The organism is Pedobacter anseongensis, assembly GCF_037482965.1.
Lineage (GTDB): Bacteria > Bacteroidota > Bacteroidia > Sphingobacteriales > Sphingobacteriaceae > Pedobacter > Pedobacter anseongensis.
Map to the genome: position 1 here is coordinate 288,358 of NZ_JBBHKB010000003.1, position 57,671 is coordinate 346,028.

At 39.0% G+C, this 57,671-nt stretch carries 52 protein-coding genes and 1 tRNA gene (2 of these 53 only partly in view); 14 read left to right on the forward strand and 39 right to left on the reverse strand.

Features of this window, described 5'->3' with window-relative positions; genetic code table 11:
- Positions 1-457, reverse strand: partial view of a 7TM diverse intracellular signaling domain-containing protein gene (locus tag WG904_RS11980; RefSeq protein WP_339579558.1) — the beginning only. The gene continues 1,466 nt to the left of window position 1, outside the view; 457 of the gene's 1,923 nt are visible here — the first part of the coding sequence; the start codon lies at positions 455-457; its stop codon lies beyond the left edge, outside the window.
- 54 nt (positions 458-511) lie between these two features.
- Between WG904_RS11980 and WG904_RS11985 the strand changes: the two genes are divergently transcribed.
- Complete coding sequence (locus WG904_RS11985) at positions 512-1,675, forward strand: chondroitinase-B domain-containing protein (protein WP_339579559.1); 1,164 nt, start codon at positions 512-514, stop codon at positions 1,673-1,675.
- On the opposite strand, the gene WG904_RS11990 is transcribed toward WG904_RS11985, so the two are convergent.
- The 9 genes from WG904_RS11990 to WG904_RS12030 all read right to left on the reverse strand — a co-directional run bounded on the left by WG904_RS11990 (position 1,676) and on the right by WG904_RS12030 (position 9,677).
- Entirely contained in the window at positions 1,676-2,134 is a 459-nt protein-coding gene (locus WG904_RS11990; RefSeq protein ID WP_339579560.1) for a MaoC family dehydratase, read from the reverse strand.
- Positions 2,135-2,186: 52 nt separating this feature from the next.
- Positions 2,187-2,657 (reverse strand): pyrophosphohydrolase domain-containing protein, encoded by a 471-nt coding sequence (locus WG904_RS11995; RefSeq protein WP_339579561.1) that lies wholly within the window; start codon positions 2,655-2,657, stop codon positions 2,187-2,189.
- Between the two features lie 44 nt (positions 2,658-2,701).
- Positions 2,702-3,478 (reverse strand): 3-keto-disaccharide hydrolase, encoded by a 777-nt coding sequence (locus WG904_RS12000; protein ID WP_339579562.1) that lies wholly within the window; start codon positions 3,476-3,478, stop codon positions 2,702-2,704.
- A gap of 124 nt (positions 3,479-3,602) precedes the next feature.
- Positions 3,603-4,721: a D-TA family PLP-dependent enzyme gene (locus tag WG904_RS12005; protein ID WP_339579563.1), complete on the reverse strand. Its 1,119-nt coding sequence runs from the start codon at positions 4,719-4,721 to the stop codon at positions 3,603-3,605.
- Positions 4,722-4,986: 265 nt separating this feature from the next.
- Positions 4,987-7,953, reverse strand: coding sequence for a beta-L-arabinofuranosidase domain-containing protein (locus WG904_RS12010; protein WP_339579564.1), 2,967 nt, complete (start codon positions 7,951-7,953; stop codon positions 4,987-4,989).
- Positions 7,954-8,000: 47 nt separating this feature from the next.
- The gene (locus WG904_RS12015) at positions 8,001-8,399 is read right to left on the reverse strand and encodes a VOC family protein (RefSeq protein WP_339579565.1); all 399 of its coding nucleotides are present in this window, start codon (positions 8,397-8,399) and stop codon (positions 8,001-8,003) included.
- A gap of 10 nt (positions 8,400-8,409) precedes the next feature.
- Positions 8,410-8,859: an SRPBCC family protein gene (locus tag WG904_RS12020; protein WP_339579566.1), complete on the reverse strand. Its 450-nt coding sequence runs from the start codon at positions 8,857-8,859 to the stop codon at positions 8,410-8,412.
- Complete coding sequence (locus WG904_RS12025; RefSeq protein WP_339579567.1) at positions 8,849-9,232, reverse strand: DoxX family protein; 384 nt, start codon at positions 9,230-9,232, stop codon at positions 8,849-8,851. The genes WG904_RS12020 and WG904_RS12025 overlap by 11 nt, the downstream gene beginning before the upstream one ends.
- A 25-nt stretch (positions 9,233-9,257) precedes the next feature.
- On the reverse strand, positions 9,258-9,677 hold the full coding sequence (locus WG904_RS12030; RefSeq protein ID WP_339579568.1) for an SRPBCC family protein: 420 nt from the start codon (positions 9,675-9,677) through the stop codon (positions 9,258-9,260).
- A gap of 129 nt (positions 9,678-9,806) precedes the next feature.
- Here WG904_RS12030 and WG904_RS12035 point away from each other — a divergent pair, with 129 nt between their 5' ends.
- A complete protein-coding gene (locus WG904_RS12035) occupies positions 9,807-10,784 on the forward strand; it encodes a GlxA family transcriptional regulator (RefSeq protein ID WP_339579569.1) in 978 nt (325 codons plus the stop codon).
- A 31-nt stretch (positions 10,785-10,815) separates the two neighbouring features.
- On the opposite strand, the gene WG904_RS12040 is transcribed toward WG904_RS12035, so the two are convergent.
- Positions 10,816-11,979, reverse strand: coding sequence for a redoxin domain-containing protein (locus WG904_RS12040; protein ID WP_339579570.1), 1,164 nt, complete (start codon positions 11,977-11,979; stop codon positions 10,816-10,818).
- A 182-nt stretch (positions 11,980-12,161) separates the two neighbouring features.
- Positions 12,162-13,982: a S41 family peptidase gene (locus WG904_RS12045; protein WP_339579571.1), complete on the reverse strand. Its 1,821-nt coding sequence runs from the start codon at positions 13,980-13,982 to the stop codon at positions 12,162-12,164.
- Between the two features lie 204 nt (positions 13,983-14,186).
- Here WG904_RS12045 and WG904_RS12050 point away from each other — a divergent pair, with 204 nt between their 5' ends.
- Together WG904_RS12050 and WG904_RS12055 are read left to right on the forward strand one after the other, a co-directional pair.
- Positions 14,187-15,230, forward strand: a complete 1,044-nt coding sequence (locus WG904_RS12050) for a sensor histidine kinase (protein ID WP_339579572.1) — start codon at positions 14,187-14,189, stop codon at positions 15,228-15,230.
- Positions 15,223-15,942 carry a LytR/AlgR family response regulator transcription factor gene (locus tag WG904_RS12055; RefSeq protein ID WP_339579573.1) on the forward strand — a complete coding sequence of 240 codons (720 nt, stop codon included), beginning with the start codon at positions 15,223-15,225 and terminating at the stop codon, positions 15,940-15,942. Before WG904_RS12050 ends, WG904_RS12055 begins: the two co-directional genes overlap by 8 nt.
- A gap of 61 nt (positions 15,943-16,003) precedes the next feature.
- On the opposite strand, the gene WG904_RS12060 is transcribed toward WG904_RS12055, so the two are convergent.
- The 9 genes from WG904_RS12060 to WG904_RS12100 form a co-directional block, all read right to left on the reverse strand.
- A complete protein-coding gene (locus tag WG904_RS12060; protein ID WP_339579574.1) occupies positions 16,004-16,918 on the reverse strand; it encodes a helix-turn-helix domain-containing protein in 915 nt (304 codons plus the stop codon).
- Between the two features lie 10 nt (positions 16,919-16,928).
- Entirely contained in the window at positions 16,929-17,858 is a 930-nt protein-coding gene (locus tag WG904_RS12065; protein WP_339579575.1) for an alpha/beta hydrolase family protein, read from the reverse strand.
- A gap of 235 nt (positions 17,859-18,093) precedes the next feature.
- Entirely contained in the window at positions 18,094-19,779 is a 1,686-nt protein-coding gene (locus WG904_RS12070; protein WP_339579576.1) for a serine hydrolase domain-containing protein, read from the reverse strand.
- 130 nt (positions 19,780-19,909) lie between these two features.
- Positions 19,910-21,100: a serine hydrolase domain-containing protein gene (locus WG904_RS12075; RefSeq protein ID WP_339579577.1), complete on the reverse strand. Its 1,191-nt coding sequence runs from the start codon at positions 21,098-21,100 to the stop codon at positions 19,910-19,912.
- Between the two features lie 64 nt (positions 21,101-21,164).
- A complete protein-coding gene (locus WG904_RS12080; protein ID WP_339579578.1) occupies positions 21,165-21,986 on the reverse strand; it encodes a class I SAM-dependent methyltransferase in 822 nt (273 codons plus the stop codon).
- Positions 21,987-22,229: 243 nt separating this feature from the next.
- A complete protein-coding gene (locus WG904_RS12085; RefSeq protein ID WP_339579579.1) occupies positions 22,230-23,231 on the reverse strand; it encodes an NADP-dependent oxidoreductase in 1,002 nt (333 codons plus the stop codon).
- A gap of 2 nt (positions 23,232-23,233) precedes the next feature.
- The gene (locus WG904_RS12090; RefSeq protein WP_339579580.1) at positions 23,234-24,007 is read right to left on the reverse strand and encodes an SDR family oxidoreductase; all 774 of its coding nucleotides are present in this window, start codon (positions 24,005-24,007) and stop codon (positions 23,234-23,236) included.
- Between the two features lie 62 nt (positions 24,008-24,069).
- Positions 24,070-24,810: an SDR family oxidoreductase gene (locus WG904_RS12095; RefSeq protein ID WP_339579581.1), complete on the reverse strand. Its 741-nt coding sequence runs from the start codon at positions 24,808-24,810 to the stop codon at positions 24,070-24,072.
- Between the two features lie 133 nt (positions 24,811-24,943).
- Positions 24,944-26,038 carry an alkene reductase gene (locus WG904_RS12100; RefSeq protein WP_339579582.1) on the reverse strand — a complete coding sequence of 365 codons (1,095 nt, stop codon included), beginning with the start codon at positions 26,036-26,038 and terminating at the stop codon, positions 24,944-24,946.
- Positions 26,039-26,134: 96 nt separating this feature from the next.
- On the opposite strand from WG904_RS12100, the gene WG904_RS12105 reads away from it, so the two are divergent.
- Positions 26,135-26,551, forward strand: coding sequence for a winged helix-turn-helix transcriptional regulator (locus WG904_RS12105; protein WP_339579583.1), 417 nt, complete (start codon positions 26,135-26,137; stop codon positions 26,549-26,551).
- A 318-nt stretch (positions 26,552-26,869) separates the two neighbouring features.
- Here the strand turns inward: WG904_RS12105 and WG904_RS12110 are convergent, their stop codons facing one another.
- From WG904_RS12110 to WG904_RS12125, 4 genes are read right to left on the reverse strand one after another with little or no spacing between them, the layout of a single operon-like run.
- The gene (locus tag WG904_RS12110; RefSeq protein ID WP_339579584.1) at positions 26,870-27,955 is read right to left on the reverse strand and encodes a Gfo/Idh/MocA family protein; all 1,086 of its coding nucleotides are present in this window, start codon (positions 27,953-27,955) and stop codon (positions 26,870-26,872) included.
- Between the two features lie 8 nt (positions 27,956-27,963).
- A complete protein-coding gene (locus WG904_RS12115) occupies positions 27,964-29,418 on the reverse strand; it encodes a Gfo/Idh/MocA family protein (RefSeq protein WP_339579585.1) in 1,455 nt (484 codons plus the stop codon).
- Between the two features lie 21 nt (positions 29,419-29,439).
- The gene (locus tag WG904_RS12120; RefSeq protein WP_339579586.1) at positions 29,440-32,880 is read right to left on the reverse strand and encodes a DUF1080 domain-containing protein; all 3,441 of its coding nucleotides are present in this window, start codon (positions 32,878-32,880) and stop codon (positions 29,440-29,442) included.
- Between the two features lie 24 nt (positions 32,881-32,904).
- Positions 32,905-34,191, reverse strand: coding sequence for a Gfo/Idh/MocA family oxidoreductase (locus WG904_RS12125; RefSeq protein ID WP_339579587.1), 1,287 nt, complete (start codon positions 34,189-34,191; stop codon positions 32,905-32,907).
- 220 nt (positions 34,192-34,411) lie between these two features.
- Between WG904_RS12125 and WG904_RS12130 the strand changes: the two genes are divergently transcribed.
- Both WG904_RS12130 and WG904_RS12135 read left to right on the forward strand, forming a co-directional pair.
- A complete protein-coding gene (locus WG904_RS12130) occupies positions 34,412-35,662 on the forward strand; it encodes an ROK family protein (RefSeq protein ID WP_339579588.1) in 1,251 nt (416 codons plus the stop codon).
- Between the two features lie 340 nt (positions 35,663-36,002).
- The gene (locus tag WG904_RS12135; protein WP_339579589.1) at positions 36,003-36,521 is read left to right on the forward strand and encodes a tetratricopeptide repeat protein; all 519 of its coding nucleotides are present in this window, start codon (positions 36,003-36,005) and stop codon (positions 36,519-36,521) included.
- An 84-nt stretch (positions 36,522-36,605) separates the two neighbouring features.
- On the opposite strand, the gene WG904_RS12140 is transcribed toward WG904_RS12135, so the two are convergent.
- On the reverse strand, positions 36,606-39,881 hold the full coding sequence (locus tag WG904_RS12140) for an ABC transporter permease/M1 family aminopeptidase (RefSeq protein ID WP_339579590.1): 3,276 nt from the start codon (positions 39,879-39,881) through the stop codon (positions 36,606-36,608).
- A 12-nt stretch (positions 39,882-39,893) separates the two neighbouring features.
- Complete coding sequence (locus WG904_RS12145; protein WP_339579591.1) at positions 39,894-40,766, reverse strand: ABC transporter ATP-binding protein; 873 nt, start codon at positions 40,764-40,766, stop codon at positions 39,894-39,896.
- 200 nt (positions 40,767-40,966) lie between these two features.
- On the opposite strand from WG904_RS12145, the gene WG904_RS12150 reads away from it, so the two are divergent.
- Together WG904_RS12150 and WG904_RS12155 are read left to right on the forward strand one after the other, a co-directional pair.
- Complete coding sequence (locus tag WG904_RS12150) at positions 40,967-41,761, forward strand: sensor histidine kinase (protein WP_339579592.1); 795 nt, start codon at positions 40,967-40,969, stop codon at positions 41,759-41,761.
- The gene (locus tag WG904_RS12155; protein ID WP_339579593.1) at positions 41,758-42,465 is read left to right on the forward strand and encodes a LytR/AlgR family response regulator transcription factor; all 708 of its coding nucleotides are present in this window, start codon (positions 41,758-41,760) and stop codon (positions 42,463-42,465) included. The genes WG904_RS12150 and WG904_RS12155 overlap by 4 nt, the downstream gene beginning before the upstream one ends.
- A 14-nt stretch (positions 42,466-42,479) precedes the next feature.
- Here WG904_RS12155 and WG904_RS12160 read toward each other — a convergent pair whose 3' ends face one another.
- From WG904_RS12160 to WG904_RS12185, 7 genes are all read right to left on the reverse strand, one after another.
- Positions 42,480-42,848, reverse strand: a complete 369-nt coding sequence (locus WG904_RS12160) for a DUF1801 domain-containing protein (protein WP_339579594.1) — start codon at positions 42,846-42,848, stop codon at positions 42,480-42,482.
- A gap of 6 nt (positions 42,849-42,854) precedes the next feature.
- On the reverse strand, positions 42,855-43,313 hold the full coding sequence (locus WG904_RS12165; RefSeq protein WP_339579595.1) for a GyrI-like domain-containing protein: 459 nt from the start codon (positions 43,311-43,313) through the stop codon (positions 42,855-42,857).
- A gap of 52 nt (positions 43,314-43,365) precedes the next feature.
- A complete protein-coding gene (locus tag WG904_RS12170; protein ID WP_339579596.1) occupies positions 43,366-44,088 on the reverse strand; it encodes a helix-turn-helix transcriptional regulator in 723 nt (240 codons plus the stop codon).
- Between the two features lie 310 nt (positions 44,089-44,398).
- Positions 44,399-45,265, reverse strand: a complete 867-nt coding sequence (locus WG904_RS12175; RefSeq protein ID WP_431844431.1) for an IS3 family transposase — start codon at positions 45,263-45,265, stop codon at positions 44,399-44,401.
- Positions 45,262-45,564 carry a transposase gene (locus tag WG904_RS19635; protein WP_431844424.1) on the reverse strand — a complete coding sequence of 101 codons (303 nt, stop codon included), beginning with the start codon at positions 45,562-45,564 and terminating at the stop codon, positions 45,262-45,264. Before WG904_RS19635 ends, WG904_RS12175 begins: the two co-directional genes overlap by 4 nt.
- A gap of 569 nt (positions 45,565-46,133) precedes the next feature.
- Positions 46,134-46,598: a hypothetical protein gene (locus WG904_RS12180; protein ID WP_339579598.1), complete on the reverse strand. Its 465-nt coding sequence runs from the start codon at positions 46,596-46,598 to the stop codon at positions 46,134-46,136.
- A complete protein-coding gene (locus tag WG904_RS12185) occupies positions 46,588-47,679 on the reverse strand; it encodes an AAA family ATPase (protein WP_339579599.1) in 1,092 nt (363 codons plus the stop codon). Before WG904_RS12185 ends, WG904_RS12180 begins: the two co-directional genes overlap by 11 nt.
- A 134-nt stretch (positions 47,680-47,813) precedes the next feature.
- Between WG904_RS12185 and WG904_RS12190 the strand changes: the two genes are divergently transcribed.
- From WG904_RS12190 to WG904_RS12200, 3 genes are all read left to right on the forward strand, one after another.
- Entirely contained in the window at positions 47,814-49,493 is a 1,680-nt protein-coding gene (locus WG904_RS12190) for an AAA family ATPase (protein WP_339579600.1), read from the forward strand.
- Positions 49,490-50,422, forward strand: coding sequence for an HNH endonuclease family protein (locus WG904_RS12195; RefSeq protein WP_339579601.1), 933 nt, complete (start codon positions 49,490-49,492; stop codon positions 50,420-50,422). The genes WG904_RS12190 and WG904_RS12195 overlap by 4 nt, the downstream gene beginning before the upstream one ends.
- 209 nt (positions 50,423-50,631) lie before the next feature.
- Entirely contained in the window at positions 50,632-50,928 is a 297-nt protein-coding gene (locus WG904_RS12200; RefSeq protein ID WP_339579602.1) for a hypothetical protein, read from the forward strand.
- Between the two features lie 53 nt (positions 50,929-50,981).
- Here WG904_RS12200 and WG904_RS12205 read toward each other — a convergent pair.
- Positions 50,982-51,058 (reverse strand) — tRNA-His (locus WG904_RS12205).
- A gap of 123 nt (positions 51,059-51,181) precedes the next feature.
- Between WG904_RS12205 and rnhA the strand changes: the two genes are divergently transcribed.
- Positions 51,182-51,640: a ribonuclease HI gene (gene rnhA / locus WG904_RS12210; protein ID WP_339579603.1), complete on the forward strand. Its 459-nt coding sequence runs from the start codon at positions 51,182-51,184 to the stop codon at positions 51,638-51,640.
- A 28-nt stretch (positions 51,641-51,668) separates the two neighbouring features.
- Here rnhA and fbp read toward each other — a convergent pair whose 3' ends face one another.
- From fbp to WG904_RS12230, 4 genes are all read right to left on the reverse strand, one after another.
- Positions 51,669-52,712, reverse strand: coding sequence for a class 1 fructose-bisphosphatase (fbp, locus tag WG904_RS12215; RefSeq protein ID WP_339579604.1), 1,044 nt, complete (start codon positions 52,710-52,712; stop codon positions 51,669-51,671).
- A 23-nt stretch (positions 52,713-52,735) separates the two neighbouring features.
- A complete protein-coding gene (locus WG904_RS12220; protein ID WP_339579605.1) occupies positions 52,736-53,227 on the reverse strand; it encodes a metallophosphoesterase family protein in 492 nt (163 codons plus the stop codon).
- Positions 53,227-55,035, reverse strand: a complete 1,809-nt coding sequence (locus tag WG904_RS12225) for a serine hydrolase (protein WP_339579606.1) — start codon at positions 55,033-55,035, stop codon at positions 53,227-53,229. Before WG904_RS12225 ends, WG904_RS12220 begins: the two co-directional genes overlap by 1 nt.
- A gap of 66 nt (positions 55,036-55,101) precedes the next feature.
- Complete coding sequence (locus WG904_RS12230; protein ID WP_339579607.1) at positions 55,102-55,809, reverse strand: tRNA1(Val) (adenine(37)-N6)-methyltransferase; 708 nt, start codon at positions 55,807-55,809, stop codon at positions 55,102-55,104.
- Between the two features lie 250 nt (positions 55,810-56,059).
- Between WG904_RS12230 and purL the strand changes: the two genes are divergently transcribed.
- On the forward strand, positions 56,060-57,671 hold the start of the coding sequence (gene purL, locus WG904_RS12235; RefSeq protein WP_339579608.1) for a phosphoribosylformylglycinamidine synthase. 2,093 nt of this gene lie beyond the right edge of the window; the window shows 1,612 of its 3,705 coding nt (coding positions 1-1,612); the start codon lies at positions 56,060-56,062; its stop codon lies off the right edge, out of view.

Sequence of the window (57,671 nt, forward strand, 5' to 3'; positions counted from 1 at the left end):
CTTTGGTATCATTAATGGTAAATTCGAAATTTTTATGTTGATATAAACGATTTACAAAATTTAAATCGGCTCCGGCTGCGCTTTTGATGTAGCCTCCTTTTCCATCTGGCAGGTAAGCTTCGATGTGGTCGGTAATTTGATCGAAAAATTCGATTAATGCGCCACTTTTAAGATTTTGATTATAAACTACTTTAACCCGATACCAATATGCAGAGGATCGATTATAGTTTTTGGGATAAAAGTCAATATTAGGAATAAATTTGTTTTGAAATGCTTCGCTTCTTACTGTTTCGAAAGTAAGTTCATTAGTTGAATCTTCAAAACAAACAATTTCATCATTCTTAAAAATATGTTCTTTCACACTATCGGCAATAACGACCGGTCTTTGTGCGGAAGTATTTTCATAGAAAAATGAAAAAGTAATTAAAAGGAAAATTTTAAGGTAACTTTTTAGCATATTACAGACCTTAAATATATTAACAAATATCCGAAATTTTCATTTATCAAACCAATGAAGAAACTTAATTTATCATTTATACTTTCCATTTTTCTTTTACCTACAGCTCTTGCTGCAACTTATACTGTTAATTCAGAAAAGCAATTCAAAGAAATTATTCCCGTGTTAGTTCCGGGCGATGAGGTGTTGATTAAGGAAGGCGTATATCCCAACTGGTCGATCGAGATTACTGGCAAAGGCTCGCTAAAGGCTCCTATTTGCATAAAATCTGAAAACGAAGGTGGTGTTACTTTTTCAGGTAATCTTACTAAACCCGTATTTAACTTATTGGGTAGTTATCTGATTTTAAAAGGAATTAACTTTAAAAATTGTAACCTGCTTAAATCCTCTCCACTTATTATAATAACCAATGCAGATCATTGCGTCATCACAAAATGTACCTTTAGCACAAATACAGCGAAAGTTCAGTATACACCTTTAGTGGTATTTTCTGGCAATAGCACTGGTAATCAAATTTCCCGCTGCACTTTTACATCGAATGTAGACAATCAAGATATACAGGTTAAAATCACTAAAGAAACTAGTCCTCTACATACATTAATCGAAAACAATGTATTCGAAAACAAAGCAAAAGTAAGTTGGAAAAACGGCAATGGCGGCGAATGTGTGCAAGTTGGACAAGACCCCGTGCTTTTAGGTGCTAGAGTATCGAAAACAACCGTTCGTTTTAATCGATTTTTAAGGTGCAATGGCGAACCCGAAGTGGTTAGTAATAAAAGCAGCAGTAACACTTATTTTAAAAATTACTTCGAAGATAATGATGGCGAACTAGTAATGCGTGGGGGTCACGATTGCCTAATTGATGGGAATACGTTTAAAGGAGGTAGTGGTGCAATTAGGGTAAATGGAACGGGGCACACCATTATAAATAATGAGATTAGTAACATTAAGACCGCTATTCGGCTGATGTATGGGATGGCTAAGGGAAAAACTGATGTTGGTTTTTACATTGCTGCAAGTGGCTGTACACTTATAAACAATAAAATAAAACAGGCCCATATTGGCATCTTAATTGGCGATAGTAAAGATGCCGATTGGACAGGTAAATTTGACACCGTTAGGTACCCATCGCCGGTAATGCAAAATATTGCTCCATTTGATAATAAAATTGAGAGGAATATCTTTATGAAAACTGAAAAAACAATACTGAGCTTGTAATTAAATAAAATGGTATAAAAACATCACATCGCCTACATAAGCAGGTTTTTTCTCTCCCTCAATTTCGAGAATAGCTTCGATATTTACCTTGGTAATACCTCTTAAATTTACAATACCTTTAAGTCTCGCTTTTAAGCAAACTTTACTATTCACCACTACAGCTTGCCCAAATTTAAAGCTTTCGATTCCGTAGTTGATTTCCATTTTTATATTCCGAATATCAGCAATCTGTTTCCAAAGGTATGGGATAAGCGACAAGGTTAAATAACCATGCGCAATTGTAGCTCCAAAAGGGCCTTCGGCGGCAGCCTTTTCGGGATCGGTGTGGATCCATTGATGGTCTAAAGTGGCATCGGCAAACCTATTGATTTGCTCTTGATCGATGGTATGCCATTGCGAGAAACCGAGTTCTTTCCCTAAATACGTTTCAAATTCTTCGTGACTATTTACTACTAACATGTTTTTTTTGGTGGTTTTTTGGATGGTTCATGGTTGGGTTAAAGCTTAACAATTAACCTTCGATAATAGTTTTCAAATCTGCTGGAGAATAGTTAATCGACTTTAAGGTTTTATGATCTGCATCACGGTACACCAAAAATAAGCCATCTATTTCTTTATAATGCGCATCAACATTACTTTTAGCTTTATAATGGGCAATTGTTGCATGGGCTTCTTCCACTGTTTTACAGGCCTTGCTCATGTTAGAGCGATGAACTTCATCAAATAATTCTTTAAACTTCTCGCCTAGGCCAAATTCGAGCACGGCTCCAGCTAATACATATTGTAAATCGCATAATGCATCGGCTATTTCCACTAAATTATCATCATCAACTGACTCTTGTAATTCTTTAAGCTCTTCGGCTAGTAATTCTATTCGTAATTGAGCTCTCTCTTTACTCGGTATGGCAGGCTGGGCAACTATTGGGTGTTTAAAAGTACTGTGAAATTCGGCAACCTGGCTTAATGCGTTTAAATCGTTCATTCGTTAATGTAGTGTTTTTTAATTTATTCAATTTTATGCGGAGTTTACAACTCTCTAATCCAAATATTACGGAAGCTAATCGGTTCGCTTTTATCACCATGTGACTGTAATTTAATTGGGCATGCACCATGCGCTTTGGCATAACTTGCTGGCCCTATGTATTGTGTTGGTCCCTTTAGCTCAAAATTGTTCTGAACTAAAACACCATTAAAAAATACGGTAACACGGGCTGCACTTTTCAAACTTCCATCTGTGTTAAATAGAGGCGCTGTCCAAATTACATCATAACTCTGCCATTCGCCCGGTTTGCGATTTGCATTTACCAAAGGCGTAGTTTGTTTATAAATACTGGCCGCTTGTCCGTTCGTATAGGTTTTATTGTTGTACGAATCTAAAATCTGTAATTCATAGCCCAAATCTCCAGCGCCGGTAGAAGCTAGAAACAAACCACTATTTCCCCTTGCTTGCCCTTCGCCTGTTATGTTCGCGGGAATTTGCCATTCGAGGTGTAATTGGTAATTGGTAAATTTTCTTTTGGTTTCGATATTGGCCGTAGTTTTATCCACAGTAAAAACACCATCGTGTACGGTCCATTTTGCTGGGCCATTATCTTTTAAACTTACCCATTCATCCAAATTTTTACCATCAAATAAGATAATGGCATCAGAAGGAGCATTGCTATTGGTTGCCCCAGGAGTAACTATAGCAGGTACGGGGGTATAAAATTCGGTATCTGCAGGTTTTGGCTTCTCTTGCGCTAAGGCGGAAAAAAATGGGCTAACTGCTAAAACTAGCGTGGCAATTGTAAAATAACGTTTCATCGTAAAAAGTATATGAATCGAAGATAGTAATTAACGGGTATACTTAAAGCTAAAATTTTATTTTTCTAATAGGAAAGTGATTTGCAACGTGGCAGCCCACCTCCCGTCTCCCAATGATGCGCTTCTAAAAATTAATCGTTCTATCTCTCGCTACAATTTTCCAAGTATCTACAAACTTACCGTTAACAATACAATTCGCTTCACGGTATAAGGCTACAGTTGGACAAACATGGAAAGGCAGTACATATAAAGCATCTCCTATTTTATAGCTGTGACCTGTGGGGGCCTCAACTACCATATGTTCTTCGCTATGGCTAATGGGTATTAGTTCTGGTGCATTTAGAAAAAATGCTCGATCTTTTAAAGCCCCTTCAGATGCAATGGCTTTATGTCCTAGATCTATGGTTAATTTATTTTCGGCGGGCAAGGATACAATTCGAGTTAAAATTAAAGCAGCACATTCAAATGGCTGTTCAGGAACGTTATCGGCATAACTTTTATCCCAAAAAACAAATGTTCCGGAACTACATTCTGTATTTTCTCGATCAAGATGACACAAAAAAGTTGGAGACCCTCCTGCTATTAATAAAAGATTGGCGTATCCTTTAACCTGCAACTCTTTTCTCATTTTCATAACGGCTTCGAACGCCAAATCACATTGTTTTTTTCGCTCTTGAGCTCCCTTTTGTGTAATATGGCCATCGTATGCATGCAAACCCCTAATTTCTAATTTAGGCAATTGATTAGCGTATTCGAAAAGTGCAATGGCTTTATCATCCGCTGTAATCCCAGTTCGGTTCATCCCTACATTTAAATCGAGATAGGCACGAACGACATTATTTTCTTCCAAGGCAAGTTTTGATAAAAGATCAGCGGTCTCCTTATGATCGAATAAGCAAGAAAAGAGTGTATCAGGGTAATGATTTTGTAGCGCAATAAAACGTCGTAATTTGGGTAACGTTAGCGGATAAGCAAGTAAAACATCTGGCGCTTTACATTGCGCAAGCATCTCGGCTTCGGCAATGGTTGCGCATTTAAATTTAGTTACACCGTTTGCCATCAACTCTAGTACAATCTCTTTCGTTTTATGAGTTTTCACATGGGGTCTAAACCTGGTTACATCGCCCACTAATGAAATGGCTAATTTAACGTTATGGGTTATTCGATCGAGATAAAAAAGAAGTGCTGGAGAATCGGAATTCTCCTCATTTTCGACGGTGTACCAATTATTTTTATCGTTCATACGTGGGTACGAATATAAAACATGCAAGTAATAAATAAGGGTATTTATACGGTATTTTTTAGGGTATTTTAACGGTAAAAGATAACGTAATCAACTAACAACAACAATCGAAAGTAAAGGGGCTTTAAAAAACCAGATCAATAACTCAGTAACCGTAACGATAATCGGACCTGTGGAGTATTTCAAGACCCGGAAGTTCAAGCTTTAAAGCGAATAGAACATTTAGTTGATGCGCTTCAAATCGGTTTTACAAGTTGCTAATCTCCTATTTCAGTTCCACATCTAAATACACCGAATGACGTCCGTAAGTATCATAAAAAGGCTTAAAAATTACGTCATCAATAGTGAATTGCAAATGTGCGGGATCACCTTTTATCGATTTGCTGATATCCTTTGCATCAAGCGTTACTTTGCGCCAATCTTTTCTTGCTTCAGGTTCTTGAGCAGCTAATACTATTGGCCCGTAAAATAAGCTGGCAATGTTTTGCTGATCCATTACCGGATCGAGATGAAATTGAAAGGGCATTTTCAATTCTATCGTATCGCCAGCTTTCCATGTGCGACTTATTTTTAGGTAACTCCCAGGTTTCGATTGTAGCTTTTGTACTTCACCGTTAATCTTTACTATAAACCCTTTGGTGGCCCAACCCGGAACTCTAACATTTATATCAAATTTGCCGCTTCCCTTAATGGTGAGCTTGGTATGGTCTTCTTTTGGAAAATCTGTAGTTTGTTCGATCCTTACTTTTCGTTCAGTCCACTCTAGCGTAGAAGGGATATATAAATTCACATAGAGTGCCTGGTTATCTTTGCTTTTGAAGTAAATGGAATTCTGCAGTTTTGTACTACTCTCTAGGGCTGTTCCGTTACAACAGGTAAAGCCTGTCATAGCTGCATTCCCAAATTGTTTAACCGAGCCTGGGCCCAGCGGCACATGATAGGTATTAGCAGGACTATTTTCGGCTACGGAGGCTAAAATATGATTATATAACCCCCGCTCGTAATAATCCATTAATTCTGCTCGTTGGTCGAATAGAAACAGATCGCTTGTTAATTTTAGCATATTATAAGTAGCGCAAGTTTCGTTCTGTCCACCTGCAGAGAAACCATTTTCGTACAATGTTCCAGGCTCACTAATAAAACATTCGGCATTTGCCGGATTACGGGCACCTGCCACGCCTCCGATGCTGTACATATAGTCATTCACCATCTTGTACCAAAAATTATCGGCGATCTTATAATATTCGGGGTTATTCGAAACCCGATACATCTCTATACTTCCAACAATTTGAGGGATATGCTGGTTTGCATGCAAGCCACGGAAAAGGTCTACATTTTTTGCCAGTCCGTGCGAATGTGCGGTATCTCCATAAAACACTTTAATATTATCAAACAGTTGTGCAGTTTTTAGATAGTTCTGGTTGTTAGTGATCCTGTATAAGCGAGCCATGGTTTCGTTCATACCTCCAAATTCACCTGCAATGTAGGTATTCCACATTTTTATTAGCGTTTCTTGCGGTAATTTGCTCAAGCGTGCATATACCCAATTGCCCATACCGGCAGCTACTTCGAGCGCTTTTTTGTTGCCACTAACTTCATAGACATCCAATAAGCCTGATAAAATCTTATGTAAGGTATAGTAAGGGGCCCATATCGAGTTTTTTTGACCGCCATATTTAGCGCCATTTTCTAGCATAATAAACTGATCTGGAGGATAAGCACTAATAAAACCTTTTCCCCAATTCCAATAATCTTTTCGGATACCCGTTTCAGTAAAATCTGAATCGTAGGCCGACTTTCCAGAGCCATACGGCACTGCAGTAGGATCAGAATTGCGCGACAATTTGGATAACTCGTAAAGGGTATTTACCATATACTCCATTTTTTGCGAGAAATTAGATTGAAGTCTCTTATCATACCCCGTACCCGCATAGGCTTGTGCTATTGCAGATAGATAGTGACCTGTAGCATGTCCTCTAAGCTTTGTATCTTGCGTATCCCAACCACCTAAAGGTTTTGCTCCATCAGGCTGTTTCTGGCCAAAAGCTTGACGGAACATGTATAAAAATGAGTTAGGATCGGTAGTAGCTAAGGTATTTATAAACTTATCTCTATTTTCGATAAATTTAGTTTGGTGATTGTGAACATCGTTTGTTAACGAAACTTTGTCCAAATCGAATACCGCTAGCTTCAAAGCAGGGGTCGTTAATTTAGTCGATTCTTTTACAGTGATGTATGCTTTAGGTTCAAAATCTGTTCCAGTAATGCGCCCTGTAACGGTGTATTTTCCGGGCTTAAGAACATTGGCATTATTTACTGGTGAAGGCCATAGTACACGTACTTGTGGCCCTTTTATTTCATTTTGGTAAGTTCCTTCAATATAACCTGGTAATCTTGGCAGACTTCCTACGGTAGTTTCTACTTCTACATCCGCTACGCGCGATAAATACGCGGTATAAAGTTGTGGATCCTCTTTAGAGAATTGCGGGAGATTAGCTTCTCGCCTACCCACATTTACTGCACTTTGTTGGTTTCCTTTTTGGGAATTGGCATATATTCCAGCAACCTGAGCACTACTTAGCGGAACACGATAGATGCGAAAATCGTATAGCATGGCATTCAGATTGGGATCTACAGGTTGCATAGATTTTCCGATATAGAAGATGTTGTTCCCATCTGACTGTCCCTTAAATAAGTTGAAAAACCCTAAAGGTATATCTTCAGGCTCGTACAACAGTTTACCGTCGATGTAGGTCGTCAGCGATTTTGAAGAAATATCGATTACTTTGGTAATATGAACCCAAGAATTTGCTTTTATTGTACCAGCAGGCGAATAAAAAAAGTGAGCATTCGCATTCTTTCCAAAGTCAAAAAAATGTTGGCCCCTTTTAGTTGAGCGCAAATAAATCCACCCTGTTATACTGAGCGACTCTATGCCATTTAACACTTCTTTTGGGATAGAAATATAATCATCACTCGCCCCAGAAAGCGACAATACCTTTCCAAATTTATTATCGGTGAAGAATTTAACCTCGGCACCTTGAAATTTTGCATGAAAATTGTTTCGCGACCAATCTTTCAAATCTCCATTAAACACATAGCGTGCAACCATCTCTGTTTCGCCAATTCCGTCCAATATTTGATCACCATTTTGTGCTTTAACGCTGCTAATGCTTTCGAATAGGATAGCCAGCAAAACTAGTACACGCAAGAATAAATTAACCATCTTCATAGCTAAAGCTACGAAAAAATCAGCAGGTTAGTATGGAACTATTTTAGCTAAAAATACAAAACCCATCTTACATCAAAACGATCCGTGATTTCAATTAGCTTTTCATCATAATTCCTGCTCAAAAAGACCGGTTTGTTAACTTCCAATTTTTGAATGAGTTCTCTTCTAACGGCTACATTTTTACATGGCATAAAAATGGCCATATAATTTCCAAGTATTCTTCCTTCATTATGCACTAAGTCAGACCCATACATACAAATGGTATCGGAAATAAGTGAGGCGTTAACCACAGGCTTTTCTGCATAACCTTTTAATCCAGTTTCAAAAGTTTCGAATCGTAGCGTACCACCAAAGCAGGTTTGGTAAAATGTGAGTGCCTCCTTACAGTTTCCAGAAAAGGTAAGAAAAATTCCACTCACACATTTACCATGATGAGGTTCGGTCATAACAAAAAGGTTAAGCGTCTGGGATTTCGGGTTCTACCAATTTTATTAATTTTTCTAAACATTCTTGCCAGCCTAAATAACACATCTCTGTTGGGATAACGGCAGGGATTCCTTCTTGTAATACTTTAAGTTCGGTACCACACGAAACCTTATTCAGTGAAATTGTGGTTGTCATTTCTCCAGGTAAATTAGGATCGTCGAACGTATCTGTATATTTAATAAATGCATTCGGCTTGATGTCGACATAAGTTCCTCCAAAAGAATGTCCATTCCCTGTACTGAAATTAATAAACGTCATCTTAAATTTTCCTCCCACTTGAAAATCCATTTGCTGTATGGTACAAACAAAGCCATAGGGAGGTAGCCAGGCCGAATGGAATATGGGATCGGAAAAGGCGCGAAATACTTTTTCAGGGTTCGCCTTAACCACCCTGTGCAAAGAAACTGAGTTACTTTTCATTACTGTTAAAATTTAGTTTACGATTATATGTATATGAAATAATAAGGATAACTAATACTGCAAGTGGCATTAACATATACCCAATATTTTTATCTACACATGCATGACTAATGAGGGCAAAGATTAAGTTAAACGTAAGCCCAGCATAGGCCCATTCCTTTAACCTACTCGGTGTTTTAGGGTAGGCAATTGCGAGTGCGCCGAGTGCTTTACAGATAATCAATGCATAGGCAAAGTAATCGGGATAGCCTAGCGGCCTTGTACCCACCGTTACATATTCAGGTGTAAATAAAATCGTGCTTAGTGGCATTAATCCTTCCCAAAGTACAATAATGGCAGTTGCTACCCAAAAGATAATTTTGTTCTTTCTCATTTTATTATTTATTTAATGTGATAGATTAATTTGATTCGACATATTTTGCGAAGCTATTTAAGATTGCTTGCCATCCCTGCTTCTGAAATTCTGGAGCATTTTGCGTTTCAGGATCAAAAGTAGTTTGCACATGAGTTTTGCCGTTTTGTTCGGTAAATAATGTAGTTGCTTGTCTACCATCGCCCATGGTGTAGGTAATTTCACGATGTAAGACAACACTATTGTAAACTCCTTCAAAATCGAACCCAAAACTACCATCTTTAGCTTCCATCCTATTTTTAAACTTACCACCAGTTCTTAAGTCATTTTCACTACTTGGTGTATGCCAACTTGGATCGGGGCTGTTCCATCGAATAATGTCACTCGGTGTATTCCAAGCCTTCCAAACCTTTTCTACAGGAGCATTTATGGTTGCTTCTACTGTAATTCGTGCTAATTGTGTCATTCTTTTTATGTTAATTTTACAATTCAAAATTACATCAGAATTTAAACGTTTACCTGTAGTGAAAACGACAAATAAGAGGTGAATTATGACAAATTAATTTTACCTTGTGGTTAAATACTATTAATTTATATGCAGATTTCTGTCTTTGTACCTGAGTATGGAGTAATTGAAGCGGTTACACCCCCGTTCAGAACCTTCCATACTGCCAATGAGTTTTTAACAGCATTTGGCAAAAAACCTATTTTCAAAGTTGAATATGTAGGCTTAAATGAATATGTACCCGCTAACAATGGCGAGTACATGGTTAAAACCGATCGGTTACTTAAAGATGTGGACCAAACAGATTTACTGATTATACCACCTACCTTTGGCGATACCAGTAAGGGCATTAAAGCCAATGCAGAAGCTATACCTTATTTTAAAAGATTACATGATAAAGGTTCTATTCTAGCTAGTTTATGTATCGGTGCTTTTCTTTTAGCTGAAACAGGGTTACTCGATGGAAAAAAATGTTCTACACATTGGGCTTATATAAACGAGTTTAAGGAAAGGTATCCAAAGGTGGGAGTAGAAGATGGAGCAATAATAACCGAACACGATAATATTTACAGTAGTGGAGGGGCGAGCAGTTTATGGAATTTAATATTATACTTGGTCGAAAAGTTTGCGGACCGAGAAATTGCAGTTATGGTTTCAAAATACTTTGCCTTGGATATTGGAAGAGATAGTCAATCTCAATTTGCCATATTCAAAGGTCAAAGAAATCATGGCGACGATGCTATTCAAAAAGTACAAGATTACATCGAAAAAAATTATAGTGATAAAATATCGATAGAATCATTAGCAAAATTAATTAATTCAGGCCGCAGAACCTTTGAAAGAAGGTTTAAAGAATCTACAAACAACACTCCTCTTGAGTATATACAACGAGTACGAATAGAAGCGGCCAAAAATTTCTTTGAGGCGTCGAGAAAAAATGTTTCGGAAATAATGTTTGATGTAGGCTATACGGATACAAAATCATTCAGAGACATATTTAAAAAACTTACAGGCCTTACTCCAATAGAGTATAGAAATAAGTTTGCAAGGTTATCTAATGAGGTTTAGCGAGGAAAATAACTGTTGCATAGCGTATTGATTAGTGCCCAAATAATTCGATTAGTTTGTGATCCAAATCATTTGTGCGATCAGCGCCATTATACCTTGCTATAATAATCCCGTTGGGATCTATCAGCAGCTTTGTTGGCAGTAAATGTACATTGTATTGATTATGGATTGCATCATTATTAACTTCTCCATTTTTAACACTTGGAGAGTCCAAAATATTGTGCCATGTTGCTATTCTATCTTTTTGTATTGCATTTTTCCAGTCATCAACTTTATCATCAACAGCGATGGTTAGTATTTCGAGACCTGCAGAGCGGTATTTTTTTAAAAGTTCTTTGAGATGTGGGAAACTTTCGCGGCAAGGAATGCACCAGCTTGCCCAAAAGTCGAGTAAAATGTACTTACCCCGATAATCTGATAATTTAACGGTCGTACCATTTTGATTTTTACCTAGAAAATCCTTCGCTGCTTTACCAACAATAGTATTTTCACTTTCTAGAATAAACTTAGCAATAGTGTTTCCATTATTACTTTGTCTGATCTGGGGTGTTAATTGGCTATATATAAATTTAAGGTTATCCAATTTAAGTCTTGTTTTGTAATTATCCAATTTTTCAACACTTATATAGGATTGGGGATTTTCGGTTATAAACTGTAGAGTGGTATCCTGAAATTTATCCGAGACATTCATAATAGACCTTTTCATTTTGGATAATTCTTCATTCAGCGAATCTACTTTATTCTTGTTAGGTGTAGGTTTGCTTTTTTCATCATTGTATGCTTGCAGCAATTGTTTTTTTCTCTCGTTTAGATCAGCCAAACGTAAACTTAAGACGCTGTAGCGTTTACCGAGTTCCAAGGCGTCCCTTTGTGTTTCTGAACTCGTTACAAAAGTTTCTTTAAACTTTTTAAAATCACCATTTGCAAAATTATTTCCTGGCTCAACATAGACATGGGTTACATTTGGCTCACTATCATCTACCCATTTGAATGATCCAGAAAAAATAGCGAAATAAATACGAGTTGGTTCCTTAATCTTTCCCTTAAATAGATAACTTCCCTTGGAAGTAAAGCAACTATCCTTTTGATCTTTACCCTCTGAATCTACGTAACGAATGTAAATATGTACGTTGTTTACTCCAGAAATCTGTCCTGATAAATTGAACTGTTGAGCATAGCCAAAAAAATTTGACATGGAGAGTAAAGCAACTAATAGAAGTATAAAAGTCTTTTTAGACCTCATTTGTCTATAATATTTCATAAAAGTTGAAACAAATTAAAATGCTAAAACAAAGAAGATTAGGTTCAAATCAAATATACGAATATTTTCGTATATCAAATTAATTTCTATAATTTATTTTTTCTACGAAATTTGGTTCAATATGATGATTTACCTTCCCTGATATATTTCACCGCTCGTTGTAGATGTGCATCTTGTGCCCCACCCAGCTCTTTGGCAGATGCTTTAAAATAAATATTTGGTCTAATGCCAACGCGCTGCGTTTCCCGCCCATCTGGATAAAAAATACCGTTACCAGTAAAACTAAAACGGTAAGCTCCGGGTAGAGTCAATCTTTTTACATCGCCATCCGCTCCTGCAGTCTGACTGCCAATAATGGTAGCATTGGCATTGAATTGACTTAACATCATGGTAAACCACTCACCCATGCTTTGGGTATTTTCATCAGTTAAAATTACGATCTTGCCTGTATATAACTCTCCCATCGGTTTTGGGCCATCCTCAGCCACATACATGTAGTTTTCAATTCCCTCACGCAGGATAAAAGCACCTGGATCTTTAAGGTCTACTGCGTAATAACGTGCAAAAGCGAATGGGGCTTTACCCAGTAGTAGAGGTAAGTAGTAACTAAACAGACCTGGTGATTGTGGATATTTTCTCATATCAAAGATTATAGCCTTTTTACTTTTCAATTCGGCTGATAGTTGCCAAAGATCTTTTTCTTGCGGCAGATCCTTATCAAAGAAATTTCCTGCCCTAAACAAAGCAATATCGTCGCCAATATTCTCCATTCCTTTGATGCTTTTTTCGTTTACCCTCTTCTGCACAATATCGTCCTCGATAAGTTTAACACTTTTTTTATTGTAGCGATCCAGCATCACAAGCTTCAGATTTAGATAGGCTTTATCTCTTTTCACCTTTACGTTTAAAATTCCGGTTTCTAAATTGCTAAAAGCAAAAGTATCGCCTCTGTTATTATTAGCAGTGCTTAATTCTCTGTACTTAACAGCATCGTTCGATGCTGGAAGTAATGATGCCCTCTCTTTAAGCCAGCTTGCTATCTTAACTCCGTTAACCGCGACAATTTCATCTCCTGCTTTCAAAGCGCTAACTTTTGCCAATGAATCGTTTAAAAACTTTTTAATTATGATGCCATTTTTACCTGCTTTATAATCAAATGGCGGATGATATCTTACATTAAAAATAGTACTGATCATCTTTAAATTTCCATTTTCTAGCAATTCCAATGCATGTGTATCGTTGATCGCTGAAGCCAACATCAAAATGCTTTTTTCATAGCTTACCCTGTCGTTCGCCTTTCTAAAAATAGGTATCATCGCTGTTAAGGTCTTTTCCCAGTTTCTATCCATCACGTATTTGTAAGGTGAAAGATATTCAACAGCATTCCAAGCTTTGGCCAGCGCTAACAAATTCAATTTTTCTTCGTTAAAAGAATATTTGGCATACGAATCTTCGTTTGGCAGATCGCCTTCAAACCATAAGGATGGAATATAGTGATGTTTACCACTCAGATTAACCTGATTTGACAAAGCCCTTAACTGCTGCATCAAAACAACTGAATATCTCTTACGATTAATCCAGCCATAATCAATATTCTTAAGCAGGTGTTGATATCTATTCAATGTATCGCGGTTGTAGCCATGAGCAATTGCAGACAATGCAGGATCAACTGGCCCTATTACTCCCGACATTAATTGGTTGAATTGTTTTTTATCAGCATTTTTAACCGAATCGATTAATTCTAAGAACACCTTGTCGGCATTAAATTTACCTGCAATGCTCTTTTGTGATTTGTATTTAACTAGCCCCCATACCTGAATAAACCGCTGGATATTCTGATTTTGAATCTTAGCACTCATCTGTTGGGCTTCTACTTTAGGTAGGCTTAGCAATAGGGTGGCTAACAGCAAAACGGCGTTGTATTTAATTGTTTTCATCTATTTATTTTTTGTTTAACAACACAAATGTCAATAACCGAATTAATAGACCAAAAAATGATTGACCAACGCCATGGTTCCATTGATAAGAACCAATTACACAGAAAATCAATCTTGTTTATGAGTTCACAAATCTTGTCAATAAAATTGACCGTTTCGTGTATCTCTTTTCTTGACGTTCTTAATTTAACTTACTTTTAGACCATGAAAAAGCGACTATTCTTTTATCTACATATCGGTTATTGGCTACTTGTACTGCTACAAGTTTTATTGGTGGCCTTAGGTACTGGCGTTTTGGGAACACAATTCGACTGGCGGTTATTCCTCTCCATCGTATTGCCAGTTAAAGCTTTACAAATTGCCTGTTCTGCTTCGTTTTTTTATGTCAACTACCTCTTATTGGTTCCCTATGTGCTAAAAAAAGGAAGCATTATTAAATATATTCTTTCAGTAGTGAGCTGCATACTTTTATTTAGCCCCCTCTATTACCTAATGGAACAAATTGTTTATCCAATCATTGGCTGGAAAAGCTATAGCATGGATCTCGACTTCTTTTTTGCTTTCATTGTGACCTTAGGTGCTAATTTTCTAAATATATTTTTAGGTTTATTGTTGAGTTTTCTGATGGATTGGCGCACCATTCGTGCTGAAAAAGAAGTGGTAGAAAAGGAACAACTCAAAACCGAGTTGGCCTTTTTGAAATCACAGGTTAATCCCCATTATCTATTCAACACCATTAACGATATCTATTCACTTACTCAACAACAATCTGAGGAGGCGCCAGAAGCGCTTCTCAAGCTTTCTGAAGTACTTCGCTATATGTTAAGGGAAAGTGATGATCCACTTGTACCATTGGCCAACGAAATAGATTATCTGAATAATGTAATCGATTTACAAAAAATTGGACAAAAAGGGAATTCACACATTGATTTTAAGGTGGCAGGTAAAATAGAAGGGCAAAAGATCGCTCCATTAATTCTGATCAATTTTATAGAGAACGCATTTAAACATGGCGTTTTTAAAAATAGTGGAGAACCTATCGAGATTTTAATTAATATTGATGGACAGTATTTTCATTTGCACCTTTGCAATAAGATCAATAGTGCCAAAAAAGACAGAACTGGCGGAATTGGTCTAGTTAATGTACAAAGACGTTTGGCCCTGATCTATCCAAACCAACATGAGCTGTTAATTGACCAACAAACCGATACTTTTATTGTTGATTTAAAAATTAACCTTTATGATTAGATGCATCGTTGTAGATGATAAACCATTAGCCATTGATGTTATAAAACATTATATTTCTAAAGTCCCATCTCTTACCTTAAGTTTCAGCACTGTTAATCCATTAGAAGCCTTAAACAAAGTAATTCAAGGTGAGGTAGACCTGGTTTTCCTCGATATACAAATGCCCGAACTCAGTGGTCTACAATTTATGAAAATTGTAAAAGGAAAATGCTTGGTGGTTCTTACTACCGCTTACGCTGAATACGCACTGGAAGGTTACGACAATGATGCGATTGATTATTTATTAAAGCCCGTTTCATTTGAACGTTTTTATAAGGCAGTAGAAAAAGTACAATTGACCTTAAGCGGCTTAGCAGAAACAAACAGACAAAGCACAAGTGCTGCTACAAAGGAAAAAGAGGTGAGCCATATCTTTGTAAAAACAGAACACAAGTTGGTTAGGATTAATGTAGCCGATATCCTATATATCGAAGGCTTACAAAACTATGTCATGATCTATACGATTACAGACAAGGTAATCAGCTTACAGACGATGAAAAAAACCGAAGATCAATTACCTGCAGACCAGTTTATTCGGATTCACAAATCTTTTATCGTAGCGGTAAACAAGATCATAAGCATAGAACGAAACCGCGTAAGCATTGGCGACAAGACAATTGCAGTGGGCGAGGTTTACCGTGAGGCATTTTATCAGGCGATAGCAAATACTTAGCGAAAAAAATAGCAAATCCCAACAAAATAATTTATTTAAGATACTTGGATTTTGAACTACGTTAATTGAAAGAGCGTCTGAAATCTAGGGGCGAGACACTGGTTTTAAGCTTAAAGAGTTTACTAAAGGACTGGGGATGCTCAAACCCTAGTTCATAGGCTATCTCGCTTATCGAAGCCGGTGTTGTCGATAACTGTTCCTTTGCTTTTTCGATCAGATGGTTGTGGATGTGCTGTTGTGCATTTTGTCCTGTAAGTGATCGCAGCATATCACTTAAATAACTCGAACTAACGTTTAATTGCGAGGAAAGAAATTGTACAGTCGGAAGCCCCTGCTTTTGAGGATTTGCTGATCGGAAGTAAACCTGTAAAATGTCTTCTATCTTTTGAAGAAGATCGCTGCTTACTGCTTTACGGGTGATGAATTGCCTGTTGTAGAACCGATTCGCATAATTCAGCAATAGTTCTATCTCGGAAATAACAACGTCCTGGCTGAAATTATCAATCCTGCCTTTTAATTCTTCTTCGATACTTTGAAAAACAGAAATGATCGTTATTTTTTCTTTTTCAGCTAAGTGCAGCGCTTCATTAATAGCATAGGAAAAAAATCCATACTCTTTAATCTTCTTGGCGAGCTCGTAGCCAAGTAAAATATCTGGATGGAAAAGTAACGTATAGCCAGACTGGTCGCTTAAGGGTGTATGTTCTCCGGTAATCTGGTTGGGTGCAACAAAAAACATCCCCCCCTCATCGAAATCGTAATAATGCTGCCCATACTTAAACTTTCCCTGGAAGTTCATCTTATAGGAGATCTTGTAAAAACTTAAAATGTGAGGACTGGGCAGTCTTTCCAAGGGAATGGTCCCCTCAGCATTATTTATTAAACTTACCAAGGGGTGCATAGGTGCCGGCATTTCCAGCGCCTTATGCAACCTTGATAAAGAATCAAATCTGTGGTTAGACATCTTGTTCTTCATACTGCCTGATTTATAATTTACTTTCAATTCTGCCTAGCGCACCCGGTACGCCGTTAAGGGCTTTCTTTGTATCTTTCCAACTTGTATCGCTCGGGTCGAACGTACTACGAATATAGGCAAGAATGCTTTCACATACAAAAGCAACACGCTCTGGATTTTCATCGCTTGTTTCGCGGGCGTCATATCCTGATATGCCACCAAAAATATGTTCTGCGCGAAACACAGTCAACAGATCTTTTGGACCAACGCTTTGATAGAATGCATCTGCACGCCAATTGTCCACATCAGAGAACATTAGGTTTATGTCCTTGTCTCCGTTCACAATAAGCGCTGGCAAAGTCATGGTGCTGAAATTGCCGGCAGCCAATACTGGATAAAGCTGCCTGGCAGCACCATTAAAACCTTCTGGCCCGCCAGATGCACCAATTAGTACATGGGCCTTTAATCTTGGCTCTGCGGCATTAACTATCTTACCTGTTGCAGGATCAGTTACTTCCATGCCGGCTAGCATGGCTACAGTCTGCCCACCCATAGAATGGCCAACTACGGCAACTTTTGCCTTATCGACCCGTTCTGTTAACCCAGGTACTGTAGAAAGTATTTCCTCCAAGTGATCAAGGATAAATTTCATGTCTGCTGGCCGAGAACTCCAAAACAAGGGTGCTTCGGAAAGGGACGGCAAAAGTCCGAGTGCTTTGGAATTTTGATGGGTAGGTTGGATGACTACAAACCCTTTCTCCGCAAAAAAATCTGCCATAGGCCCATATCCTCTGTAAGATGAGAGAAAGTTGGAAGGTCCATGACCATGAGAAATAAGAATCACGGGCAGGTTGCTTCCGCTGGCAGGAGCAGAAACTTTAATTTCGAGGTCTACGTGACGGCCCGCAACTGGTAATACAACCGGACTAAAACTGATAATTGGTGCTTTTGACTTTTTCATTTTTTAATGATTTAAATTTTGATAGAGTACAAAAGTCAGCAACCTTAGATTCCCTGCCGTAGTGAAATCGGGGTATTTCGTAGCCAATTCGGGGAAAAGGATATTCATTTGCGTATTTCGGTAAAAGCATTTCGTTTTTGTTTCTCTTCTGTACCATTTTACGGTATGACATGCGACCATGGAGACTGGATACTTGTTATATATTTTCTAACCGAGGTACTGTTGTTTTATTTATCTATTTTTGCTTCAGAAAAATAAGCCCCGCAGTATCGCCAGTGTTCAACTCAAAGCCGGTAATTTGGCCTTTATTGCGAATAATACGTATATGGTTTAAAAAATCATAATCGGTGAAGAGGTGATCAGCTCCAAATAGGCTAACCTTAACAGGGTCATGGTATTTATCGCTGATCGATAAACCCTCTTTGGTGACCCCTATATCAAAGAATGTTCCCAACTCTTCGGAAACATACCTGCCGGCATACTTATTCAGTTGTGCTCGGAATAAGGGGACTTGGCGGATCCTCTCCATTTCAATTGGGTTTACAAGTACCGGTGAGTTTAACTTTACAACAGCATCTGATATTTTTGGATCTACAGAAAACTGGTATTTCACGGATGACCTTGCCTTCATGTGAAATGACCCCTCGCCCTCAGCTTCCAGTTCTGCATTCCCGTTCACATATAATTTGCCCGATTTTAAATTTACCGATATTTTGTAGCCATTAGCTGCGATGTAGTTCCCGACCCAACTCGAAAGTTCTGTGGAGTCCTTTATGACAAAAACCTGATCATTTCGGGGCGCCGGGGTCTGCAGCTGTTTCTTTTCTGACCTGTCCGGTATGAGCAGCTCGGCTATCTGGTTAATCTTGTTATATATATCGCCGTCACCTCCGTTTCCGAAAACATAGAATCCCATTTTTAATTCCGGATAGATAGCGATGATCGTCCGGTAACCAGCAAGCCCACCATTATGTGTAAGTCGTTTATAACCTCGGTCAGTATTGACATTGATACCCATAGCATAAGGAATGCTAGAGCCATCCTTCAACCTACCTGGTGTTGTCATCAGTTCAATATCCATAAAAGTTCCAGCCCTGGGTTGGTAAAAATTAGCTACCCATTTGGCCATATCGTTTACGTTGGTAAATAGTCCCCCGTCACCTAAGGTATAAACGTTCTGCACGGCATTATGAAAAGATGCGCCGTTCTTCTTTTCATAAGATAGTGCCCTGCCTGTGATCAATTGCGAATGATCTTCTGCGAACGCGCTACTTGTCATCCCTAGCGGCTTGAATATTGCTGAATCGGAATAAGACTTGAAACTCTGTCCGCTTACTGCCTTTATAATTTCTGCAAGCAACACATAATTGGAATTGGAATAGGAAAACTTCTTGCCGGGATCAAAGTTGAGTGTTCGCTGCCTTTTCAGCATCTTTATTGCCAACTGCTGCGTAAGTATCCCGTCACCGCCGAGTCCGTAAAATTGCGCTAGCCCAATATCATCACGAAGGCCACTAGTATGGTTGACCAGGTTTCTGACTGTGATCTTTTTGCCAAAATCACCCATCCAGGGCAAATAGGTATGTATATCTTCATCCAACCTTATTTTCCCCTGGTTCACCAGTAGTGCGGCGGCGTATCCGGCAAACTGCTTGGATACGGAGCACATGTAATAAATGGTGGCGGGAGTATTAGGCACTTTGTTTTCCAGGTTGGAAAGTCCGAATCCCTTGGCATAGACCAATTTATCACCTTGAACGATGCCAGCCGCGCAGCCGGGCATAGTTATATCGTTCCATTTGGTGAAGAGTTGATCAATCTTTAATCGCGTGCTATCGGGCATGATCTGCGCATGCACCATGCTACTGGCTAGGACAACCAGTGAAAATAGTATGTAGTTGAAAGTGAGTTTATTTTTCATATGAATAAAGTATATGTTGTAAAAAGATAAATTTCATAATCTTTGTAAATTGTCGTTGCGTAGTGGGCCTTTCCATCATCCAGTGAAGTGGTCTTCCGGTGTGATGAAGAAGCCTCACTTAGGTCGACCTTTATTTCTTCCTTAGGTTCCAAGGTGTAAAGCGATCCCATTCCCAAGGTGTAAAGGTATCGCCGATGAGTTTCTCCAGTAGTTCTTTAAAAATTCTTTCACCATTACCGCTATTGCACATAATAATGATGCTGATCTTTTGATCTGGGAAACTGATCGTATAATTGCGCCAACAATCATCATGTCCTCCCTTAAAGAATGCAGGTCCGTAAGGCGTTTTGATCACGCCCCAACCTAGACCGTACGACAGCGCTATTTTATCGTCGCGATGAGTGGTCTCTTCCAGCATCGTCGGAAATTCATTGATCGAATGAATACGGATCTGTGGCCGCATCATTTCACGATACACTTTAGACTTTAGTCCCCGTTCATTGAGCACGTAGGCAATAAATCGCGAATAATCGGAGATAGTGGTAAGCATGGAACCTGCTCCCACGGCACTTTGTGAACGCACTTGGCCGCCAGGCTTTCCTTTTTCGTCATAACCAATAGCCGAATTGGCTTCAAATATAGGCTGCCAAACATAGCTTGTACGGTGCATCCCCGCAGGCTCAAATAATTCTTCCAGAGCCATCGCTTCCAAACCTTTGCCTAAGTACAACTCTTCAATTCGCTGAAGTAGCTTAAAGCCTTCACCTGAATATGCATACCGGCTGCCGGGTTCAAAGTATAACCGGTTCCTGAGGGTGGTATCCCGCTCACCGGTTTTTACATTCATCCACCAAACATTTGGCAGGCCTGTCGTGTGGCTTAGGCACATTCGCGGTGTGATCTTCTTCCAGCGTTTATCTTTTTCCAGTTCTGCATAGTTACCGTATTCATGCAGTGGCTTTTTTAAGTACGCTACCAAAGGTTTATCAAGATCGATGAGTCCCTTTTGTACCAGCCGCATGTTTATGAAAGCAAATACCGCTTTACTGAAAGAGGCCGCGTACATGATGGTATTGGTATCCAAAGGGAGGTTCCTTTCTTTATCTTTAAAGCCATATGCCTTTTGATAAGTCACCTGATTGTTGTTGATGATGGCTAGTTGCATACCATCTACCTTTGCGTCAGCCATTAACCGGCGTACTGTGGTATCGATATAAACTGTGGAAATATTTGAACTGTCCAGACGTTTAACCGTAGGGACGCCTTCGTCTATGCATTGTAAACATAAGAGAAAGGCCAAGAATAAGGTAATTATTTTCATAATATAGGGTTATTATTGTAATAAGTTGTTGCTAATTAACAGCGTGTGACAATATCTGAAGATATTATGGTTTGGTTTTATTGCTCGCTGCTAGCATTATATGTGGGCTGAAGCATAATAGGTCCTGATCTTTTTCTGTATGTTCGAGCAGCTCTAGTAGCCTCCTCCGCTTCTCAGGGTCTGCCCAATGACTAAAGAAACTACCGTCCATCCAGGCGATCCCCTCCACAGAGACTAACCGAATCGGTTCAAAACCCGCTTCCTTAAACTCCTCTATAAGAGAGGAGGGCCGGTGATAATATGCCTGTGGCAGCATGCCCGGAAAATTGGCAGGTGGCTGGTGGATACCTGAAGACAGTTCTGTCTTGCACATCTTGAAAATGTCGGGATGATAGATCAAACCACCTTGAAGTGCCGCTACCAAAGAAGCCGTACGGTTGATGGCGAATCCTAAAACGATACCGTCTGGCCTAAGTACCCGACTAGCTTCCTTTAGCGCCGCAATTCGATCTGAACGCTCTTGCAGATGGTACAAAGGACCGTGCAGCATAATCAAGTCCTGGCTCCCATCGCGCAGTGGCAAATTGCGTGCTTCTGCAAGCAGGCACCGAAACGGCTTACTTGTTAGTTTAGATCGCTTTTCTGCTAGTTGAATGTGTTTGGGAACCGGGTCGATCAGCGTAACGGAATGGCCAAGGCTGCCGAGCCACTGGGCGTAATGCCCTGGGCCTCCACCCACATCAGTGATAGAACAGGGCTGATCGAGATAGCCACTGATCAAGATTTTATTACGTTCAAACTCCAGCGGGCCAAGACCCCTGGTCAGTCTGCTTTCTTCCTGTGCTTGCGCGTAGAAAGTTTCGATAGAAGAATCGATAAGATGCATGTTGCTTGTTTAAATATGGACATAGGATTATTTGTCCGGCCTCCGCAGGTTGCCGGTTAATGGCGTAGACACGCCGGGAGATATTTAAACAACAATTGTAATGCTTCGAAAATAAGATTTTAATTAAACATTTACAAATTATTTACTATGATAAGAGTAGCGAAAGTAAAGATGGCTCAAGCGCCAAAAGAAAATAAGAGGAATTCATAGAGGAGACGGAATAATTGATAAAAGTGAATAGCTTTAATTAACTTTCAACACTACTTTCCCTTTCGCTCTTCCGCTCTCCACGTATTTCATTGCATCATTGGTTTGGCTGAAAGGAAATACTTTATCAATAACCGGTTTTATAATTCCTGCTTCAATTAATTCCGTAATCTCCGAAAGCTGTCGCCCGCTGGCTTTCATAAAAAGAAAATCGTAACTGATGTTTTGTTTGTTAGCCTTTTTTCTAACTTTACTGCTTAGCAATCCAACAATAATTTTCACGAACCAAGGTAATTGAAGCTCATCGGCAAACTCGGGTGTGGGCGGTCCGGAAATAGAGGTGATTTGACCACCAGATTTTACTATTTCAAAAGATTTATCTAAAGTTTTGGCATCCTGACTGTTCAGCACAAAATCATAATCGTGAAGAATGTCTTCAAACTGCTGTGTTTTGTAGTCAATGAGCACATCTGCACCCAGACTTTTCAGGAAATCAAAACTTTTTTCGCTGGCTGTAGTTGCAACCGTCAATCCTAGATGTTTCGCAAGCTGGATGGCAAAAGTTCCTACACCGCCAGATCCTGCCTGGATAAAAACCTTATCACCTTTTTTCAGGTTTGCATTTTCTACCAAGGCCTGCCACGCGGTCAATCCCACCAACGGAATAGACGCCGCCTCTTCCATAGTAAGGTTTTCGGGTTTTAATGCCACATCTTCCTCGTTCATTGCAATCTGCTCTGCAAAAGTTCCGAATCTGTAATCTCCAGGTCTTGCGTAAACGGCATCGCCTTCTTTAAATTTTGTAACTTTTGATCCTACTTTAGTAACAATCCCAGCCACATCGTGACCTAAAATAAGAGGTGTTCTATATTTCAAAAATATTTTGAACTCGCCATCTTTGATTTTAGAATCTAAAAGATTGACACTGGCCGCGTGGATTTCCACCAGAACCTGATTCTCTTTGATAACCGGATCTGGCATATCGCTCAGTTGCAGTTCGCCTCCCTTCTTATAATTTTTGATGATAAATGCCTTCATAGTTAATAAGATGATTTAATGTATTGATCAGATGTTTTTGGATTCACCAAACTGAATGCTAATTTAGGGAAAAACCGATGCAAGAAATACATAATTTTGCTATCACCTACCCGAATGGTGTACTTGTTTTTTTCCAAACCTGAAATTAAACCTTTTACCAGGTGTTCAGGTGTTAATTTTTTTCCTGTTCTAGATGCCGTCATTTCTGTATCCACAACGGGCGGAAGAAGTTCAAAAATTTTGAGGTCACTGTTAATAATTCTTAGATGTTCCCGCAAAGCTTTGGTGTAAAATGCAAGTGCAGTTTTGGTAGCAGAATATGTCGCTTCTACCAGAGATGGAACATAACTTAGAATAGAAGTAGTGTTGATAATGGCGGCTTCTTTACGGGATTTTAGCATTTCCATAAAAAGATTGTTGAGGCGGATGATGCCGATGTAGTTGACCTCCATTTCATACCTCGCATTTTTCACGTGATGCTCATTGGCGGCACCCAAATTAATTGGAGCCACGCCAGCACCCGCATTGTTGTAAAGAATATCAATTCCGCTAAGATCTGATACTTTTTCAAAAAGTTTTTGGGCATCCTCTGCGCTGGAGACATCACTCTGAATGGTAATCAGATCCGGAAACTGCTTCTTGGCAGCAATTAATTTATTCTGATTTCTTCCGGTAATAATGACTTTTGCACCTTTCTCCAGAAACTGTCTGGCGGCTTCTAATCCTATTCCTGATGCGCCACCGGTAATCAGAATGGTTTTTCCTTGAATTTTCATTGCAATTATTTTTTTGATAAAAAGTCACTCTTGATTCTACCTAAAGAGAAGCTCTTAATCGGTTAAGAATTGGCTTCTTGGGCTGCTAATTTTGCCATTGCCTCACCTACAGCAGCGGCATATTTTTTCACCTCGCCTACAGGGATATCAAACTGGTCCTTCTCCAATCCAAGAAATAATTCCTCTGCCACTTCTGATGCAGGAATACCGTTGGCACCGCCTATTTCGGCAGAAAATTCGGTATTCACCGTTGGCGGATACAGTTCGTAAATCTGAACATTTCTCTGATCTTCGTACGTGTATCTCAACGCTACAGTGTAGCTGTGCAATGCTGCTTTGGTTGCGCAGTAGGTTGGCAAAAACTTGTGACTACCGTAAACGGCAAGCGAAGAAACATTCACCACAGCGGCAGCCTCTTTCTGCAAAAGGTGCGGCATCATCAATTCTGTGAAATGAATGATGGCGATATAGTTGACATTCATCTCCGTCATTGCTTTTTCGTGCGCATTGGTCGTTTCGCTCAATAAATAAGCAAAGGCAGCTCCGGCATTGTTGATGATTACATTCACCTTGGGATGATTGTTTTTTAATTCTTCTGCCACACGAATTCTGTCTGCTTCCAAAGCAAAATCACCCTGAATTCCTACTGCGCCCGGAAGCTCTTTCAAGGCATTTTCCAAACGTTCTTTATTTCTTCCGTTGATGATGATGTGGTTGCCTTCAGCGGTTAATTTTTTAGCGATGGCTAAGCCAATTCCGGCACTTCCTCCGGTGATGAATACGGTATTTCCTGTTGTTTTCATTTTTTTATTGTTTAAATATTATTGCTGATATTATGATTTTTTTTTTGCGACAGGGATTGCAGCGGCATCCTTTTGTGTAGCTTCAGCGGAACAAAAGATATAGCGGAAAGCCCGCCAGGTCGCCCAAATATTTTTATTGGGTAAGCGTAGGATAATCGGTGTAACCTTTTTCTCCCGGTGTGTAAAAAGTGGGCTGATCAGGCTGACTGAGCGCAGCATTGGTCCTGAAACGTTTTACCAGATCCGGATTGGCAATAAACGGAACGCCGAAAGAAACCAAATCTGCATCGCCGTCCTGAAGCACTTTTTCGGCTGTTTCTTTGTTGAAACCACGGTTGATGATGATGGTTCCGTTGTAAATTTTGCGGAAATGTTTGGCTACTTCCTGTATGGCGTGAGGATTATCTGAAACGTCTGTAAATGGCTCGATGAGATGGACGTATGCTAAATTGTAATCATTTAATCTGTTGACGATGTAATTGTAAAGCTCAATGGTTTCGTCATCGACCAAAATTCCCATAATGCCATTAAGTGATGGGTTAAGACGGACTGCAACCTTGCCTGTATCTGCCACTTTTTGGATGGCATCCAGAATTTCAAACAAAATTCTGGCCCTGTTTTTTACCGAACCACCGTATTCATCGGTTCTGAGGTTGGCATTTTTACTGAAAAACTGCTGAAGTAAATAGCCATTGGCACCGTGAAGTTCTACACCATCGAAACCCGCTTCGAAAGCGTTTACAGCGGCGTTTGCAAAATCTTCTACCGTTCTTTTGATGTCTTCTGTTGTCATTGGTTGCGGCTCTGCCGAAGCTTGAAAACCTGACGCCGTGAACACCTGCTGCTGTGGATTGACATTGGATGGCGCCAAAGGTTTTTTACCACCGTGCAAATCCGGATGAGAATAAGCTCCCGTGTGCCAAAGCTGGGCAAAAATTTTACCACCTTCCTGATGAATGGCTTTTGTAGTCAGTTTCCAGCCTTCAACTTGTTCTTTGGAATAAATGGCAGGAACATTGATTACGCCCACCGCTTCCGGGCTCACGAAAGTACCTTCTGTGATAATGAGACCTGCGGTAGCTCTCTGCTGGTAATATTTAGCCGTAAGTTCTGTCGCTTTATGCTCGGGATTGTCTGATCGGCTTCTGGTCATTGGCGCCATTACGATGCGGTTATTCAGTTTTAGCCCTGCTCGGCTATAACGTTCAAAAATTAGTTCATTTTTCATTGTATCTATAATTTAATTGCTTAAATTTGCTTGCATTATGCAAGTGCAAATATATAAACAACTTTTAATTTGCAAGTAATTTTAAAAATTATTTTTATGAAGGATATAAAAAAGCGGTCAGAGTGCCCTATTAGCAACTCATTAGATGTTTGGGGAGACAAGTGGTCATTACTTATTGTTAGAGATCTCATGTTTGCCAAAGAGTGTACCTATGGAGATTTCTTGAAGTCGGATGAAAAAATAGCAACAAATATTCTGGCTTCAAGATTACAGATGTTAGAAACAAATGGCGTAATTTCCAAGCTGGAACATCCCGATAGCAAAGCCAAAGTTTTATATAAACTAACCCAAAAAGGGGTCGATCTGCTTCCTTTGATTATTGAAATAAACTTATGGGCTGATAAATATTTTACATTGCCAATGGAAAGAAAAGCAATCCTTGAAGAAGTAAAAAAAGACAAGGAAGGTTATATTAGGGAAAAAACAATAGCGCTACTAGAGGATATCAATTAATTGAAAAGCATAAACGATTTTTTAATTCGGTTTAATTTAAAAACATCGAACCAAAAAACGAAGAATTTAAACCCATAACTTACTAATTAAAAGACTGCTACAAAAGTGGGGTGCTAACTTCCTAACTTTTGTCCCGTTAGGGTAAGTAACGGTGCTTAATTCGAACCATTTTGTGAACGAATTGATTGAAATCGGCGGTTTTTCGAAAGTTTTGAAAGAAAGAGATGAATGACGTCTAACTTAGCTAAAAATACAATAAAAAGCATCTATGCCGTAGGTATGCTCGAACCAAAAAATCGCATTTAATTTGTTTAACAATTAACTTAATCTAATGATTTCACCAGTTTTCACAGATTCATCGCAAGCAAAGGCAATTCTTAAACTATTTACAGCGTCTCTAGTAGAATCACTTAAATCAAGGTCTTCAGTAATCGCCTTTAAAAAGAACCGTTGCTCTCTATTACATAATTCCTGATGGTTGGGTTCATCTGTAAGGTCTATCCATTGATCAGATTTAATAAATTCATCATCTAAACCTAAATCTGCAAAATGCACTTTTATGGATTCGGTTTTAGTGTGTGCATCTATATTATCAGAATTACCTTCAGCTCCTGCTTTTTTTGCCATAATAGATACTGAACCTTTCGGGCCAAAAACATCTTTAATAAAAAAAGCATTATCGCTTACCATCGGACCCCAACCTGCTTCATACCAACCGATAGAACCATCCTTAAAACGGATTTGTAATTGCCCATAATTATAATTCCATTCAGGGATATCATCAGTAAGCCTAGCACCAATAGCACTCACTTGGAGGGGCTTTGATTGTGTCATCTGGCACATGACATCGATATAATGTACGGCACAATCTACAATCGGACTTAAACTTTTCATCAGGTTACGGTGTACTGTCCATTTAGGGCCGTGGCTCTGCTGATTGAGGTTCATGCGCATCACCAAAGGTTTCCCCATTTGTTGAGCCAGTTCGGTAAATTTTTCCCACGAGGGATGGTAGCGAAGAATATATCCTACAAGCAATTTTTTATTGGCCTTTTTAGCTGCTGCTGCAACGTTAATAGCACCTTCTACACTATCTGCTAATGGTTTTTCTATAAACACATGGCAGCCACTTTCGAAAGATTTTACGGCATAGGGTTCATGTGTCTCTGGATAAGTAGAAATGCAAACAGCATCTGGTTTAGTGATGGAAAGTGCCTCATAAAAATCGGTATACAATTGATATTGTCCCCCTAGTTTTTGGTTAAGCACTTCCTTACTTTTTCCGGTAGAAACCAAGCCACATATCTCAAAACCTGGCAGGGTGTGATAAGCTATTGCGTGGGAAGCTCCCATATTGCCACACCCTACCACCAATACTCTTAAATTCTTATTTTCTACTAACATAATAAATCTTAAACACCCAAAGTCCAACCTTTGCGGTATTCGCGTTTCACAAATTGATTTACTTCATCAAAATTAGTCACTTTCATATTTACTTTGTCCCAAAGCATTTTAATATCCCTGCCCGGATAGCTCACTTTTCCTGCTGCATCTGTGCGCTGCACATCAATTCCCCTAATGGCTAAATTGGCAATCAATAACGTTTCGGTTAATGGCCCAGCAGTTTCAAATGGAGAACTCAATGCTATCTTTCCATATCCAGCAATTGCGGCTTCGGCAAACTGGGTATAATGTCCTTCTTCTTGATTAACAATACGTGGGATAGTGATTTTAGTTTGATCTGATTCGTTGCGAGACAATGGCAACAGCTTTGGGTTTTTACCATAGGTTTCGCAAATCATTTTACCTTTTGTACCGATAAAAAGTACGCCGTTATCACCAAATTTTTCATTTGGCCCCAATTCTTCCGGACGCTCAGGCTTAATTCCACCATCCATCCAATGCAACCGAACCTCCTGTTTGGTTTTCGCTGTTTTAGCAAAAGTTAAAATAACATGACTTGATGGCGGGCAGCTTTCTGGCAAATAGGCACGCTTAAATTCGTCTACATAAACGCTCCCTACACTGCATTCTACACTGATTGGTGTATCTAAACCTAGCACGCTAAAAGGTGGTTCTACCAGATGACAGCCCATATCGCCGATGGCACCTGTACCATAATCCCACCACCCTCTCCAATTAAAGGGAACCAATTTATTTATATACTCTTTATATGGAGCACTGCCCAACCACAAATCCCAATCGAGTTCTTTTGGAATTTCGGCTTTTCCTGTTGGCCATGAAATTCCTTGAGGCCATACTGGCCTGTTCGTCCAACAATAAACCGTGTGTACTTTACCAATTTTACCTGCATCATACCATTCCTGAAGCCTTCTAACCCCATCGCCAGACGCACCTTGATTACCCATTTGTGTAACCACTTTATATCGATTTGCCGCTTCGCTCAACATCCTTGCTTCGTAAATATCGTGCGTTAAGGGTTTTTGTACGTATACATGTTTACCCAACTGCATAGCAGCCATCGCTATCTGTGCGTGGGTGTGATCTGGTGTAGATACGGTTACGGCATCAATATTTTTACCTTCTTTATCTAATAATTCGCGATAATCTTTATAATACTTTGCTTTAGGGAAGCTTTTTAAGGAATTAGCAGCTCTTCTATCATCTACATCACATAAAAATGCAACATCTGTTTTGCCCCCTTTAACAATACTCGCAATATCGCTCTCTCCTTTTCCACCTGCACCTATACCTGCCAATTGTAACCGATCGCTAGGTGCCAAAAATCCAGCTCCACCCAGTACATGGCGAGGTACAATCATAAATCCAGCCGCTGCAAGTGCTGTTGTTTTAATAAAGTCTCGTCTAGAATTTTCGCCTTTCAAATTTGCTTTATTTGCTTTCATTGTTTAAACTTAGGATATTACTTATTTCTTTTTACCTGAAGCCTTAACTTCTGTCTCTTTTTTGCTTAAGTCTTTAATTCTAATATTTCTGAATTGAACTGGAGAACCATGGCCAAGGAAACCAATATGTCCGCTTTCGCGTAATAATCCTGGGTGCTGTTGGTGATCTGGCGTACCATTTTTCTTAAAGGGCTCAATATCGCCATCTAAAATTACGGTCCCATTTAAGATTACTTTAATTTTCGATCCTTGGGCAATTACTTCTTCATAATTCCACTCGCCAGTTGGCTTTAAAAACCCTCGTTTCGCAGCAATTGTACCATACACCGATCCGTGGTATTGATATTCTTTCAGATTCTTATAAATTGGTGCTTCATTATCTAAAATCTGCAACTCCATACCCACATACGCGGCATCGCCTTCTAATGGCGCTCTTATGCCTAAACCATTATTTGCGCCAGGTGTTAATTGAAATTCGAAACGGTACACAAAATCGCTAAACTCTTCTTTTGTGAATAAGTTACCACCAGATCCTTTACCAGGTTTTGGTCTAATGGCAATGTTTCCGTCTTCGATAACATAATCGGTAGTATTACCGGTCCAACTGTGCATATTTGTTCCATCGAACAATATTTTAAACCCTTCTTTTTTCTCTTCTGCGCTCAGTTCAAAAGGTTTTGGACGAGGTAGTTCTTTAATATAGATATCACGGTAAGCTACTGGAGAGCCATGTGCTTGCAATTCAATCTGCTCCTCTGCAAAAATCGGCAGGCTTCTGTCCCAATAGTTCTCTAAGATTACATTGTCGGTAACCAATTGCCCATTCAGATAAACCGTAACGCGGTCGCCCTTCATTAGAATACGGAAGGTATTCCATTCATCCAGCTTATTATCGGCTACTTTGAGTGGTTTGCTTTCGTTCGTTTGATTATTATACAAACCTCCTGAACCTACTTGCGCACCAACCTTAGTGCGGGCAAGATCCCAGATTTGCACTTGCGGTGTGCCACGTAAATAAATACCAGCGTCGCCCTCTCCTTTTTTATCGTCAATAATTTTCCAATCTACCAACATTTCAAAATCTCCGTATTTTTTAACGGTAGCGAGATTATTACCACGGCTTTGAAATTGAAGTTCACCATTGATTACTTTCCAACTGTTTTGCGCTTCGGCATCTGCTTTGATTTGTGCATCTGCCAAAGCTTTTTCTTCCATTTTCGACCTTTTTATTGGATCGCCAACTAGGCCTTTCCAGCCCGATAAATCTTTGCCATTAAACACTTGTACAAAACCTTCACCAGTTTTCATTTCTGAAATATACTTGCGCATTCCTTCCTTCTGATAGCCTGCATCGCCTCCTGTAATTACAGCAATTGTTTTATTCAACAAGCCTTTTACGATATCGCCCTCATACGTTCCTGCCATGGTGATGTTCATTACTGCATTTGCTGCCGCCTGTTGTAAGTCGGTATCTTCTAAATACTGACCAGCAAATACAATGGCATTAAAGCACTTCGCTTGTTGTAAGTCTTTAAGAATTTGTAGCTGTTGTGCAGTGGTTTTGGCCACAGCCATGGCATTGCGCAGTAATAATAAACGTTGCTCTGCAGTATACTTTGTATTTCTTACCAAACCTAAATAACCCGAAATCGCTTGGTTCAAAAAGTCTGGATTGGCGGTTGTACGCGCAATGCCAATTAGGGTTTCTATTGATCCAGCATCAGTCCATAAAGAAAGTGCTTCAATTGCGGCTTTCTTAGTAGCTTCATCACCTGTGACAAAAGCTTCTGACACTGCCTTTAAAGATTTCGAACCGCCTAAACTGGCCAAAACCTTGTAAAACAACGATTTTTTATCTGCCGATGTATTGTTTATTTGTTGAAGAATAGCATTGGTTTGCCCCTCTTTATCAGCTGTTTCTTTTAGAGCGGCAATAATCGCATCTTGTATGGCTATAAGTTCAGTAGCATCTGTAGTTTTAGCTAAGAGCTCAAATAATTTTGTGTTATTTTCAGCTACTACGATGTGCTTTAAGGAAAGAAATGCTGCTTTTCTAACTGCTTCATCTTTACTATTTAATAGTGTATAAATAACAGCGGTTTGACTTGTTGCCGCACGGGCTGCTAAGATATTAATCAAGGCAACTTGTACTTCCGGTTTCGCCATTGGAATATAATCTCCAACTTTAGCCGGCATGCTATCGCCTTTTATCCTTAAAATACCATTGGAAATCGCTGCAATATCTGTAGCACTACCTTTTTCCATTAATTTCAATAAGTCGGCCAAAACCTCATTTTGTCCCAGTTTCACAGCAGCATTAATAGCAGCTAGCTTTACTTGTTGATCATCACTTCTAATTAATTTAAGTACTGCAGGCAAAGATGATTTGGCATTGCTATTACCCAACATAGCTAAAATAGACACCTGAGTTGGCGCATCAACCTTTTTTAACTGTTTTATCCAGGCCAAACTATTGCTTTCATTTATTCCATCTGCAGCAAATTTAACCGCAGCTGCTCTAAACTCGAACTGTTTATCGGCCATAGCAGCAAGTAATGCTTGCTGGTTATTTTGTGTTGCAGCAAGCAATTTTAAGGCAGCAATGCGCTCATTTACCTGGTCATCGCCTATTGCCTTTTCTAATATTGTTTTAGCAATTGTTTCTACACCATTTTTATCTACTTCGACGGTTTTCTCGGCATACATCAATAAAGCTGCAACTGCATTGGTTTTATCGTATTTATACCCAGCTTGTTCAGCGGCTTTCACTAAGATTTCTTTAGAAGAAGCATCGCCAATATTAGCTAAGGAATTCAAACTTACCCTTATCAATTCTTTATCTGTTCCGCTTGCAAATGGTGCAATAGCTACAGCTGCAGCTTTGGCCTTGCTGTGGGCTAGTGCAGCTACAATGGTCATTTTAACTTTCCCTTTAGCCTTGGTTAAGCCATTAATCAATGTGTTTGTGGCTAAACTCGTGCCTATTTTTGCTAGTGCCCTCGATGCTTCGTCGGCCAATTGCTCGTCGGCAAGGTAACTTGCTAAATAAGGTACCGCAGCATCATTTCCCACTAAATCGAATTGACTAATAATAAATGCTTTGCTCTCTTTATCAGTTAATTTAGTTAATGCTGTGCAATAAGCTCGAATTGCTATTTCCCTTAAATTCTGCTGGCCATTTTTAGAAACGTAGGCGGTAAAGCCACCAACAGCATACTCAATTAGTGCATTATTTCCTTTTTCGGAAGCTGTTAAACCAGTAATTAGGGTTACATATCCTTCTTCACCTAAACTAGCCACTTCTTTCATGTTGCGTTCTAATTGTTGGGCACTTTGGGCAGGCAATTGCGCCAATAAATCGGCAATACGTGTGGTGGTGGTTCTTTCGTCTTTTTTATCTTGAGCTAGCGTTGTTAAGGTACATAATGCAATTAACAGCGCCATTACTATTTTTTTATTCATAACTGTTTGTATTTTTGGAAGGTTTTAAATAGAATATGGAGCACGCATTACCGGATTGATTAGTCTGTTAGCAGCTTCATCATCTACGAACTCTTGTTTTACAGGGTCGAACTTTAATGATCTTCCCAATCTAAGGGCAGCCAAACCAATATTTACAATATTGCATGACCGGTGACCATTCTCTTCATTCAAAGCGAATTTTTTTCTTGTTCTCACCGATTCCGAAAACTCTACAATCTCTGGATCAGGATCAGGGAATTGTGCCAATTTACGTTCGAGATCTGGAATGTCAGATTTAAAACCTGGATATAATTTACCTTTCGGGCCTTCTATATAGGGCACATTGGCATCTTTACCTTCGCCATCCAAAATAATCTGACAACCATCAGCATATGTATACGTTATTCTACGCCAAATACCTACAGCATCGGTATGCTGTTGTGGTGCATCAACTTCTACAGAAATTGGACTGGTATTGTCTTTACCTAAAAAATATTGTATCGGATCAATATAATGTTGTCCCATATCACTTAAGCCACCACCATCATAATCCCAATATCCTCTAAATGTTTGGTGAACACGATGTGCATTGTAAGGTTTGTACGGTGCTGGGCCTAACCAAGCATCATAATCTAGTTCTGCAGGTACCGGCTGAGGGTCTAAATGATCTTTGCCCACCCAGTAAAACTTCCAGTCGTAGCCAGTATGTTTACTTACTGTTACTTTTAAAGGCCAGCCTAACATCCCGCTATCTACCAATTTTTTTATTGGTTTTACCGTGGTTCCCATCCCGTAAAAAGTATCTTTAAATCTAAACCAGGTATTTAACCGAAACATGCTACCATATTGTTTTACAGCCTCAACCACTCTTTTCCCTTCACCAATGGTATGTGTCATCGGTTTTTCACACCAAATATCCTTCCCTGCTTTTGCGGCATCAATAGCCATTAAGCCATGCCAGTGTGGCGGGGTAGCGATGTGCACAATATCTACTTCAGGTAATTGTATAAGTTCTCTATAATCACTAAATGTTTTTACCCCGTTGTCTAACATGCTAGCTGCTTGTTTAAGGTGGTTCTTGTCTACATCGCAAATGGCTACTACCTGAGTACCCTCATAGCCAAAATGGCCCCTTCCCATAGATCCAACACCTATTACGGCTTTGGTTAATTTATCACTCGGTGCTAGATAGCCATGGCCTCCTAATACATATCTAGGCACAATGGTAAATGCAGCAATGCCAATGGCCGACTTTTTTATAAAATCACGTCTGGCGTGCTGTTCTTTTTGTGGTTCTTCTTTAGCTTTCATTTGTGTTTGGTGTGATAAAAACAATGCGGTTTGGTTCTAAAAAGCATTATAAGTGCCAAAACGTACGGTTTTATTGATCTGGTTAGATTAAATATTACGTTAATGTTAGTAAGAAATAATTGGAAACACAAAACATTATCGATTTATTCATCAATCAGAAAAACTTTAATAATTTTTTAATGAAAGTTCTGTACATTTATCAAATTGTATAATTAATAGAATGAACCTTACCTTATTTAATAAATTAATCAGCCACCGAAGTGAGAAGCAGCTTACTAATGAGTATAAATTAATAAAGCATCTTTTTAACATCGGCGCATCTTCAGTTTCCGCACTCTGCGAAATCATGGACATGAGTACTCCAAGTGTGTTGAAACTCCTTAATGGATTAATTGATGAGGGTTGGGCAGAAAAGAAAGGCTATGGCGTATCTATTGGTGGACGAAAGCCAGATCTTTATCGCTTAAAGGATAAAAAAATTCTGATTTTATGCATTGATATCCAGTTATTTCATACCAAGATCGCTGTGATAGACAATTATTATAATTTTGTGCTAGACGTTAAAACTATTGCGCTTCCCATTTCTAAGAGCAGAACAGATTTTTTTACGATTTTACATGCACACATTCAAGATTTTTTAAAATCTGCATGCATTCAGAATAAGCAATTGATTGGTTGTAGCGTAGGCATGCCTGGTTTAATTGATACAGAAAAAGGGGAAAATCATAGTTATTTTTTAAGTGACGGTGAAAATATTTCTTTAACTGCTGCATTTGAAAAAATGTTGAATATGCCTGTAGCTATTCAAAATGATGTAAATGGTTCGTCGATAGCAGAATTTACACAAGGCATGGCTAAGGGCAAAAAAGATGTGCTCGTGTTATTAATGGATTGGGGCGTTGGTTTGGGAATTATTATGGACGGTAAACTTAGGCAAGGCACTTGTGGGTTTTCAGGAGAATTGGGCCATATTCCTTTTGTTGAAAATGGAACTTTATGTTACTGCGGCAAACATGGCTGTTTAGAAACCGTTGCCTCTGGAAACGCTTTATCAGAAATGGCTAAAGAAGGAATTTTATCTGGTAAAAATTCGATGCTTAACAAACTTACAAACGAGGAACTACAAAGAATAGAGCCAGCTGTAATTATTCAAGCAGCCAATAAAGGCGATCAATACGCCATTCAGTTGCTATCAAATGTAGGTACATATATGGGAAAGGGAATATCAATGCTCATCCAGCTTTTTAATCCTGAATTGATTATTTTAAGTGGCAAAATTGCCGAGGCAAAGCAATACATGACGCTGCCGATGCAACAAGCCATAAACATGTATTGTATGACCCAAATTAGAGAAAAAACAACCATTGTCTCTTCCGAACTTGGCGAAAACTCCAGGTTACTTGGATACGCTGCAACAGGAATTGATTATTTTTTAGACTGCTATATCAAAAAAATTAAAAGCAAAGGTTAATAAGAATTTAGTCTGGCGCACAATCAGGATTAGTTTTTGTACCATCAACCTTTGAATGGTTTTTATCCCTAGTAGAGAAGCTTGAAAGTTTACTACTAGGGATGTTTTGCCCAAGTGAAAAATAATCACCAATATTGCATCTATTCTCAACTATTTTATGAAATAAATGTTCTCCTTCTAAAACGTGCCTTATCATTTCAAGGCAATTCATTGCGTTAATGTCAAGACGCCAAAAAAATAATTTTCTGGTGTAATTCCTGTCTATAGTTTTATGCCTCTTCTTCTGATTTCCTCAAAGTTTAAGATTAAGATATCAGTTTGTGTCATGTTTTAAATTTTTGTGTTAATACCGCTTTACAATAATCGAATAGCGATTGGTTTAGAAAAAGCAGTTATAGTAGGAGAAGTTACCAAAGGAGGTGCCAACCGAACCAAACGAATTATCCTAAACGAAGAGTTTACAATATCGGTTCCGTATATTCAGGCTATTCATCCAATAACAAAAACCAATTGGGAAGGGAAAGGTGTACAACCGGACATTAAAACAAGTGAAAAAGCTGCTTTTGTAAATGCTTATATAGATGCGATAAATAAAACTGCTAAGGGCAATAAAAATGTTCTTTTAAATAAAATTGGCTATGCATTTTTAAAGGAAAATTCGGCTTACAATGCCATAGAGGTATTTCATGAAAATGTAAAGCAGTTTCCAAATAATGCCAATGCTTGGGATAGTTTGGGTGAAGCTTATTTTATAAATAACGATAAAGAAAATGCATTAAAATCGTACCAAAAAGCTTTAGAACTGGATCCGAATTTGTCCTCCGCAAAAGAAATGGTTCAGAAATTAAAAAGTCATTAAATAAAAACTGACCAGTGGTTTAGTTGCCGTTACGTACTGCTTAGGCAACGGCAACTAATTCATTTTTTAGCTTTTATTTAGTAGCTAATCCATGCTATTCACTTGTTCAAACAATTCAGGAATCACTTGTTTTTTCGAAGCGGGTGTTACGTCTCTAAAATACTGAAGTAGATTTAGCGTGGTGGCATAGCGATTTGGCTTTTTCGGATTGTTAAAAGAATGCCAATCACTCAGAAAATGCTGTAAGGCTTTGTTCATATTCTCTTCTCCAATATGTTGCTGTAATTTGTACATCGCAAGTGCTCCTTTGTTGTAGTAGAGGTGTTCTTCATTTTCAACCAATGCCAACGGTAGCTCTTTCTTGTTAGCCTTTAGCTTAGCCTCTTCATATTCATCTAATTGGAACTTTAAAAATTGCTTAATTTTTTCATTGGGATATTTTTCTTTAAGCACCATCATAGCCGAATACTGCGCCAATGTTTCCAAAATCATATTTTGTCCCTGTACATTTGCCGCTTCCAATTGTAGTCCCCACCATTGGTGCGCCACTTCATGGGCAGTAACATAAAATGCCATGTCTACATCTTTTTGATCATCAATATCCATTACAAAACCTATCGCCTCAGAAAAAGGAATGATGCCCGGCAAAGATTGTGCAAATGATCGATACCTTGGAAACTCTACAATACGTAGTTGTTTATATTGGTACGGACTGAAATATTTGCTGTAATAATTTAAGGACATTTTCATGGATTCCATCATACGCTTTAGGTTGTATTCATGACCTTGGTGGTAATAAATTTCTAGATCGACAGGCTCTTTTGAAATGTTACCTAACGGGATACAAGTATCTCTCATCACCTCATACCGCCCTGATATAATTGGATAAAAGTTAATGATCTGTTGATTGGTTTTGTAATGAAAATAATTGCGACCATCTTTGTTCCATTTAGCCACTAAATCGCCAGAGCTGAGGGCTATTTGTGGCGCTTCGGTACCAATCACTATCTCTAAAATGGCACCGTCCGAATCACTTCCACTACGGGCATTTACCAGCTCGTGTACATCATCACGTTTTGCTTTCGCAAATCGTGGAGCTAAGCCAAAATCTTTTCGATCATCCTCATCTTGTAGTTCATATTTTTTCTGATAACCAAAACTCGGTAACACCGCATTATCGAAAAAAGTACCGTTATCAACTACATCAATAGCAGAATTATCAGTTTCGAAACCCTTCGGCTGCAAGGTCTGTTTAAAATTCATTTTCATCGTCTCACCAGGAGCTAAGGCTTTGATCAATTGATAAATGGTATAATGATATTTCACATGGCTGTTATTTGTTATCGTTTTCCTGTCAAAATTTACATCCGCTAGTTCTACGTTAGATTCCAGCAGTTTCTGTACATGAATTTCGTGAATGGGCATTTGAGATGTATTGGCAAGCACATAATGACCTGAAATTTGATATGCTCTTCGAGATGGGAACAAATCAACTTTTAGCTTGATGGCAGTAATTTTTGGCTGTGGAATATATTCAAATTGCTTTAACGTCTTTTCGTAGCCAGCTCTAAAATTAACTTGTTCGCTTTTAGTCCAAAACTCATTTAATACATTGGTATTGTAAAAAATATAACTTCCAACACCGATAAAAAATGTTAGACAAACTAAACTGAAAATTCTCAAAGTTTTTCCCATTTGCCTTTTTCCGCTTGTCCATCTTTTGCCCAAACCTGTTTCATTTCCCTTAACCATTAAAATACTAGCAGCGATTAACAGTAGCGTACCAAACAATACCCAATAGGTTTTTACCCAGAGATAGGCAGTCAAAAAGTGCCCATAACCGTTCATATCAGAATAAGAGGCCAGTGCTTGTCCACCAAAGTTAAGTAAGCCATGTTCCAAACCAAATACCCCAATGGCTACATTGATGATCGCAAATGCGATAGTGGCAAGCATCCCCATAAACTTGTTTCGGGTAAGTGCCTGAAAGAACATAGCTGCAAAAGTGTACAAAGCTAAAAATGGAAGTAGTTCTAAGAAGAAACCGAAAAAATAAACATCCAATTCGAAGCGATAATAGCCATTTAAGATTTGAAACAACACACCAGCTACAATGAGCGAAAGCATCACGATGGTATAAATAAGTAGCAACCCCAGAAACCTGCTAATCACATTTACAAAACTAGAGAGCGGTGTGGCATCATGAATGAGATCAAGCTTCACATCCTTTTCCTTCCACATAATTTCGCCAGCATAAAAAACCAAAATGATCATGAAAAAGTAAATAGACATCTCCCGCAATTCTTCTATAATGAAATAGGTAGTTGGATAGCTATCTACACCATAAGAAGTCCCTAGACTTACCGAATTAATTAGGATAATCACAAAGCAACACAGAATAATGGCCCAGAAGGAAATCAGCTTAAGAATAGATACGCTATGAAACCAGGCATTGAGCAACAACTGCGCAAACTGAGCCCTAATATGGTAAACAGGCGTAACCGGGGGTATAGTCTTAGCGAAATAAACCAATGAAGAGTTCACTTTTTTCTGCTGTTTTTTATGGAAAGCCTTGTCATTTACCACCACTAACTTAAACTTGATGTAGCCAATCGTCAATACTGAAAGACCTACAGCCAGCCAGAAAAGTTTGTTGAGCAGCATTACACCAGAAACTGGAATAAGCAGGGCGTTTCTATCGGCTACCGACCAGCCTTTAGTGGCTTTGGTTAAAGTAGTAAGCGAAAAAGGATCGAATACAGCCTGCAGGATTTCGTTAGTAATGCCTTTGGTAAGCATAAATAACACAAAAATGACTACTCCCTGTGTGTATACTACCAATAAGTTTTTACTGAGTGCACCCGTTGCAAAAAACACGGCAGCACCAAAAAACAAGGTAGGTAAAACCACCCACAAAAATGGCTGCAAGTAATTTATCAATTGAAAAGGCATAAATTCCTTTGGATCATTCCAAGGCATAAATTCGCCCAGCATCATACCCCAAAGCAAGGCACTAAAAATAAAGAGCAGCACCACAAGAGAGCCTAAAAAACGACCCAATAAATAATCTTTTTTGGAGATTGGATTAACATAGATCAGTGAAGTCACATCATACTGAAAATCACGGAGCACCGGAACGCCCATAATCATAGAGGCAATAATCATCGATAAACCTGTAATTGCTCCCATAGATTTAGCAATTACCAATGGAGAATTCTTCTTAACTAATCCCAAATCAATTCCCTGAAAAACAAATTCAATACCTACAAGCGAGAACAAAAAAAGCAATAAAAAGAAAAAATAGGTTTCAGGTCGTTTTAATCTGTATTTAATTTCGAATATGAAAAATTCGTATAGCATGGTGTGTTGAGATTAGGCGTTAAAAATTTGAGACATATAAACATCTTCCAAGTTGGCTTCAATAGGTTTGAAGCCTGAACCCGGCTGTGTATCACTAAGCACATGAATAATTTGGTTTCCTAAGTACAAGCGATCACTAATGACTTGGTATTCGGTTTTGTATTGTTCCAGTTCATTTTTTTGTATGGTTTTCTCATACAATCGTCCCTCCAGGCTTTCCATAATTTGTAAGGGATTTCCCTGAATAACAACTTTACCTTTGTTGATAATGGCCATCCGAGGGCATAGTTCTTTCACATCATCTACAATATGTGTAGAAAGAATTACGATGGTATTTTCGCCCACTTCACTTAATAAGTTATAAAACCGATTACGTTCTACAGGATCTAATCCCGCTGTTGGTTCGTCGACAATTAGCAATTTAGGGTTGTTTAACAATGCTTGCGCAATACCAAAACGCTGCTTCATCCCTCCAGAAAATTCTCCCAGCTTTTGTTTGCGCACCTCGTACAGGTTTACCCTATTTAACAGTGCATGTATAATTTCTTTACGCTCATTTTTATTGATAATGCCTTTCAGTACCGCCAAATGATTCAGGAGCATTTCGGGAGATAAGGCTGGGTAGACGCCAAATTTTTGTGGCAAATAACCCAATACTCTTCGCAATTCATTTGGCTGTGCTAAAATATCGATGCTTCCCAATTGAATACTTCCACAGTCGGCTTCCTGTAAAGTCGCTATGGTTCTCATTAATGTAGATTTACCTGCGCCATTCGGTCCTAATAAGCCAAACATCCCTATGGGTATTTGTAGCGATACATTTTGGAGTGCTTTAACGCCATTTTGGTACGTCTTAGAAAGATCAGTTATAATTAGTTCGTCCATGATTAATTTAATTTTCAGCCAATATTAGGGTGAATAAAATGGATAAATAAAGCATTGGGATAGATAGATTGTGGGCAGGTTTGAATGACTAGTATGAAGTGATAAAAGCACTTGACCACTGCCAGAAGCACGTTCATCACAGCTAAGCATACATCTGTACCAACTCCTAAATCGCTTAGATTTTTGTTTAATTTTGTAGGATGACCATCTTAAAAAAACGCTTAAATAGGCAATTTCTTAAAAGGCTAGTGCCTTACTTTTTCATTACCACAACCCTTTTAATTGTGGTTTTTAATGATTTTTTTGGGAAGGAAGAAGATTATCATGTATACATTCTGCTATTTTTCATGTCGATGACAGTATGGATGATCCGCTGGTTAATTATTCAGATCAAATATATACTCCGCCTCAAAAAAGATAAAACCCAAGCAGAATTATTGCACCTGAAAAGTCAGGTTAATCCGCACTTTTTTTTCAATACCTTAAACAACTTATACGGACTTGTAGAACTAAACCCCACCAAAGCACAGCAGTTAATTCTTAAACTATCTGACATGATGCGTTACAGTATTTATGAAGGACAAAATGATTGGGTTAGCTTGGCAGATGAAATTACCTACCTTGAAAATTACATGGATTTGCATAAAATGCGCTACCATAAAGAAATCTCTATTCGCTTTGATGTAGCTGCAGAAGATCGGAATATAAAAATTATGCCATTGCTATTTATTATTATGGTAGAAAATGCGTTTAAACACGGGGTAGAAAAATTGAGGAAAGATGCATTTGTTTATATTCGCTTAAAGTCTACCCTAAAACATGTTGAATTTGAGATTGAAAACAATTTTGATGCCGAGGAGACAGTTGCAAACCCGGGCATTGGCCTGAATAACCTAAAAAAACGACTAGAATTGGTTTATTTTAAAAAACATGAATTAGCAATAGCTACCAGCCAAGCCGCTGTTTACAAAATTAGCTTAAAACTTACTTTATGAGTGTAAGATATATGATTGTTGATGATGAATCTGTGGCACACGACATCATCAAAAAGTATTGTGCGATGTTGCCCAACATGCAGTTGATGAAGGATTGCTACGATGCCATTGAAGCCATTGAATACCTCAATCATCATACCGTAGATTTAATTTTTTTGGATCTTAACATGCCAAAGCTAAAAGGATTTGAGTTTTTAAAAACTTTAGCTTCGCCACCTCAAATTATTGTGACCACTGCCTACCAAGAATATGCGATTGAAGGTTATGAATTAAACATTGTTGATTATTTACTCAAACCCTTTTCCTTCGAGCGCTTTTTGAAGGCGATTAATAAAGCACGTACAGCAACACCAAAACCAGCCGTTGGCATAATTAGTGAAGTTAAAGATGAAAAGCAGGAAAGGTTTTTTCTCCGCAGCGATAACAAACACATACAAATTGTACTTGATGATATTTTGTTTGTAGAATCTTCGGGCAACTACATCAATATTGTGTTGAAAGAAGAAATCATTACCATGCGTGGTAAATTAGCAACTGTAAAGGAACTTATGCCTGCGCTGCATTTTATTCAAGTACACCGATCTTTTATGGTGGTGCAAAAGCACATCAAAAGCATAGAAGGCAATCAGATTTTTATAGATAATTATACCGTACCGATTGGAAAATTTTTTAAGACGCACATAGATGGTCTTTTAAAAAAATAGTATGTATAGGCTAATTAAACAGCCTTAATAATACCCATCCTGTATAAATCCAATGCTTTTTGTAAAATACGCTCTATTGTATTTATGGGTAAATCTATGTTGGGATTAACTCTAAAAATCTTCATTCGTGAACGGTTGCCTTTTGCTAATTCAGGGTGATTAAGATATTTTCCTTCTACCAAAAGCAAATAAGGCTCTTCTGTTTTTTTATCTACCCACAAATAGCAAAACATTTTTTTCCTATAACAGAAGCAGGGCATTCCCCACTTCTGTGTTTCTGTAATATTTGTATCCTGGTTGAGAATAATATCCCGTAAGGCAAATAAACAACTCTTGTTTGGCTCTTCTTTATTCAAATAAAAGTGATGTAGTTGCTCGTTCATTTTTATCTATTTTACCGCAATTAAAAAATCTATTTCTGCAGCTGTTGGATTTTGTGCTTTTTCGCCAAACACTTCAAAATCGGCAGTAAATGCTCTGTCTAGATCCATTTCCCAAATTTCTAACCATTTATTAATGATCAAATCCTGCATCAAATCTCCCTTAGCAGAGAGTTTGATATAGTTTCCACCGTCAAAAGATTTGCCTATCATCCCCTCTGGTATAGTTTCTAAATTTGCGACCTTACAACCCAAAATTGTGGTATAAGGTTTCGTATGGTCGCTTTCGTAGTCGGTATAAATGGAATATATGGTATGGTCAATTTTGTTTGGGATTGCCTCCAAAATTTTGTCGCTGATAAATCTGCTCCACAAAGCCGAGATATCTTTTCCTGCCAGATTATTTTCATTTGTAGTGCGTACCGAAATGCCAATTACTTTAAAAGGCTCAATGTTTACTCTGTTCATTTTTAAACTATTTTTTGTTGAACCACAAAATTAGTAATGGATAATGACAGCCCTATGTCAAGGGTAGTGAAGCATATTTTTCTTTACAGATTTCAAAATATTCTTCTAAGGTCATTTGGTGGGGTTCAAACTGTTCGTTAAGCGTATTAAGATTTTCTATTCTATCCAGTCGAAATGCTCTGAAATCACTCCTCAATCGGCAAAAAGCAATGAGTAACCAATTTTCTTGCGTGCTGTAAATAGCAAAAGGTTCAATGGTTCTTTCAGTTGTTTGGCCATTATCCAATGAACTATATTTTATTTTAACTAGGTTAAAGCTGGTCAAAGCCAGTTGAATTGTTGATAAATAGTTGCTTGTTCGGTCGTTGCCTGAGTTTTGCCTAAAAACAATTCTATCGGAAAGCAAATTTGCTTTGTCTTTGGTATTGCTGCGTAAAACAGATTTTACTTTGTTAATGGCTGCTGTATATTCCTTTACAAAAGAAGCATCTTTATTTTTTAAGATGAGTTTTTCGGCTGTAATCAATGCATTAGCTTCACTTTCGGTAAACATCACGGGTGGAATTCGGTAACCTTCCATTAAAGTATAGCCTTTTCCTTCTTCTGTTAAGATAGGAACTCCAGCTTGCTGCAATGCTTTGACATCTCGATAAATTGTCCTGCCACTTACCGAAAATTTGTTGGCCAATTCCGAAGCTGTCAAAAGTCGTTTCGTTTGCAACTGGGTTAAGATTGCAGTTAGTCTTGAAAGGCGTGTGGTATCATTTTCGATCATTATTGCTAATCAAGTATTCACAACTGTAATTTGATAAACTTCAAATTTACATAATAAATGCCCTAATAAATTCATATATGCATCCACAACTTTTGTACATGATCCAATTTTATTCTGTTTAGGCTAACTAATTATTTGCTTGATTGGCAGGTTTTAGTTCTGATTCAAATATTTTAAACTAATTTAAAAAAAACACTTTAAAATCGAGTAGGAAGATAGGGATTAGTTCCCTATCTGTCCTCTCACACCACTGTACGTACCGTTCGGTATACAGCGGTTTGTGGAATTGCAATAGCAAAGTAGAGACATTTTAAGCAGCTTCTGTTTTATTTTTCATCATCACCCGTTCAACTTGAACTGGAGTTAGGTAGTCGAGTGCGGAATGCCTCCTTTTTCTGTTGTACCATACTTCGATATAATCGAATATCTCTAGCTTTGCCTGTGCCCTGGTTTCAAATTTTCTGTGGTATACCATTTCCGTTTTCAATGTTTTAAAGAAGCTCTCTGCAATGGCATTATCCCAGCAATTGCCTTTTCTGCTCATACTTTGCAATACGGGCATCCCCTTAAAGCACCTACGGAACTCATGGCTGGCATATTGGATACCACGGTCGCTATGAAAGATGAGTTCCCTTTCCAAAGGCCTGTTCCTTATGGCCATTTTCCATGCATCCACAACGGTTGAACTTGCACTCATGCTATTGTCCATGCTCCAGCCTATGATTTTCCGGTCCGCCAAATCCATAATTACCGTTAGATATAGCCAGCCCTCCCCAGTTCTGATATAGGTGATATCGCTTACCCATTTCTCGCCCGTACCGGTGGTACTGAAATCCCTCAACAACAGGTTTGCATTTACGGGATAAAGATGGTTGGAATTGGTGGTCGCCCTATATTTCCGCTTCATGATACTTTTTATCCCATCGCTTTTCATCAATCTGGCTATGCGTGGACGGGAAACTTTTATACCATCGGCGTTCAGCTCCCTGGTGATACGTGGGCTACCGTAGCGTCCCTTGCTCATCGAATACACTTCTTTGAGTTTGCCCAGGAGTTCTAGATTCTGTTGTTTCCAGAAACCTATCGGATCTTTGGCCCATTTATAATAGGAACTGCTGCTGATCCCAAAAAATGACGACATCTTCTCTACGGGGTAGATCGCTTTATGATCAGCTATAAATCTGTATACCCCCCGTCTCCCTTGGAGAAGATACCTACTGCCTTTTTTAGGATATCACGCTCAAGTTCGGCATTCTTCAATGCCTTTTTCAACCTTCTGATCTCCATCTGCTCCTCACTCAGACCGGCAATGTCCATCATGATCTTGCCGCCGTTGAACTCCGGCTTGTTACGCCACTTGCTCAGCATAGAAGGATCGATATCCAACTCGGTAGCGGCATCTTTTACCGAACCTTTAGCCTTAGATAGCGCTACGGCCATCTTTTTGAATTCATCATCAAATACTCTGTAACCCATATTGGTCAAATTTAAAATTACTAATTTAAATCTGCTCTATAAATGTCTCTACTCAAAGGTAGCAACTCCAATTGCAATTCCATTCGGCAAAAAAAATGCTTTACGTAATCTGCTCAAGGGCAAAAAAGAACTTGCACCTGATTTCAGAGCGCCAAAGGTTCAACAACAGGAGGCCACCCGAAGAATATATGGCAACAAGCAAGCTCATTCAATATACATACGGTTACCACGAATTCTAAAGCCGTGTTTTCCCAGCTTTTCATCAACGAAGGCGAAATTTTGCTTGGGTTGACTAGCTTGGAAGATGACTCGTCAGGAGCTCGAGGATTGGTTCAATTTAATCAAAATCACCCTGTCCCCGATCATGCTCAATCTGGCTACATAGATCAATAATAAAAAGTAATTCCTTGAGAGCCACTTTTATACCCTGAAGCTATATCCAAACGATAGGATGACCCATCCGTTAATAGAAAGGCTGTTAGCATTGAAATTGTTGACTGAATTCAACCTATAGGCTCAAACAAAACATCGAATAGCTAATGCGATATGAAACTGGAGAAAAAAACCGATCAGGACTGTATGCGAACCTGATAGAATACGTTTTTAAGGTCAATGTTAAGCCCCCTGTTCTTCAAGAGTTTTGCCTGCATCGTTCTGAAGACAGCATTTGATTTGGCAGGAACCATGCTAGATACCACCACAGCGGTAAACTGCCTCGGATCGGCTTCAATTCTTCCCCGTAACTGATCATAGGTCGATTCCAGTTGGGAAACTGCGGTACTAAGGTCGGAACCTTTGAGCTCGACTAAAAAGTAGGATTCTGGGTCTGTCGCCACGCCAAAAAAATAATCGCACTTTCTGATGGCCTGATTTGTTATCAGACAACCATCTACCCTGACCTTGCACACTCCCAACTTCCCGGGCCTAATAATCTCAAACCTTTTACCATTCTCTGATGCAGCATGTGAACTGGAAAAACATTGGGCATGCAGGTTCTCCGGATCCAGTTTTGCCCGAAGACCATCACAACTCATTTTTTACGTAGCTTAATTGCAACAATGCCTCATACACCTTCCCTAGTTCCTGGGAAACGCCATCTATGTCCGAAGGCGCCAAAGATCTAAGTTCTTTATCCAATGTTTCCCTGCAGTGGCCTGCGTCGAAAAAATAGCATGAAACCTTTTCAAAATCGACCCACAGTTCTTGCGGTACCAGCGCATCTACCTCTTCGGTCTTATTGCTGAGCTCCGCGGCATTTTCAGCCTGCACCAGATTATCCAAAGACGTCAGAATATATGGGCTATGAGTGGTAATAATCACCTTATCCGAGCATCTTTTGATTCTTTGGATAATAAATTCCAGTAAAAGTTTCTGCGATGATGGAAAGAGGTTCATTTCCGGTTCCTCTACGATAAAAAGATCATAGCTCGTCTCTTTTTCGATGTCATTGGGAAATTCAGTCATCGCCTGGAGCACGACCATCAGTGGTACGATAGACTGTATTCCACTAGAGGCCTGGGACAATTTGATCGAGTCTCCATTTGTAAGGCTGATAACGTCTTCTCCGTTCTCAAAACCATAGCTCGCCCCCAAAAAGGAAAGGTCCAATGTGCTGATCTCCCGCCTGGCCTTTTCGAATCTACTGCCAAACTCAGCCAGCCATCTTGGGATGGCCACATCATTAGTGATCAAACTGAATATGGATTCCGATAGCGTAGAATAAAATACGCGCTCAGCCGGCATATAGACCGGATTTGTATAAATTATGCTACTGTAGGGGCTGAAAGTACTGCTAATCACTGCTCCATGGCTGATTTCGCAGTATAGGCCATCAAGTTCATAACGGATCAGGGTATCCTTTGCTATATTGTAATCGATATTGTAGGCTACTAGCAACCTTCGGAACTCGATCAGTGTATTTGTTGGTAATTCGCGATTCTTTTCCCAGTTTGCCCTAAAAAGGATATCCTTGTTCTGGAAGATCGCGATCAGTTTTGCTACCGTGCTTTTTCCGCTGGAAGTAGTACCGATAAAGACATTAATATCTCTAATCTGGATATCGATCTGTTTGATCGGTCCAAAGTTCTCAACCCGTATGCGTTCTATCATCTCCATAATTCTTAACAAAAATAGTGAATATTTTTCAATTGGCTAGCGCAATTAAAGTCTTGCCCACAAGCTTCGAGCTTGAGCAATAACCATTTTGGATTCCACGGCAAAGCTCTTAACTTCGTTCAAGAAATCTCTCTATGCCAAATTCCATTCAAGAACTCCATCAGCAGGTATTCGACCTGTTATACAACATTCACCGAAAGGATGAAGAATTTCTCTTCACCCTGCGCAAGATTAACCGCAAAGGCCGCCTCGACAAGGGCTACTGGTTTCTCGGTGGAGAGCACTACCTGACGGTATCGTTTTGGACGGGCAGGGACTGGGTGACCAAAATTCCCCGCATCAGCTTTACCATCAACATCGAGGGATACACCTATCTTGAACTTAGTCAGAAGGACATCTATCAACGTGTAGATTACTTTGAAGACAGATTGCTTGAAGAATTAAAGGTAATTTCAAGAACCTACGATGCCGCCTTTACCAAATCCTATGATTTCCCAAACGACCAGTATCTAGAATCGCTGAGGAGCTTCATCGAAAACGACAAGAAATTAATCGATACCGCTGTTAGCATGGGCCGGGCGAATTCCCCATTGGTATATGAGTTTACCGAAGGGATAGAACCATTGTCCCCTGGAAATTTCAGCATTGAACTTGAGAACATTTTAAAATACCAGCATAAGCTGTTTGCGAAAGAAAAAGCTACGGGTTACCTTCGAAACATTCAGGTCGAAAATTTTCTACATATCGCTAAGCTTACAATCTCAAACATCCCCTCGGAATGCAAATGGATATTCATTACCGGCGAGAACGGCGCTGGGAAAACATCGCTGCTCAAAGCTATTGCCACGGGACTCTGCAGAAACCATGATAATGGTCAGGCAATGGTGGATCCAAGTAATCCCTTCAAGATCACTGTGGGAATTGATTCTCCCAAGGGAACAACATTATTTACCACAACGGGAGAATGCTTTGAAAAGCGGGAAAAGTGGCTACCAAAAGGTTTTGCAGCATACGGTCCGGTACGCCTTTTTACCCAGGGCACAGCGGACAATAGCATTTTCAACCTTAAGGAACTGCAGAAACCAAGAGGAGCAACCTACGGTCTTTTCAACTCGATTGATATCTTACAGGACATGACCATGGAAATGCCATTATTGGCAAGGCCGAAGTATCATCAAATGGAAGTGGATAGTTTTGTCGACAATCTCCAGGAAATCTTATTGAACCTTTTCAATGTTACAGCATCTGACAACGGAGAATTTCTGTTTCGATCTGCTGAAGATCACCGGGGTGGACGAATCATCGATTTTAAAAACCTCCCTTCAGGACTTAGAAATTATTGTGCAATAATTATCGATTTAATGAGGCGCTTCAAAGTACAACAGAAGGAGACCTGGGACCCTGCCGAACACAATGGCATCGTCCTGATTGATGAAATAGACCTCCACCTTCATCCCAAGATGCAAAAGGAAATCGTAATTCAGCTCTCTGAAACCTTTCCTAATATCCAGTTTATTGTTACCACCCACAGTCCCATCCCGTTACTGGGAGCGCCCAAGGATTCGGTTTTCATTAATGTGCGCAGAAACGAGCAGAATGAAATTAACGCGGAAATGCTGAACATTGATATAAAAAACCTCTTGCCCAATACCATACTTAGTTCCCCTATTTTTGATTTCACTGAGATATCAAGTAATGACAGAAATACCGAAGAGCGTCTGGTTTCAGAGGACGAATACAGTGAAATGATCTTTTACAAAATTCTTGCCAAGAAGATTAGAGAGCGTTCGCTTAGAAGAGATGAACAGTTATGATTAAAATCAACCTAAAGGATTTCAAGTCACCACCAGCGGTACTGTTTTCACTGGGAGCGATAAAGCAAATCGAACTAGCCGTCAGAACTACAGATGGAGATACTTACACGAACATATATTATCGTGACAAGGCTGTACTAGACAGGCTAAGGGCTATATCCATTCACAAATCCACAATTTCTGAAAAGGAGAGCGGAAAATGCTACTACTGCGAATCAAAGATCGAACATGCTGCAAAGCTTCAGGTAGAGCATTTTCGTCCAAAGGCCAAGATCACCAAGATTGATACAGGACAAATGGATAACAATGGATATTTTTGGCTCGGTCTTGAATGGTCGAACCTACTACTATCATGCCCAATATGTAACAGATCGAAAGGAAATCGATTTCCTATCCGCGGTACCAGAGCGGTGGCACAGACCCCGGTGGACCAACATTTTTGCCTGGACCGGACCAACTGTTTTGCTCATCAAGAGCCGCTTATTTCTGAAAAGGCGATATTGATCAACCCCGAGCAAGATGATCCCAAGGACTATTTTGGTTTTAATCTAGTTGGAGAGATCGAGCCAACATCATCAGATTTCGAACGAAGTGATGCAAGTATTAAAATATATAAGCTCAACCGTCCTGCACTGATCAATGAAAGGATGAAGTTATGGGACCAGGTGGTCAAAGACTTTGATCTTGATATCGCCAACTATGAAATGGGAGCAGAAACATGGAATGACCTATCTGCGCACTGCAGGAAGATCTGCCGAAAACTCATCGCCAGAACAGCAAAGGAGGAGGAGTTTTCAGCTTGGGCGACATATCTGAATGAACAGATCCTCGATTTTATTATAGCAGACATAGCTGAACCTTACCAAATGCTCTTTTTTGAATCTTATTTTTCCGAACTCAGTCGGCATATACCTCGCAGTCAGTCCTAATACCAGTCAAATGCATTTTGGAAACAAAAGCAAAAAAGGGGAACTTTAATCTAATTGGGAGAACGTTTCCTTCAACACAGCGAAATTAATAATACATATATTTTCGGATATTCAGGAGACTATGTCCATTGGATTTTAATCATGATGAAAAAAGGAACTTACCGTAATTATATTTATTGTAATTTAACGGTAAATCGAAAAATATAATCATGAAAAGATCAGTAACTCCAGAAATGGTTATGCAAAATTTTGCAAAATATGGCCAAGAAATAGATTTAGAAAATGCAGAGAAAGTTCTAGACTTAATGTATGACTTATCTGCGCTTTCCGTAAAAACAGAAATAGAAGCTGCGCTACAAAATGGAAAGTGTTCGAGAAGCACCATAAGGGGGGCAATGGGGCTCGAACACAAAAACTGCGGCAACAACCTCATTATAAAGGTTTTCGAAAAAAATAAGCTTCTAAGCAAATTGTGCCTTTATTTATCCAACACCCTCAAAAGCTAGTTAAAACCATAAAAAAAGGCCAAGATTGTTAAAATCTTGACCTTTTAAAAACTTGGGGTGGCTGATGGGGCTCGAACCCACGACCCTCGGCACCACAAACCAATACTCTAACCAACTGAGCTACAACCACCGTATTTTTTAGTGCTACAAAAGTACGATTTAAAATATTCAATTCAAATATTTTTGAAAATTGTATCTGTAATATGCCTTAAGCAGTTAAAATACAAGGGAATTAAATTAGCTTTGCATTTTTATGATACAGATTTATACAGATGGTGCAGCAAGTGGTAACCCTGGCCCAGGTGGTTATGGAGTGATTTTACGATCTGGCGAGCATTATAAGGAGTTAAGTGGTGGTTTTAGGTTAACTACTAATAACCGCATGGAGTTGTTAGCGGTAATTGAAGGATTAAAGGCGATCAAAAAACCTGGACAACAAGTTACAATTTATTCGGATTCGAAATATGTAGTAGATTCTGTAGAAAAAGGCTGGGTTTTTGGCTGGGTTAAAAAAGCCTTCAAAGACAAAAAGAATAAAGACCTCTGGCTACAATACCTAGAACAACACAAATTACATCAAGTAAAATTTATTTGGATCAAAGGGCATAACGATCACCCAGAAAACGAAAGATGCGATCGCTTAGCAGTCGCTGCTTCGCAAAATAGAGCAGAATTAGCAGTTGATGCTTTTTTTGAAGCAGAAAGGAGTTAATATCCTGTTAATTCGTCTTTGCTCAAAACTAGAATCCAATCTCAACCGATTGCCCTAACGCCTTAACTGGCGAGTGCTCGGCCATTAAAGCTTCGGCCATCCTTACCATTTTGGGCGATCCGATCATAATAGACGTGCGCTGATGTAATTCAGTAGGCTCAATATCTAAGATCCGATTTAAACCATCAGACGCAATACCTCCCGCTTGTTCAATAATTAGCGCCATTGGATTACACTCATATAATAATCTCAATTTCCCGTTTGGAGAAGCAGCAGTTGTTGGATACAGATAAATACCACCTTTAATTAAGTTACGGTGAATATCTGCTACCATCGAACCAATGTATCTTGAGGTATAGGGCCTATTTGTTGCGAAATCTTCTACTTGGGCATATTTAATGTATTTCTTTACTCCGGCCGGAAAATGTACATAATTCCCCTCGTTGATAGAATAAATGGTGCCATCATCTGGTATTCTCATATCAGGATGAGACAAACAAAATTCGCCAATAGAAGGATCTAAAGTAAACCCATTTACGCCCTTACCAGTAGTATAAACCAACATGGTTGATGAGCCATAAATTACATAACCGGCAGCTACTTGTTCAGTTCCTTTTTGTAAAACATCGCGAAGCGTGGCCATTCCTTCGATCGATTTTCGGCGATAAATAGAAAAAATTGTGCCCACAGCAACATTTACGTCTATGTTAGAAGAACCGTCCAAAGGATCAATGCAAACTATATATTTAGCGTTTTTCGATACGGGCGAATCGATCGGCACAAACTCATCCTCTTCTTCAGTAGCCACAATACAACACTCTCCCCCACTAGTTAAGGCAGATATAAATTGCTCATTAGCAAATACATCTAATTTTTTTTGCCCTTCGCCTTGAATATTAGTGGTTCCAGCATCCCCTAAAATATCTGCTAAACCAGCCTTATTAACCTCGCGATTTACAATTTTTGCTGCAATACCAATATCTCTCAATAATCTAGAAAGTTCTCCCTTTGCGTAAGAAAAATCGGCTTGCTTCTCGATGATAAATTGACCTAGTGTTTTTATACCTGACATACCTACTTAGTGTATATTATACGTTATCTATTTCCTAACTCTATGACTGCTAAGGTATGTATTTTTTCTTCTGAAATGCAAAAACGAATCAAAGTTCTTACTTTATGCCACCCGCTTTTTCCCGCAGCACCGGGGTTTATATGCAAACATTTAATTTTTTCGTCGTAAATAACTTTTAAAATATGAGAATGCCCGCTAATAAATAACATCGGTGGCTTAGTGTAAATTTCTTTCTTTACTTGTGGTGAGTAATGATTAGGATAACCGCCTATATGGGTCATCCAAACATCAACGCCCTCACAGTTAAAACGCAAGTGCTCAGGAAATTCGGTTCTAATGGCATTATCATCTATGTTTCCATACACCCCTCGCAAGGGCTTAAACGCAGCCAAAGGCAATGCCACATTTGGGCCAAAATCTCCAGCATGCCAAATTTCATCACATTGATCGAAATGTTTAAAAACAGCATCATCTAAATAACCATGAGTATCTGAAAGTAGGCCAATGGTCTTCATTAATTTTTCCTAATGGCTTTAAAAACCCCATTTGGTTGAATGAATGACAAGGAGGGTGATTTTTTATCGCCTGCTGCCTCGAACTTTACGCTATACCCTTTTAAATTTTTTAACACAAAAGTATTATCATTAGCATATTCAGTTTCATATTCTGGCTGCCCGGGAACAAACACAACTAATGTACTTCCTTTTAGCGAAACCTTAACTACAACCTGACCTAGAGAATATTCTCCGGTAAAATTTCCAAGTTCTTTTTCACTTAATATTTTTACCTCTGGTTTAAAATTAAATAAAACAGGTTCTCTATCGGCATCGAGCTGAACGGTTAAACCACTTATCTTTCCTTCATTATTGCTTGCAAAATTAAATAGCATTTTACTAGAACTGGTATCTGCCACACCATCTTTATCTATCGAATGGGGCTCAAAAACATCATAATGCAGGTGTTTAAGAAGCAATTTATTATCGCTAGCGATGGCATAAACTACATTTTTATCTTCTATAATCTTAATCACGCCATAAGCAGGATTTTCAAAAGACCCTACATAATTTTTTAGGGGATGTGATGGAGCAGTATTTAAAATGAGTTCCTTTTTAGCATTTTTTGCAACTTGTTTTTCGTTTAAACTAGCCGCTTTTGCACGTGCTACCGCTTCCCCATTCCAGTCAACGGGTTTCAAATTAAACATCCTGTCTGCAATCGAGCTGGTCACAATTGTCGGTACCGCCGATACATTCTGATTGGTTAAAACGACAATTCCAAGCCTCTCTGTTGGAAAGAAAGCAACATTGGCCGAAAAGCCATTAATATTACCTCCATGCTCTACGCGATAATGCCCACGATAAGATTCAAGCATCCAACCTAATCCGTAATTGGCGAAAAACACATCTTTGTGTTGATTGGGCAATCCTCCAGCCATCACCATTTGCGCACTTGCCGCCTCACCCACATAGCTACTTGGCAAAATTTCCTTTTTCTTATAATATCCTCCGCTAATCCATACTTTTAACCAATTAGCCATATCATTCACACTGCTGTTAATGCTTCCTGCAGGCCCCATTCCATTGATATTATAATAATCAATTTTATGAATAACGCTATCTTTAATGGTTACATAAGGCAAAGCGACATCGCTATCGCTTATAAACGTTTTAAAATCGGTAGTCGACCGTGTCATTTCTAGTGGATCAAAAAATTTCTCTTTAATGTTCTGCTCCCACGTTTTGCCGCTTATTTTTTCCACAATCCTTCCTTGAACTAAATACATAAAATTATTATAGAACCATTTCTGGCGAACACCAGCAGCCGGCGCCATATATTTAACTCTTGCAATTATACTGTCTCGATTAGATGTGTTAAATAATACCCAAGAGTAATCGTACCGGGTAAGTCCGGTTCTATGCGCCATTAAATCGCGGATGGTAATTTGATTGTTCATCTCGTCGTTGTAAAAATGTAGCGATGGAAGATAATTGATAGCCCTATCGTCTAATTTTAATTTGCCATTTTTTTCAAGTAAGCCCAATAATGATGCAGTAAATGCTTTTGTGCTCGAACCAATCGCAAAAAGAGTGTTTGGCGTAACGGGTTTCTTATTTTCTACATCGCGATAGCCAAAACCCTTGCTATAAATTACTTCATCGCCCTTTACCACTGCAACAGCAAAACCGGCAGCATGTTGATCTTTTAAAACACGCTGAAGCAGCGAATCGATACCTGAGAGATTAGTTTTTGCATCATTACCCCCTTGGGCAAGAGCAGCGACCGAAATAAATAAAGAAAGGATAAAGATTAAAGTAGATTTCATATTAATATTTTATCCGCCTAAATTACGAATCTTATTAGACTTACGAAGTCTTAAGACTTCGTAAGTCTAATATCCCAGAAAGAAATCTTTAAGCAGCTCTTTATATTGCTTGGTGTAGACTTTCTCCGCCTCATAAATATAAAAATGCTCAATATCCGCTTCAGTTTTGAAACGGTTTAAACATACCAAGCATCTAAACGGGGACTTTGTCTTATCCGAGTGGAGTAAAATTTGCTTTGAAACGGACAAACCTCTGCGGTTCCCATTTGCAATAAGGAGTTCAGCTTGCTTAATAGGCAAAATAAACCAAAAACATCCCTTTAAACTTAGGAATTCATCTACTTTGGCTAATAATTGGGTAAAAAATTGATCATTTGCGTGGCGCGCAATTCCTTTTTTCACCTCCGAATTGCGTAAATCGTTTATAAAATAAGGAGGATTGCTTATGATTAGATCGAATCGCTGAGTAGTAGTAAAGTTTTCAATTGATACGTTATCAACAGACAATCTTTCAGTAAAGACAGACTTTTCAAAATTCTTTCTGGCAGTTGCTGATGCAGCTGATTCGATTTCGATGGCATGAATGTTTGCCTGGCTAAATCGCTGCGCTAACATTAACGCAATAACCCCAGTTCCTGTACCAATATCGAGAATGCTTTCGCAATTTTCGCATTCGGCCAAAGCCGCCAATAGCACTCCATCTGTATTTACCTTCATGGCGCAACCTGTTTGATCTACCTCAAACTGCTTAAATTTGAAAATGTGTTTATCCATAATTAACATTCATAGATCTCCAACGGCAAACCATCTGGATCGTCAAAAAATATAAATTGTTAAATAAACCTCCGCCTCTAATTCAAAACCAAATTTATTCACATGAAAATGTTTCGAGACTTTGTAATTTGAGCAGATCATGGCGATAGGATGGATTCGATTCAGCATATACAAATTTGCTGATTTTATCCTACAAAATTCCATAATTCTTCGCTAAAAAACCCTAAATTTGCATCTTCAAAATAAAAGCATGATTCATTTTTTCTCTTATCATACTGAGCCTGTCGAAGTACAATCAACTACCGTTTTTGTTTTACAAACGGAACAACCACTTTCCCAAGCTGATACCACAAAGTTAGAATGGTTATTCGGCGGCGCCAAATTACAGATTGAGACTGCGTTAAGCGGTTTTTTTGTTGGTCCACGTGCTGCTATGATTACACCCTGGAGTACCAATGCGGTAGAAATTACCCAAAACATGGCCATTGACGGAATAATTAGAATCGAGGAATTTAAAAAAGTTGAAGCGGGTTTTTCAGCTTACGATCCCATGCTTTCTCAAAAATATGAAGGTTTAAATCAAGCCATTTACACTATAGATATCAAACCTGAGCCCATACTCGAAATCACTGACATTGCCGCTTACAATAAACAAGAAGGGCTTTCTTTAAGTGATAATGAAGTAAATTACCTAAACGAACTTGCAACTAAATTAGGGAGGCCTTTAACTGATTCAGAAGTTTTTGGTTTCTCGCAAGTTAACTCGGAGCATTGCAGACATAAAATATTTAATGGCAAGTTTGTAATTGATGGTATCGAACAACCTACCTCACTTTTCAAACTCATCAGAAAAACTTCAGAGGAAAACCCTAACGATATTGTTTCGGCCTACAAAGACAACGTAGCCTTTATTAAAGGCCCAAAAATACAGCAATTTGCACCAAAACGCGCCGATGAGCCCGATTATTACACCACTAGCAATTTCGAATCGGTAATTTCGCTAAAAGCTGAAACGCATAATTTCCCTACCACCGTAGAGCCATTTAACGGAGCGGCTACTGGTTCTGGGGGCGAAATCAGGGATAGACTGGCAGGTGGACAAGGCTCGTTACCGCTTGCAGGTACTGCAGTTTACATGACGGCTTTATCACGTTTAGAAAACGACAGACCTTGGGAAAATGGTGTTGAAGAAAGAAAATGGTTATATCAAACACCAATAGACATCTTAATTAAAGCGTCTAATGGCGCTACTGATTTTGGAAATAAATTCGGTCAGCCCTTAATTACCGGCTCTGTTTTAACCTTCGAACACAATGAGCAATTCGATCAACTCAGTGTTACACCGCGAAGGTTAGGCTACGACAAAGTGATTATGCTTGCAGGTGGCATTGGCTACGGCAAAGCATCACAAGCGCAAAAGCAAAAACCAAAAGAAGGTGATAACATTGTAATACTTGGTGGCGAAAATTATAGAATTGGTATGGGCGGCGCAGCGGTTTCATCAGCTGATACTGGTGCCCATGGATCAGGAATAGAACTTAATGCCATTCAACGCTCAAATCCAGAAATGCAAAAAAGAGCAGCAAATGCAGTTCGTGGCATGGTAGAAAGTGATTTCAACCCCATAGTTTCTATACATGACCATGGTGCTGGCGGACATTTAAACTGCTTATCGGAGCTAGTAGAAGAAACTGGAGGTAAAATCAATTTAGACCTTCTCCCAGTAGGTGATCCTACCCTTTCGGCAAAAGAAATTATAGGAAACGAATCACAAGAGCGGATGGGCTTGGTGATTAGCGAAGAACATACAGCTACTTTACAAAAAATTGCAGACCGTGAACGTTCGCCAATGTATACCGTTG

Excerpts from the sequence above, each read along its gene's own strand:
- WG904_RS12015 (WP_339579565.1), bottom strand. The coding sequence starts at position 8,399 with ATGACCGAACCTCATCATGGTAAATGTGTGAGTGGAATTTTTCTTACC.
- WG904_RS12155 (WP_339579593.1), top strand. The coding sequence starts at position 41,758 with ATGAGTGTAAGATATATGATTGTTGATGATGAATCTGTGGCACACGAC.
- WG904_RS12030 (WP_339579568.1), bottom strand. The coding sequence starts at position 9,677 with ATGACACAATTAGCACGAATTACAGTAGAAGCAACCATAAATGCTCCT.
- rnhA (WP_339579603.1), top strand. The coding sequence starts at position 51,182 with ATGATACAGATTTATACAGATGGTGCAGCAAGTGGTAACCCTGGCCCA.
- WG904_RS11995 (WP_339579561.1), bottom strand. The coding sequence starts at position 2,657 with ATGAACGATTTAAACGCATTAAGCCAGGTTGCCGAATTTCACAGTACT.
- WG904_RS12180 (WP_339579598.1), bottom strand. The coding sequence starts at position 46,598 with ATGAGTTGTGATGGTCTTCGGGCAAAACTGGATCCGGAGAACCTGCAT.
- WG904_RS12165 (WP_339579595.1), bottom strand. The coding sequence starts at position 43,313 with ATGAACAGAGTAAACATTGAGCCTTTTAAAGTAATTGGCATTTCGGTA.
- WG904_RS12140 (WP_339579590.1), bottom strand. The coding sequence starts at position 39,881 with ATGCTATACGAATTTTTCATATTCGAAATTAAATACAGATTAAAACGA.
- WG904_RS12025 (WP_339579567.1), bottom strand. The coding sequence starts at position 9,232 with ATGAGAAAGAACAAAATTATCTTTTGGGTAGCAACTGCCATTATTGTA.
- WG904_RS12145 (WP_339579591.1), bottom strand. The coding sequence starts at position 40,766 with ATGGACGAACTAATTATAACTGATCTTTCTAAGACGTACCAAAATGGC.
- WG904_RS12070 (WP_339579576.1), bottom strand. The coding sequence starts at position 19,779 with ATGAAAAATAAACTCACTTTCAACTACATACTATTTTCACTGGTTGTC.
- WG904_RS12190 (WP_339579600.1), top strand. The coding sequence starts at position 47,814 with ATGCCAAATTCCATTCAAGAACTCCATCAGCAGGTATTCGACCTGTTA.
- WG904_RS12115 (WP_339579585.1), bottom strand. The coding sequence starts at position 29,418 with ATGAAAGCAAATAAAGCAAATTTGAAAGGCGAAAATTCTAGACGAGAC.
- WG904_RS12000 (WP_339579562.1), bottom strand. The coding sequence starts at position 3,478 with ATGAAACGTTATTTTACAATTGCCACGCTAGTTTTAGCAGTTAGCCCA.
- WG904_RS12125 (WP_339579587.1), bottom strand. The coding sequence starts at position 34,191 with ATGAAAGCTAAAGAAGAACCACAAAAAGAACAGCACGCCAGACGTGAT.
- WG904_RS12085 (WP_339579579.1), bottom strand. The coding sequence starts at position 23,231 with ATGAAGGCATTTATCATCAAAAATTATAAGAAGGGAGGCGAACTGCAA.
- WG904_RS12220 (WP_339579605.1), bottom strand. The coding sequence starts at position 53,227 with ATGAAGACCATTGGCCTACTTTCAGATACTCATGGTTATTTAGATGAT.
- WG904_RS11990 (WP_339579560.1), bottom strand. The coding sequence starts at position 2,134 with ATGTTAGTAGTAAATAGTCACGAAGAATTTGAAACGTATTTAGGGAAA.
- WG904_RS12020 (WP_339579566.1), bottom strand. The coding sequence starts at position 8,859 with ATGAAAAGTAACTCAGTTTCTTTGCACAGGGTGGTTAAGGCGAACCCT.
- WG904_RS12185 (WP_339579599.1), bottom strand. The coding sequence starts at position 47,679 with ATGGAGATGATAGAACGCATACGGGTTGAGAACTTTGGACCGATCAAA.
- WG904_RS12010 (WP_339579564.1), bottom strand. The coding sequence starts at position 7,953 with ATGAAGATGGTTAATTTATTCTTGCGTGTACTAGTTTTGCTGGCTATC.
- WG904_RS12120 (WP_339579586.1), bottom strand. The coding sequence starts at position 32,880 with ATGAATAAAAAAATAGTAATGGCGCTGTTAATTGCATTATGTACCTTA.
- WG904_RS12130 (WP_339579588.1), top strand. The coding sequence starts at position 34,412 with ATGAACCTTACCTTATTTAATAAATTAATCAGCCACCGAAGTGAGAAG.
- WG904_RS12005 (WP_339579563.1), bottom strand. The coding sequence starts at position 4,721 with ATGAACGATAAAAATAATTGGTACACCGTCGAAAATGAGGAGAATTCC.
- WG904_RS12200 (WP_339579602.1), top strand. The coding sequence starts at position 50,632 with ATGAAAAGATCAGTAACTCCAGAAATGGTTATGCAAAATTTTGCAAAA.
- WG904_RS12110 (WP_339579584.1), bottom strand. The coding sequence starts at position 27,955 with ATGTTAGTAGAAAATAAGAATTTAAGAGTATTGGTGGTAGGGTGTGGC.
- WG904_RS19635 (WP_431844424.1), bottom strand. The coding sequence starts at position 45,564 with ATGGGTTACAGAGTATTTGATGATGAATTCAAAAAGATGGCCGTAGCG.
- WG904_RS11985 (WP_339579559.1), top strand. The coding sequence starts at position 512 with ATGAAGAAACTTAATTTATCATTTATACTTTCCATTTTTCTTTTACCT.
- WG904_RS12065 (WP_339579575.1), bottom strand. The coding sequence starts at position 17,858 with ATGAAAAAGTCAAAAGCACCAATTATCAGTTTTAGTCCGGTTGTATTA.
- WG904_RS12170 (WP_339579596.1), bottom strand. The coding sequence starts at position 44,088 with ATGATCGAAAATGATACCACACGCCTTTCAAGACTAACTGCAATCTTA.
- fbp (WP_339579604.1), bottom strand. The coding sequence starts at position 52,712 with ATGTCAGGTATAAAAACACTAGGTCAATTTATCATCGAGAAGCAAGCC.
- WG904_RS12105 (WP_339579583.1), top strand. The coding sequence starts at position 26,135 with ATGAAGGATATAAAAAAGCGGTCAGAGTGCCCTATTAGCAACTCATTA.
- WG904_RS12160 (WP_339579594.1), bottom strand. The coding sequence starts at position 42,848 with ATGAACGAGCAACTACATCACTTTTATTTGAATAAAGAAGAGCCAAAC.
- WG904_RS12035 (WP_339579569.1), top strand. The coding sequence starts at position 9,807 with ATGCAGATTTCTGTCTTTGTACCTGAGTATGGAGTAATTGAAGCGGTT.
- WG904_RS12060 (WP_339579574.1), bottom strand. The coding sequence starts at position 16,918 with ATGAAGAACAAGATGTCTAACCACAGATTTGATTCTTTATCAAGGTTG.
- WG904_RS12195 (WP_339579601.1), top strand. The coding sequence starts at position 49,490 with ATGATTAAAATCAACCTAAAGGATTTCAAGTCACCACCAGCGGTACTG.
- WG904_RS12055 (WP_339579573.1), top strand. The coding sequence starts at position 15,223 with ATGATTAGATGCATCGTTGTAGATGATAAACCATTAGCCATTGATGTT.
- WG904_RS12095 (WP_339579581.1), bottom strand. The coding sequence starts at position 24,810 with ATGAAAACAACAGGAAATACCGTATTCATCACCGGAGGAAGTGCCGGA.
- WG904_RS12090 (WP_339579580.1), bottom strand. The coding sequence starts at position 24,007 with ATGAAAATTCAAGGAAAAACCATTCTGATTACCGGTGGCGCATCAGGA.
- WG904_RS12225 (WP_339579606.1), bottom strand. The coding sequence starts at position 55,035 with ATGAAATCTACTTTAATCTTTATCCTTTCTTTATTTATTTCGGTCGCT.
- WG904_RS12100 (WP_339579582.1), bottom strand. The coding sequence starts at position 26,038 with ATGAAAAATGAACTAATTTTTGAACGTTATAGCCGAGCAGGGCTAAAA.
- WG904_RS12050 (WP_339579572.1), top strand. The coding sequence starts at position 14,187 with ATGAAAAAGCGACTATTCTTTTATCTACATATCGGTTATTGGCTACTT.
- WG904_RS12075 (WP_339579577.1), bottom strand. The coding sequence starts at position 21,100 with ATGAAAATAATTACCTTATTCTTGGCCTTTCTCTTATGTTTACAATGC.
- WG904_RS12230 (WP_339579607.1), bottom strand. The coding sequence starts at position 55,809 with ATGGATAAACACATTTTCAAATTTAAGCAGTTTGAGGTAGATCAAACA.
- WG904_RS12040 (WP_339579570.1), bottom strand. The coding sequence starts at position 11,979 with ATGTCAAATTTTTTTGGCTATGCTCAACAGTTCAATTTATCAGGACAG.
- WG904_RS12045 (WP_339579571.1), bottom strand. The coding sequence starts at position 13,982 with ATGAAAACAATTAAATACAACGCCGTTTTGCTGTTAGCCACCCTATTG.
- WG904_RS12150 (WP_339579592.1), top strand. The coding sequence starts at position 40,967 with ATGACCATCTTAAAAAAACGCTTAAATAGGCAATTTCTTAAAAGGCTA.
- WG904_RS12080 (WP_339579578.1), bottom strand. The coding sequence starts at position 21,986 with ATGCATCTTATCGATTCTTCTATCGAAACTTTCTACGCGCAAGCACAG.